The 55,325-nt window shown below is 63.1% G+C and carries 56 protein-coding genes (1 of these 56 only partly in view); 28 read left to right on the top strand and 28 right to left on the bottom strand.

Annotated features, from left to right (window positions below; genetic code table 11):
- The first annotated feature begins 277 nt into the window (after positions 1–277).
- A complete protein-coding gene (locus ACODTZ_RS16155; protein ID WP_413391960.1) occupies positions 278–502 on the top strand; it encodes a hypothetical protein in 225 nt (74 codons plus the stop codon).
- A gap of 23 nt (positions 503–525) precedes the next feature.
- Here the strand turns inward: ACODTZ_RS16155 and ACODTZ_RS16150 are convergent, their stop codons facing one another.
- Positions 526–1,494, bottom strand: a complete 969-nt coding sequence (locus ACODTZ_RS16150; RefSeq protein WP_489026771.1) for a GlxA family transcriptional regulator — start codon at positions 1,492–1,494, stop codon at positions 526–528.
- Between the two features lie 95 nt (positions 1,495–1,589).
- Between ACODTZ_RS16150 and ACODTZ_RS16145 the strand changes: the two genes are divergently transcribed.
- From ACODTZ_RS16145 to queF, 5 genes are all read left to right on the top strand, one after another.
- Complete coding sequence (locus ACODTZ_RS16145; protein ID WP_489026770.1) at positions 1,590–2,087, top strand: isochorismatase family protein; 498 nt, start codon at positions 1,590–1,592, stop codon at positions 2,085–2,087.
- A 124-nt stretch (positions 2,088–2,211) separates the two neighbouring features.
- Positions 2,212–2,337 carry a DUF2161 family putative PD-(D/E)XK-type phosphodiesterase gene (locus ACODTZ_RS16140; protein WP_081992954.1) on the top strand — a complete coding sequence of 42 codons (126 nt, stop codon included), beginning with the start codon at positions 2,212–2,214 and terminating at the stop codon, positions 2,335–2,337.
- Between the two features lie 326 nt (positions 2,338–2,663).
- Positions 2,664–3,722, top strand: coding sequence for an AbiTii domain-containing protein (locus ACODTZ_RS16135; protein ID WP_052213913.1), 1,059 nt, complete (start codon positions 2,664–2,666; stop codon positions 3,720–3,722).
- 271 nt (positions 3,723–3,993) lie between these two features.
- Positions 3,994–4,908, top strand: coding sequence for a CDF family cation efflux transporter EmfA (gene emfA / locus ACODTZ_RS16130; protein WP_047506180.1), 915 nt, complete (start codon positions 3,994–3,996; stop codon positions 4,906–4,908).
- The gene (queF, locus tag ACODTZ_RS16125; RefSeq protein ID WP_047506178.1) at positions 4,909–5,373 is read left to right on the top strand and encodes a preQ(1) synthase; all 465 of its coding nucleotides are present in this window, start codon (positions 4,909–4,911) and stop codon (positions 5,371–5,373) included.
- A 16-nt stretch (positions 5,374–5,389) separates the two neighbouring features.
- Here queF and ACODTZ_RS16120 read toward each other — a convergent pair whose 3' ends face one another.
- Entirely contained in the window at positions 5,390–6,178 is a 789-nt protein-coding gene (locus ACODTZ_RS16120; RefSeq protein WP_489026769.1) for a glycosyltransferase family 25 protein, read from the bottom strand.
- A 316-nt stretch (positions 6,179–6,494) separates the two neighbouring features.
- Between ACODTZ_RS16120 and ACODTZ_RS16115 the strand changes: the two genes are divergently transcribed.
- The gene (locus tag ACODTZ_RS16115; RefSeq protein ID WP_489026768.1) at positions 6,495–7,436 is read left to right on the top strand and encodes a sialate O-acetylesterase; all 942 of its coding nucleotides are present in this window, start codon (positions 6,495–6,497) and stop codon (positions 7,434–7,436) included.
- A 67-nt stretch (positions 7,437–7,503) separates the two neighbouring features.
- On the opposite strand, the gene ACODTZ_RS16110 is transcribed toward ACODTZ_RS16115, so the two are convergent.
- On the bottom strand, positions 7,504–8,319 hold the full coding sequence (locus tag ACODTZ_RS16110) for a DUF2076 domain-containing protein (protein WP_489026767.1): 816 nt from the start codon (positions 8,317–8,319) through the stop codon (positions 7,504–7,506).
- A 227-nt stretch (positions 8,320–8,546) separates the two neighbouring features.
- Between ACODTZ_RS16110 and ACODTZ_RS16105 the strand changes: the two genes are divergently transcribed.
- The 3 genes from ACODTZ_RS16105 (at position 8,547) to leuA (ending at position 12,581) form a co-directional block, all read left to right on the top strand.
- Entirely contained in the window at positions 8,547–9,131 is a 585-nt protein-coding gene (locus ACODTZ_RS16105) for an ATP-dependent Clp protease proteolytic subunit (RefSeq protein WP_018897336.1), read from the top strand.
- 232 nt (positions 9,132–9,363) lie between these two features.
- Positions 9,364–10,548, top strand: a complete 1,185-nt coding sequence (locus tag ACODTZ_RS16100; protein WP_489026766.1) for a benzoate/H(+) symporter BenE family transporter — start codon at positions 9,364–9,366, stop codon at positions 10,546–10,548.
- A gap of 323 nt (positions 10,549–10,871) precedes the next feature.
- On the top strand, positions 10,872–12,581 hold the full coding sequence (gene leuA, locus ACODTZ_RS16095; RefSeq protein WP_112941099.1) for a 2-isopropylmalate synthase: 1,710 nt from the start codon (positions 10,872–10,874) through the stop codon (positions 12,579–12,581).
- A 75-nt stretch (positions 12,582–12,656) separates the two neighbouring features.
- Here leuA and ACODTZ_RS16090 read toward each other — a convergent pair whose 3' ends face one another.
- The 4 genes from ACODTZ_RS16090 to ACODTZ_RS16075 form a co-directional block, all read right to left on the bottom strand.
- Positions 12,657–13,499 carry an anti-sigma factor family protein gene (locus ACODTZ_RS16090; RefSeq protein WP_047506169.1) on the bottom strand — a complete coding sequence of 281 codons (843 nt, stop codon included), beginning with the start codon at positions 13,497–13,499 and terminating at the stop codon, positions 12,657–12,659.
- 1 nt (position 13,500) lies between these two features.
- Positions 13,501–14,007 (bottom strand): RNA polymerase sigma factor, encoded by a 507-nt coding sequence (locus ACODTZ_RS16085; RefSeq protein WP_018897343.1) that lies wholly within the window; start codon positions 14,005–14,007, stop codon positions 13,501–13,503.
- A 173-nt stretch (positions 14,008–14,180) separates the two neighbouring features.
- Positions 14,181–14,741 (bottom strand): tetratricopeptide repeat protein, encoded by a 561-nt coding sequence (locus ACODTZ_RS16080; RefSeq protein ID WP_209235004.1) that lies wholly within the window; start codon positions 14,739–14,741, stop codon positions 14,181–14,183.
- Positions 14,742–14,888: 147 nt separating this feature from the next.
- Positions 14,889–15,797 (bottom strand): metallophosphoesterase family protein, encoded by a 909-nt coding sequence (locus tag ACODTZ_RS16075; RefSeq protein ID WP_018897345.1) that lies wholly within the window; start codon positions 15,795–15,797, stop codon positions 14,889–14,891.
- Between the two features lie 122 nt (positions 15,798–15,919).
- Here ACODTZ_RS16075 and ACODTZ_RS16070 point away from each other — a divergent pair, with 122 nt between their 5' ends.
- Positions 15,920–16,357, top strand: coding sequence for an NUDIX domain-containing protein (locus ACODTZ_RS16070; RefSeq protein WP_489026805.1), 438 nt, complete (start codon positions 15,920–15,922; stop codon positions 16,355–16,357).
- 21 nt (positions 16,358–16,378) lie between these two features.
- On the opposite strand, the gene ACODTZ_RS16065 is transcribed toward ACODTZ_RS16070, so the two are convergent.
- Positions 16,379–17,365: a glutathione S-transferase family protein gene (locus tag ACODTZ_RS16065; RefSeq protein WP_489026765.1), complete on the bottom strand. Its 987-nt coding sequence runs from the start codon at positions 17,363–17,365 to the stop codon at positions 16,379–16,381.
- 115 nt (positions 17,366–17,480) lie between these two features.
- Positions 17,481–18,371, bottom strand: a complete 891-nt coding sequence (locus tag ACODTZ_RS16060; protein ID WP_489026764.1) for a LysR family transcriptional regulator — start codon at positions 18,369–18,371, stop codon at positions 17,481–17,483.
- A gap of 95 nt (positions 18,372–18,466) precedes the next feature.
- Here ACODTZ_RS16060 and ACODTZ_RS16055 point away from each other — a divergent pair, with 95 nt between their 5' ends.
- The 3 genes from ACODTZ_RS16055 (at position 18,467) to ACODTZ_RS16045 (ending at position 21,669) form a co-directional block, all read left to right on the top strand.
- Positions 18,467–19,570, top strand: coding sequence for an aldo/keto reductase (locus tag ACODTZ_RS16055; protein ID WP_489026763.1), 1,104 nt, complete (start codon positions 18,467–18,469; stop codon positions 19,568–19,570).
- A gap of 212 nt (positions 19,571–19,782) precedes the next feature.
- A complete protein-coding gene (locus ACODTZ_RS16050) occupies positions 19,783–20,283 on the top strand; it encodes a GNAT family N-acetyltransferase (protein WP_111562890.1) in 501 nt (166 codons plus the stop codon).
- 72 nt (positions 20,284–20,355) lie between these two features.
- Positions 20,356–21,669 carry an MFS transporter gene (locus ACODTZ_RS16045; protein ID WP_489026762.1) on the top strand — a complete coding sequence of 438 codons (1,314 nt, stop codon included), beginning with the start codon at positions 20,356–20,358 and terminating at the stop codon, positions 21,667–21,669.
- Positions 21,670–21,677: 8 nt separating this feature from the next.
- Here the strand turns inward: ACODTZ_RS16045 and ACODTZ_RS16040 are convergent, their stop codons facing one another.
- From ACODTZ_RS16040 to ACODTZ_RS16020, 5 genes are read right to left on the bottom strand one after another with little or no spacing between them, the layout of a single operon-like run.
- Positions 21,678–22,106: a GNAT family N-acetyltransferase gene (locus ACODTZ_RS16040; protein ID WP_489026761.1), complete on the bottom strand. Its 429-nt coding sequence runs from the start codon at positions 22,104–22,106 to the stop codon at positions 21,678–21,680.
- 4 nt (positions 22,107–22,110) lie between these two features.
- Positions 22,111–24,180 carry a hypothetical protein gene (locus ACODTZ_RS16035; RefSeq protein WP_489026760.1) on the bottom strand — a complete coding sequence of 690 codons (2,070 nt, stop codon included), beginning with the start codon at positions 24,178–24,180 and terminating at the stop codon, positions 22,111–22,113.
- 1 nt (position 24,181) lies between these two features.
- Positions 24,182–26,992 (bottom strand): DUF4159 domain-containing protein, encoded by a 2,811-nt coding sequence (locus ACODTZ_RS16030; RefSeq protein WP_489026759.1) that lies wholly within the window; start codon positions 26,990–26,992, stop codon positions 24,182–24,184.
- Positions 26,989–27,909, bottom strand: a complete 921-nt coding sequence (locus ACODTZ_RS16025; protein ID WP_047506140.1) for a DUF58 domain-containing protein — start codon at positions 27,907–27,909, stop codon at positions 26,989–26,991. The genes ACODTZ_RS16030 and ACODTZ_RS16025 overlap by 4 nt, the downstream gene beginning before the upstream one ends.
- Before the next feature lie 22 nt (positions 27,910–27,931).
- The gene (locus ACODTZ_RS16020; RefSeq protein ID WP_489026758.1) at positions 27,932–28,942 is read right to left on the bottom strand and encodes an AAA family ATPase; all 1,011 of its coding nucleotides are present in this window, start codon (positions 28,940–28,942) and stop codon (positions 27,932–27,934) included.
- A gap of 162 nt (positions 28,943–29,104) precedes the next feature.
- Here ACODTZ_RS16020 and ACODTZ_RS16015 point away from each other — a divergent pair, with 162 nt between their 5' ends.
- The 3 genes from ACODTZ_RS16015 to ACODTZ_RS16005 are packed head-to-tail and all read left to right on the top strand — an operon-like array spanning position 29,105 to position 31,625.
- Positions 29,105–29,728, top strand: coding sequence for a DUF1285 domain-containing protein (locus ACODTZ_RS16015; protein WP_489026757.1), 624 nt, complete (start codon positions 29,105–29,107; stop codon positions 29,726–29,728).
- Positions 29,725–30,375 (top strand): CoA pyrophosphatase, encoded by a 651-nt coding sequence (locus ACODTZ_RS16010; RefSeq protein ID WP_489026756.1) that lies wholly within the window; start codon positions 29,725–29,727, stop codon positions 30,373–30,375. Before ACODTZ_RS16015 ends, ACODTZ_RS16010 begins: the two co-directional genes overlap by 4 nt.
- A complete protein-coding gene (locus ACODTZ_RS16005) occupies positions 30,372–31,625 on the top strand; it encodes a CCA tRNA nucleotidyltransferase (RefSeq protein ID WP_489026755.1) in 1,254 nt (417 codons plus the stop codon). The genes ACODTZ_RS16010 and ACODTZ_RS16005 overlap by 4 nt, the downstream gene beginning before the upstream one ends.
- Here the strand turns inward: ACODTZ_RS16005 and ACODTZ_RS16000 are convergent, their stop codons facing one another.
- The 3 genes from ACODTZ_RS16000 to hemF all read right to left on the bottom strand — a co-directional run bounded on the left by ACODTZ_RS16000 (position 31,626) and on the right by hemF (position 33,242).
- Positions 31,626–31,811, bottom strand: a complete 186-nt coding sequence (locus tag ACODTZ_RS16000) for a DUF1059 domain-containing protein (RefSeq protein WP_018897362.1) — start codon at positions 31,809–31,811, stop codon at positions 31,626–31,628.
- Between the two features lie 153 nt (positions 31,812–31,964).
- Positions 31,965–32,225, bottom strand: coding sequence for a hypothetical protein (locus ACODTZ_RS15995; RefSeq protein ID WP_489026754.1), 261 nt, complete (start codon positions 32,223–32,225; stop codon positions 31,965–31,967).
- A 102-nt stretch (positions 32,226–32,327) separates the two neighbouring features.
- Entirely contained in the window at positions 32,328–33,242 is a 915-nt protein-coding gene (gene hemF, locus ACODTZ_RS15990) for an oxygen-dependent coproporphyrinogen oxidase (RefSeq protein ID WP_489026753.1), read from the bottom strand.
- Between the two features lie 176 nt (positions 33,243–33,418).
- Here hemF and ACODTZ_RS15985 point away from each other — a divergent pair, with 176 nt between their 5' ends.
- Positions 33,419–33,679: a hypothetical protein gene (locus ACODTZ_RS15985; protein WP_018897365.1), complete on the top strand. Its 261-nt coding sequence runs from the start codon at positions 33,419–33,421 to the stop codon at positions 33,677–33,679.
- 3 nt (positions 33,680–33,682) lie between these two features.
- Here the strand turns inward: ACODTZ_RS15985 and ACODTZ_RS15980 are convergent, their stop codons facing one another.
- Together ACODTZ_RS15980 and ACODTZ_RS15975 are read right to left on the bottom strand one after the other, a co-directional pair.
- Entirely contained in the window at positions 33,683–35,329 is a 1,647-nt protein-coding gene (locus ACODTZ_RS15980; protein WP_047506123.1) for a Na/Pi cotransporter family protein, read from the bottom strand.
- Between the two features lie 195 nt (positions 35,330–35,524).
- Positions 35,525–35,986 carry a tRNA (cytidine(34)-2'-O)-methyltransferase gene (locus ACODTZ_RS15975; RefSeq protein WP_489026752.1) on the bottom strand — a complete coding sequence of 154 codons (462 nt, stop codon included), beginning with the start codon at positions 35,984–35,986 and terminating at the stop codon, positions 35,525–35,527.
- A 382-nt stretch (positions 35,987–36,368) separates the two neighbouring features.
- Here ACODTZ_RS15975 and ACODTZ_RS15970 point away from each other — a divergent pair, with 382 nt between their 5' ends.
- Together ACODTZ_RS15970 and ACODTZ_RS15965 are read left to right on the top strand one after the other, a co-directional pair.
- A complete protein-coding gene (locus ACODTZ_RS15970; RefSeq protein WP_489026751.1) occupies positions 36,369–38,237 on the top strand; it encodes an ABC transporter ATP-binding protein in 1,869 nt (622 codons plus the stop codon).
- A gap of 194 nt (positions 38,238–38,431) precedes the next feature.
- On the top strand, positions 38,432–40,345 hold the full coding sequence (locus ACODTZ_RS15965; RefSeq protein WP_489026750.1) for a methyl-accepting chemotaxis protein: 1,914 nt from the start codon (positions 38,432–38,434) through the stop codon (positions 40,343–40,345).
- 97 nt (positions 40,346–40,442) lie between these two features.
- Here ACODTZ_RS15965 and ACODTZ_RS15960 read toward each other — a convergent pair whose 3' ends face one another.
- Positions 40,443–40,685, bottom strand: coding sequence for a hypothetical protein (locus ACODTZ_RS15960; RefSeq protein ID WP_489026749.1), 243 nt, complete (start codon positions 40,683–40,685; stop codon positions 40,443–40,445).
- A 162-nt stretch (positions 40,686–40,847) separates the two neighbouring features.
- Here ACODTZ_RS15960 and ACODTZ_RS15955 point away from each other — a divergent pair, with 162 nt between their 5' ends.
- On the top strand, positions 40,848–42,716 hold the full coding sequence (locus ACODTZ_RS15955; RefSeq protein WP_112980151.1) for an ABC transporter ATP-binding protein: 1,869 nt from the start codon (positions 40,848–40,850) through the stop codon (positions 42,714–42,716).
- 20 nt (positions 42,717–42,736) lie between these two features.
- Here the strand turns inward: ACODTZ_RS15955 and ACODTZ_RS15950 are convergent, their stop codons facing one another.
- Entirely contained in the window at positions 42,737–43,669 is a 933-nt protein-coding gene (locus ACODTZ_RS15950; RefSeq protein ID WP_489026748.1) for an endonuclease/exonuclease/phosphatase family protein, read from the bottom strand.
- A 287-nt stretch (positions 43,670–43,956) separates the two neighbouring features.
- On the opposite strand from ACODTZ_RS15950, the gene petA reads away from it, so the two are divergent.
- The 5 genes from petA to ACODTZ_RS15925 all read left to right on the top strand — a co-directional run bounded on the left by petA (position 43,957) and on the right by ACODTZ_RS15925 (position 48,863).
- Positions 43,957–44,535 (top strand): ubiquinol-cytochrome c reductase iron-sulfur subunit, encoded by a 579-nt coding sequence (gene petA / locus ACODTZ_RS15945; RefSeq protein ID WP_112941073.1) that lies wholly within the window; start codon positions 43,957–43,959, stop codon positions 44,533–44,535.
- A gap of 13 nt (positions 44,536–44,548) precedes the next feature.
- On the top strand, positions 44,549–45,826 hold the full coding sequence (locus ACODTZ_RS15940) for a cytochrome b (protein WP_047506107.1): 1,278 nt from the start codon (positions 44,549–44,551) through the stop codon (positions 45,824–45,826).
- 26 nt (positions 45,827–45,852) lie between these two features.
- Positions 45,853–46,719, top strand: coding sequence for a cytochrome c1 (locus tag ACODTZ_RS15935; RefSeq protein ID WP_047506103.1), 867 nt, complete (start codon positions 45,853–45,855; stop codon positions 46,717–46,719).
- A 166-nt stretch (positions 46,720–46,885) separates the two neighbouring features.
- Positions 46,886–48,181: a DUF2325 domain-containing protein gene (locus ACODTZ_RS15930; RefSeq protein ID WP_489026747.1), complete on the top strand. Its 1,296-nt coding sequence runs from the start codon at positions 46,886–46,888 to the stop codon at positions 48,179–48,181.
- A gap of 139 nt (positions 48,182–48,320) precedes the next feature.
- Entirely contained in the window at positions 48,321–48,863 is a 543-nt protein-coding gene (locus tag ACODTZ_RS15925) for an adenine phosphoribosyltransferase (protein ID WP_111562871.1), read from the top strand.
- 9 nt (positions 48,864–48,872) lie between these two features.
- Here ACODTZ_RS15925 and ACODTZ_RS15920 read toward each other — a convergent pair whose 3' ends face one another.
- On the bottom strand, positions 48,873–49,337 hold the full coding sequence (locus tag ACODTZ_RS15920; RefSeq protein ID WP_111562870.1) for a MaoC/PaaZ C-terminal domain-containing protein: 465 nt from the start codon (positions 49,335–49,337) through the stop codon (positions 48,873–48,875).
- Positions 49,334–49,822 (bottom strand): MaoC family dehydratase, encoded by a 489-nt coding sequence (locus ACODTZ_RS15915; RefSeq protein WP_489026746.1) that lies wholly within the window; start codon positions 49,820–49,822, stop codon positions 49,334–49,336. Before ACODTZ_RS15915 ends, ACODTZ_RS15920 begins: the two co-directional genes overlap by 4 nt.
- 75 nt (positions 49,823–49,897) lie before the next feature.
- Here ACODTZ_RS15915 and ACODTZ_RS15910 point away from each other — a divergent pair, with 75 nt between their 5' ends.
- A complete protein-coding gene (locus ACODTZ_RS15910; RefSeq protein ID WP_489026745.1) occupies positions 49,898–50,998 on the top strand; it encodes a hypothetical protein in 1,101 nt (366 codons plus the stop codon).
- A gap of 125 nt (positions 50,999–51,123) precedes the next feature.
- Here the strand turns inward: ACODTZ_RS15910 and ychF are convergent, their stop codons facing one another.
- Positions 51,124–52,227 carry a redox-regulated ATPase YchF gene (gene ychF / locus ACODTZ_RS15905; protein ID WP_018897382.1) on the bottom strand — a complete coding sequence of 368 codons (1,104 nt, stop codon included), beginning with the start codon at positions 52,225–52,227 and terminating at the stop codon, positions 51,124–51,126.
- 191 nt (positions 52,228–52,418) lie between these two features.
- Here ychF and clpS point away from each other — a divergent pair, with 191 nt between their 5' ends.
- Complete coding sequence (gene clpS / locus ACODTZ_RS15900) at positions 52,419–52,730, top strand: ATP-dependent Clp protease adapter ClpS (protein ID WP_018897383.1); 312 nt, start codon at positions 52,419–52,421, stop codon at positions 52,728–52,730.
- A 2-nt stretch (positions 52,731–52,732) separates the two neighbouring features.
- Here the strand turns inward: clpS and ACODTZ_RS15895 are convergent, their stop codons facing one another.
- The 4 genes from ACODTZ_RS15895 to ACODTZ_RS15880 form a co-directional block, all read right to left on the bottom strand.
- Complete coding sequence (locus tag ACODTZ_RS15895; protein WP_489026744.1) at positions 52,733–53,188, bottom strand: GNAT family N-acetyltransferase; 456 nt, start codon at positions 53,186–53,188, stop codon at positions 52,733–52,735.
- A 2-nt stretch (positions 53,189–53,190) separates the two neighbouring features.
- Complete coding sequence (gene pth, locus ACODTZ_RS15890; RefSeq protein WP_489026743.1) at positions 53,191–53,937, bottom strand: aminoacyl-tRNA hydrolase; 747 nt, start codon at positions 53,935–53,937, stop codon at positions 53,191–53,193.
- A 123-nt stretch (positions 53,938–54,060) separates the two neighbouring features.
- Positions 54,061–54,780, bottom strand: a complete 720-nt coding sequence (locus ACODTZ_RS15885) for a substrate-binding periplasmic protein (RefSeq protein WP_489026804.1) — start codon at positions 54,778–54,780, stop codon at positions 54,061–54,063.
- Positions 54,781–54,803: 23 nt separating this feature from the next.
- Positions 54,804–55,325 carry the final stretch of an EAL domain-containing protein gene (locus ACODTZ_RS15880; RefSeq protein ID WP_489026742.1) on the bottom strand. 1,836 nt of this gene lie beyond the right edge of the window, so only the last 522 of its 2,358 coding nucleotides appear in the window; its start codon lies off the right edge, out of view; the stop codon is at positions 54,804–54,806.

Below are 55,325 nucleotides of genomic sequence, written 5' to 3'. Positions count from 1 at the left end.
CTCCGGCTCGAGGCGCTGATCAGTGTCGCCCAATCTTTATAAAACAGGACGCCCTTTGACGACGACGTCCTCTTTTTTGTGGCTGAGCCGATCATTAGAGCCTGCCCTTGCAGTCGGCCCTCGTCGGACGGAGGTCTTCCTCTCATCCGCGGCGGCTCATTGATCCCGGGCGCGAACCTCAGTGCGCGATTACATATCTGCGTTGCACAATAAGCAGTACGCGTTTGCCTAAAACGGGAGCATAAAGCGCGCAGTGCCGCACGCAAGGATATCTGTCATGGATTGGTTTCCCATAGTCTTCGTGATTTTCAAGGTTCTCGCGTTGGGCACGGGAATGTACTTCGCCATCAAGTGGCATTACGATCAGGTGGACAAGATCGAGAGAGGCTCGGTACTGCTCGCGGGCGGCAAGATCGCGGGAGCCTTCGTGCTGGCGCTGTTGGGTGTCGGGGTCGTCGCCTTAGTCATGAGCCGCATGCTTGGGTTGGACCTGGGTCTCTGACGGCGACTTTGGCGCAAAACTAGCTAGGATTTTCCCGACATCAGAGACAGCGCGGCACCGGGGACCCTCTGGTGCGCCAGCCATTGCACCGGCGTCACGCCGACTTCGGTGCGGAATGCCGTGCGTAGTGCATGGGCATCAGGGAAACCGCTGCGCACGGCAACGTCGTCCAGCCCGCGCACGCCGGCCACCAGTAGCTCCTTCGCCCGCGCCACGCGAACGCGCCTTATCCATTCGCCGAGACTGCCTCCGGTACGTGCCCGGATATGGCGCGTCAGGCTTCGGCGGCTCATGTTTGAGCGCTTGGCCAGTTCATCCAGCGAAGGCGGCGCAATGGGATCGGCGCGCAGGACTTCGAGAAGTTCGGTCACTCGCCGATCGGCAGTCGATCCGATCGCTGGCCGCTCGATCAGTTGCGGTTGTCCGCCCGCGCGCTGAGGGGCGACGACGAGATGGCGCGCTATCCGGTTTGCTTCACCAATCCCGCCAATCCGGCCAAGCAGATGCAGGCAGCAATCCAGCCCCGAAGCGACACCGGCGGACGTCAGGACACGGCCTTCGTCCACGAACAGCGCGGCTGCATCGACCGTTATACGCGGATAGCGGGCCGCGAAGGTCTCCGCATGCGCCCAATGGGTCGTTGCGCGCCGCCGATCCAGCAATCCCGCCTCGGCAAGGCCGAAGGCCCCCAGGCACAAGCCCACGACGATGGATCCTCGAGCATCGGCCGCCTTCAGCCTGGCAACGATATCGGGCGATACGGGCTCGTCCACGCTCCGCCAACCCGGTAAAATGACGATATCGGCGTCATCGACAGCATCCAGCCGATGGGCGGCCTCGATGATCATGCCGCCGCTCGTGTTCAGCCGGAACTGATCAGAGCACACCTGAACCTGATGTCCACCTGCAAGGAGCCCCTCGCCAAACACGGCCAGCGGCGTGGATAGCATGAAAGGGCTGATATGGTCGTAAGCGATGATAGCGATGCGCATTGGCCCGATTTACACGATAAAAGGCAATCAGGCCACTCAACGGCGGTGAAATCGGATGTCATCACTGTGGGCGAAACATCAAATGGAGCCTCCTGATGACCCGCACCCTTCTCGTGATCGACGTTCAGAATGACTATTTCCCCGGTGGCGCGCTGCCGCTCTGGGAGGCCGAAGAAACAGAAAAGCGGGTCGTCGAGGCGATCCGGCAAGCACGCGCAAGGGGTGACGGGGTTGTTCTCGTTCGACACGTTTCGACAGCTCCGACGGGCCTGTTTGCCGCCGGCGGTGATGGCGTTGAGATCCGTCCGGCTGTTCTGGCTGCGGCTGGCGATGCTCCGGTGGTGACGAAGCAATACGCAGACGCATTTCAGGAGACGAACCTCGCAGATCATTTGAGGGGAACGACGGAACTGCTGATCTGCGGGATGATGACGCAGAACTGCGTGGTGTTTACGGCATTGTCACGCGCTGCGGAGGACTTCCAGATCAAGGTGATCGACGATCTTTGCACTGCTCCTCTGGAGGTCGTCCATTTGATCGCCTTGAGTGCCCTGCGGTCCAAGACGCGAGTGATCCATTCTTCCGAGGTTTGAGGCGCGGCCACTACCGCCCGTCGACCTCCTGCCGCCACTTCCGCTTTGACAAATCCCAATTTCTGGCCCATATCCCCCGCAACAGCCGCCTGCGCGATTTTCGCGCGGGCGGTTTTGCGTTTGAATGGCTTGTGAAAGAGCACCGAAGAGGCAGGACGATCCGGCGCGCGGCGGCGCCACGCGCTCGCCGATCATGACCGCATACCGGCAGCGGGCGCTGATCTGCGCCTCGGCCTTGCAACAGGGGTAGTGCGGCCGCGCGACATGAAGGCTTGGGCACCGCAGGCGGGGCGGCTTTGCTGCGCTGGCCGCAGACGTTGGTGGTTGGTGGCGATGCGGGTGAGGGTGGGGAGTAGTGGTTGCGGCTGCTGAGTTTTTGGCGGCGAGCTACCAAAGTCGGGCGCGTGCCGCAACTTGTGGAGCCTGGATGTCTTGCCCTCCCGAAATGGCTCTCACGTGGAGGGCGAAGTTGGCGCGTAGGCAACGGGGATAACTTCGCTCGCTGATTGATAATCCTCGACAACCATACCGATATTGGACATCATTTCGATTGAGATATCCGGGAGATAGGTGCAAATGCCAAGGCCGAAATCGTCAGCATTAGAAGCATTTGACCTCTCGAGTGAAGTCTTGGCGGACCTAGAACTCGGACGTCTTCCGCTTTCTGGCTGCGTTATGAAGGCTGCTCGCCTTGCTCGTCTCGTCGGCGACGATGATTACTTCTTAATTCTCAGGAATGAGCTGTCGGGATATCCCTCAACGCCCAAAGGTGTTCCACCTGAAGTGTGGCGTCTTTGCAAGCTGGCGGATCGGGTAAAGACTAAAGAAAAAACCGACGACAAAGGCAAGGGCACTGGAGACGTAATCGAAACAGCAGAGATAAGATCAATTGCTAGCATCGAGGAAAACGCCGCTACCTTAAAGATGCGGTTGAGCTTCTTTCAACCTCAGCCGGTGAATATCTCCTCCGCAAATCCAAACCAGTACATATCCACTCCTTTCCGCGATATCAGTACTGAGGCAAAGATTGCAACGAATTATCGCGACGAGATGTCGTTGTTGGCTGCGAGGCGCGCATTTGTTTATGATTTCGTACTGGCCAAGCACTTTGAGCTGCGGGTATCCTCAGCAGCGGAAGACATCTTTGACGGGTATCGTAAACGGGTCGATGACTACCTCGGCCATCTCATTCCGGACGAGTTGCGTCGATTGGACTCGATTCGCGCCAACCTCGAATCAGATAATCCAGAGGACTGGGCAAACGCAGCCCATAGCTGCCGTAGGCTTTTGCAGGCCGTGGCAGATGTGCTTTACCCGCCTGCTGATCAGCCGGTGAAATCAGCTGATGGCAAGACTATTAAGATCGGCAAAGAAAACTACATTAATCGGCTCATAATGTTCTGCGAGAGCAAGATGTCATCCGGCGTCTCATTCAAGGTGATGAGCTCCGATCTGAAATATATAGGCGAAAGGCTGGATGCTGTATTTTCAGCGGCTCAGAAGGGATCTCATGCGGAAATTGACCTATCGGAAGCCGAGCGGTTCGTGATCCATATCTACTTATTGATTGGCGACGTTCTTGATCTCAATGCGGAGGCCTCTCATCTAGCCGTCGCGCCTGATTTGTCAAACTAGTCTTATCCGCGCCTGCCGAGTGTGAGGTAACGCACGTCGGTGTTAGGTTGACACTTTCTGTTGCTCGGTCGCAAGCGAATGAACCGCGACGCTTCGCCACCCACCCCCACACCACTTCCACTTTGACAAATCGCCATTTCTGGCCCATATCCCCCGCAACAGCCGCCTGCGCGATTTTCGCGCGGGCGGTTTTGCGTTTGAATGGCGTTGTTTCTGCAATTCGTTCGCATCCGCACCGGTATTGGACATCTAAGAAGGCAGAGGGACAGAGATGAGCGAACAGGGAAACCTTACGGTTCGGAAGCTGGCATTCTGGGGTATTCCGATGTCGCTTGGGGTCATGGGCCTGAAGATGGTGGCATGGTGGGTCACGGGGTCGGTGGCGCTTTTGTCGGACGGACTGGAATCGACGGTCAACGTCGTTGCCGCCTTTATCGCCTTCTTCGTCATCCGCTATGCGCAGAAGCCGGCGGACCATGACCATCCCTTCGGGCACCACAAGGCGGAGTATCTCTCGGCCGTTACCGAGGGCGTGCTGATCGTTGTCGCGGCGCTTCTGATCGTCAACGAGGCGGTCGGGCATCTGGCCGATCCGCGCATGCTCGAGGCGCCGGTGCTGGGTCTTGCCATCAACTTCGCGGCCGGCGTGATCAACGCGGTCTGGGCGCGGCTTTTGATCACCACAGGGCGCAAGTATCGCTCGGCGGCGCTGACGGCGGATGGCCAGCATATCATGTCGGATGTCGTCACCTCCGTCGGCGTGCTGATCGGCCTGCTTTTGGCGATTGCCACCGGCTATGCGATCTTCGACCCCATCCTCGCCATCCTGGTCGCGATCAACATCCTCTATCAGGGCTGGAAGGTGATCTCGCATTCGATCGGCGGGTTGATGGACCAGGCGGTCGAGCCGCAGGAAGAAGAGGCGATCAAGGCTGCCATCGCCACGCATGCGACGGGGTCGCTCGGGGTGCATGATCTGAAGACGCGTCGCGCCGGCGCCGTCACTTTCATCGATTTCCATCTTGTCGTGCCCGCCGCAATGTCTGTAAGGCAGGCGCACGATATCTGCGATCGCCTTGAGGATGCCATTCGTGCCGTGCATCCGGGCTCCAGCATCGCCATTCACGTCGAGCCGGAGGGCGAAAAGGCCCACGGCATCCGCGTCAAAGTCATCAAGGAGGCTTGAATGCCCAATACAGACGTCTCCAGCCTGTCCATGCTGGGAAAACAGACCGAAGCGCCGACCTCGCCCGAAACGGCGGTGCTGGAAAAGGTGCCCGCCAGCAATGCCGGCACAGATTATGTCGTGCGCTTCACCGCGCCCGAATTCACCTCGCTCTGCCCGATGACCGGGCAGCCGGATTTCGCCCATATCGTCATCGATTACATCCCGAACGAATGGCTGGTGGAATCCAAGGCGCTAAAGCTCTTCCTGCACTCCTTCCGCAACCACGGCGCCTTCCACGAGGATTGCTCGATCTATATCGCCAAGCGCCTGGTCGAGTTGCTCGATCCGAAGTGGCTGAGGATCGGAGCCTACTGGTATCCGCGCGGGGGCATCCCGATCGACGTGTTCTGGCAGACGGGCAAGCCGCCCGAGGGCGTGTGGTTGCCCGACCAGGGTGTCGCGACCTATCGTGGTCGTGGTTGATCGGCCGCGGCTGAGTTTAGTCGGATGATTTGGCGGGATCGGGCGGGAAACTTGCCCGGTCCATGCGCAGCGGGCGCTTCTCGCCGCCAAGCCCACGGATGAGGTTGCGGGCCTTGATCGCCTCCAGCTTCAGACGCAGCAGGTTCTTGCGCAGCTTGCTCGGCGTGAAGGCGCGGTCGATCGATTTGCGGATGAAGGCCGCCTTGTCGGCGCTGCCGTCGAGAAACTGCATCTGGATGACGGGGGCGGGCTCGATCTGGTAGGCCTTCAGCCAGGCGCGGTGCCACATATAGGCATCGAGCAGGCCATAGGTCTCGGTGTCCCTCAACATGCGCGCGGCGGCACCCGGGCCGATGACATAGCCGGCCGTGCCGACGCGGTTCTGGAACACGCGCCGGGCGCTATAAGTCCCGTCTGTCCAGAGCGGATGTTTCGCGACGATATGGTCGCGCGGGGCGAATTCGAGATCGTAGGCGATATCGTCGCCATCAGGGCGCGCTTCGATGCTTGCCAGCGCGTCGGCGAAACTTTGCGACAGCACGGCGTCGTCTTCCAGGATCAGCATCCGCTGATTGCTGTCAATGATCCTGCGCCAGGCGATGCGGTGCGAGGTGAAGCAGGCGACATCTTCGCGCAGCGTCGGGCTCGGCCAGCTGTCGGCGGCCTTCTGGCACTCTTCCGGTGTGAGGTCGCGGGCCTCGAAGGCATCCAGAAACTCGAAATCGAGGCCCAGCGCCTGCATCTGCCGCGTCTGAAAGCGCCGCCTTGTTTCCTCGGCCTTGCGGCTGATGATGAGGGTTTTCAATGCTCTGTCGTCCGATGTCGGTTTTTGGTGCGGTGATTGCGGCGGACCTTATCGATGCGGCGGGGGCTTATCAATCGGCAGCGGGGCGGCGCCCACATCGAAAGCTTGCATCCGGACTGGTTGCTGCAATGACTTGATGGTCAAGCGACTATCGCATGAAGCGGCCTCGTTCATTTGTATGAGCCTCATCCAATCAGGGTAATTGCAGTCCTGAGTTTCATATCTACTGTGCTCAAAGACAATTTGAGCGGGTAGGCAATTGCGAGCGGCGGGGCCTACTGACAGCCATTGATGCTTTCCAGAATTGGACGATCGGATGTTTCGAAATCTCGTTTTCGGATGCGCCGCATTGCTTGCGGTGTTCATCTCCGGTGGCATGAGTGCGCGGCACGAAATGTTTCCCTGGCCCCAGTTTTCAGCGCTGAAACATCAGTTCGTCGCCCCCGAACCGCCGCCTCCGAGCCGCTATACGTTCGACGACAAGGAGCGTCTGATTGGAGACGAGACGAAGACGGCGGTCGCATGCCCCGCCCAGACCGATCGAACCGCTGTTCTCCTGGTTCTCGGACAGTCGAACGCCGCCAATGACGGCGGCCAGCGCCACCGGTCGATGTATGGCGAGCGCGTGATCAATGAATTCGATGGTCATTGCTTCACCGCCGCATCGCCGCTTCTCGGCTCGACGGATACCAAGGGCGAATATTGGACGGAGGTCGGCAATTCGCTGATCGCATCCGGACGCTATGACAATGTCATCATCGCGCCGGTTGCCTATTCCGGCTCCGAGGTGGCGCGCTGGGCCGAAGGCGGGGATATCAACCCTGTGCTGGCCGACAGCACGAGGAAGCTTCACGACGCCGGCTATCGCGTGACCAACGTGCTTTGGGTGCAGGGCGAGGCCGATTTCGTCAAGGGCACCAGCACGGAGGTTTACGAACAGCGCTTTCTGTCGATGGTGGGGACGCTGCGCGGGCTTGGGGTCGCGGCGCCTGTCTATATCTCGGTGGCGACCAGATGTCTCGAACCCGCCAATGGCGGTTTCAAACAGCATACGGACGACAATCCCATCCTGCGGGCGCAGCTTGCCTTGCCGAAGAGCGGCAACGGCATCGTTCAGGGCGTGAACTCGGACGCGCTGCTCACCGGTGACGATCGTTACGATGATTGCCACATCGGCGGTTCGGGCGCCGAGAAAGTCTCGGCCGCGTGGCTTGATCTTCTGCTTGCGGGTCCGCAGTTGCAGGCTTCGTCGCAATAGGGATTTGCGTGGTACATGTTTGGCAGGGGCCGCCTCAGCGCGGCCCCTGATGCGTTCGCGGCGATCGTCAGACGTTGAAGCTGTCGTCGCTGCCGAAGTCGGACTGATCGTCGAAATTGTCGTCGTCGTTATCGTAATCGGCCTGCTGCAGGCCGCTGTCGTCGTTATCGTTGTTATCGGCGACGTTGTTGTCAGCGACCGTGCGGGTGTTGTCGGCCTGCTGGCTGCCGCCGTCATTGTTGTAATAGTTGTTGATCACTGTTTCTTCCGTCGGCGCGCTTGATGGCGTGGCGCCCGAGCCGAGGCCGAGCGAGGACATGTGACCGCCGCTGAAGATGCCGCTCAGCGAATTGGCAAGCAGCATGCCGCCGGCAACACCGGCCGCGGTGCCGAGCGCGCCCTGCAGGAAGCTGCCGCCGGCCGATGGCGCCTGGGCTTGCGGGCTCCAGGGGCCGGAAGGTTGCTGCTGCATGCGTGGGGCGGTGTCGAAGCCCTGGTTCTCACGGATCTGCTGGCGCGGGGCGCTGCCCCAGGGGCCGCTTGGTGCCGCGTCCGAAGCTGCCGGCTGCTGTCGCTGCTGCGGCGGCTGGCTGCTGCCGAAGATGGAGGAGAGGAAGCCACCGCCTTGCTCGGCCTGATGGGTGTCGCTCTGGCTCGCCTCCAGCTGGCGGACGCGTTCTTCGAGCTCCTTGATATGGCCGGCGGCGGCCTCGAGGCCCTTTTCCTGCACGATCACGGCCTGTGCCAGATAATAGGCCGCATAGGGCTGTTCGCGGGTGTTTTGCTCGACCAGCTGTTCGGCGTCGCGGTCGCGCGGGGTAGTGGCTGCGGTGCGGACGCGCTCGAAAAGGGCGGTCAGGAGTTGGCGTTCTTCGGGTGACATCGGCTGTCTCCTTGGCTCTGGGCTCGCATGTGGTCTCAAGTGGGTCGCTTGGGAAGGACGTAGGAACGGATTGAGACTTTTCAAAGCCTCCACAAGTTACATTTCAGTAAGCCAATGACCCCTAACCATATCTTCACCCGTTCCGTGGCTTGTCTTTTTCACGCATTGTTTTACGCATTGAGTCGCACTATGTGCGGGGAACCCGAATTTACGTGAGAGAGGTTCGAATGAACGACGAAGACCAGGACGACAAGACGAAGGAACTGCCGCTCGGCAAGGAAACGGAGGCGAACCTTTTCAAGTCGCGTTCCATCTTCATCTATGGACCGATCAACCAGGAACTGGCGCAGAAGGTCTGCTCGCAGCTCGTGGCGCTTGCCGCGGCCAGCGACGAGGACATCCGCATCTACGTCAATTCGCCCGGCGGCCACGTCGAATCCGGCGATTCGATCCACGACATGATCAAGTTCATCAAGCCGAAGGTCTGGATGATCGGAACCGGCTGGGTCGCTTCTGCCGGCGCGCTGATCTATGTCGCCGCGCCCAAGGAGCAGCGCCTTTGCCTGCCCAACACCCGCTTCCTGCTGCACCAACCCTCGGGCGGCACGCGCGGCATGGCGTCCGACATCGAAATCCAGGCACGCGAGATCATCAAGATGAACGAGCGCCTGAACAAGATCATGGCTGACGCCACCGGCCAGTCCTACGAAAAGATCGCCGCCGACACCGACCGTGACTACTGGCTCTCCGCTGAGGAAGCCAAGGCCTACGGCCTGGTCTCGCGCATCGTGACGTCGCAGAGCGACATCTGATCGGATTGAGATGAGAGCGCCCTCGCTTGCCGGATGATGGTGGGCGAGGGCGCTTTTTTTGCGCATCTCTTTTCATCCCGGCCTTGTGCCCGGAAGAGTCTTTCGCCGCGCGGACGCGCGTCGGCTGGATCCCCGCCACAAGGGCGAGAATGAGGGTGGTGGGTGTATCTGGTCTTGCGCCCCCGTTTGCGATACGGCTGCATGACGCCATTCTTCGCTCCGAGTCCCCCGCATGCTTAAAGACTTCTCCGTCCAGGCCCTGTTCATGGGCGTTCTTACCGCTTTTGTCGGTTTCGCCAGTTCGTTCGCCGTCGTGCTGCACGGGTTGCAGGCCGTTGGCGCGACGGAGGCGCAGGCGGCTTCGGGGTTGATGGCTTTGTCGGTCTCGCTCGGGCTTTGCGGGATCGTTCTCAGCGCCACGTCGAGGTTGCCGATCAGCATGGCCTGGTCGACGCCGGGCGGCGCGCTTTTGGCCGCGACCGGGGTGGTCGAGGGCGGGTTCAATGCGGCCGTGGGCGCCTTTATCATCTGCGCATTGCTGATCGTTATCGCCGGGCTGTTCAGGCCGCTCGGGCGGGCGGTGGCGGCGATACCGGCGCCGTTGGCCAATGCGATGCTTGCGGGCGTGCTGATCGGGCTCTGCTTCGCGCCGGTGAAAGCCGTCGGGTTCAATCCGTTGCTCGGGCTGCCGATCGTGCTTGCCTGGATCGTCGTTGGTGCCTTCAAGCGGCTCTGGGCCGTGCCGGCGGCGCTGGCGGCCTTTGTGCTTGTCGTGGTCTTCGGGGTCGATGTGCCCGTGGGCGCGCTCGATACGGTCAAGCGCTCGCTGGTGCCGACAATCGAGTTCGTCATGCCGGTGTTCAACGTGCCGGCCTTCGTGTCGATCGCTTTGCCGCTCTTCATCGTCACCATGGCCTCGCAGAATATTCCTGGGATCGCGGTCATGAAGGTCAATGGCTATGAGACCAAGCCCGGGCCGCTCTTTGCCTCGACCGGTTTCTTCTCGCTGCTGTCTGCGCCTTTCGGCGGCCATGCCGTCAATCTGGCGGCGATCACGGCGGCCATGTGCGCCGGGCCGGATGCGCATCCCGATCCGAAGCGGCGCTACTGGGCGGTGATCGTCTGTGGCGTCTGCTATCTCATCCTCGGGCCGCTTGCGGGTGCGGTGACTGCATCCGTCGCACTGGCGCCGCCGATCCTGATCCAGGCGGTGGCGGGGCTGGCGCTGGTCGGCGCCTTCTCGGGCTCCGCGATGGCCGCCTTTCAGGCACCCGATACGCGGGAAGCCGCGGCGATCACTTTCCTGGTGACGGCATCCGGCGTCTCCTTCGGCGGCATTTCCGGTGCGTTCTGGGGGCTGCTGGCCGGCGGGCTGATGATGGCGTTGCAGCGATTTGTGCAGATGAGGAAAAAATAATCGGGCACTTGCCAGTTTTTCGCGCGGCGGCTATACAGGCCGGCATGAAGAGCACGGGCATCATGATTTCTGAGCACATTGCACGCGGGCGTATCGCCCTGCGCGACAATACGCGCGCCCTGACCTCGCTTCTTCTCCTCGGCCTTACGCGCGGTTGCCGGGTCCGTTGAGGAGCGCCCGGCGGCCCAAAGCCCGCCGGCCATAGCTCCTCTTCACATATCCCAAAAATCGATAAACCGGACGCTTTGCGCCGGATTCGTCATCGCCAACAGGCAGGCCATGCGCTATGACGCGGCCAGATGACGGGAATAGGAAGAGAAGACATGGACACGAAGACCCGCTCCCACGGCATGCCTGATGCGGCGATGAAGTATCGCCCTTATCCGCAGGTCAACATCCCCGATCGCACATGGCCGACCAAGACGCTGACCAAGGCGCCGATCTGGTGTTCCGTGGATCTGCGCGACGGCAACCAGGCTCTGGTCGACCCGATGGGCCACGACCGCAAGGCGCGGATGTTCCAGCTGCTGCTCGACATGGGCTTCAAGGAAATCGAGATCGGATTCCCGTCGGCCTCGCAGACCGATTTCGACTTCGCGCGCTGGTGTGTCGAGCAGGGCAATGTGCCCGACGACGTGTCGCTGCAGGTGCTGGTGCAGTGCCGTCCCGAGCTGATCACGCGCACCTTCGAAGCCCTGGAAGGCGCGAACAAGCCGATCGTGCATTTCTATAACTCGACCAGCGAGCTGCAGCGCCGTGTCGTGTTCGCCAAGGACGTCAACGGCATCAAGCAGATCGCGGTCGACGCGGCGAAGATGATTTCCGACATGGCGGCCAAGGCCGGTGGCGGTTATCGCTTCGAATATTCGCCCGAGAGCTTCACCGGCACCGAGCTGGAAGTGGCGCTGGAAATCTGCAATTCGGTCATCGAGGTGATGAAGCCGACGCCCGACAACAAGCTGATCATCAACCTGCCGTCGACCGTCGAAATGGCGACGCCGAACGTCTATGCCGACCAGATCGAATGGATGTGCCGCAATCTCGACAATCGCGAGAACCTGATCATCTCGCTGCATCCGCATAACGACCGCGGCACCGGCATCGCCGCCGCCGAGCTGGCCTTGCTGGCGGGCGCCGATCGTGTCGAGGGCACGCTGTTCGGCAATGGCGAGCGCACCGGCAATGTCGACGTCGTGACGATGGCGCTGAACATGTTCACGCAGGGTGTGGATCCGGAGATCGACTGCTCGGATATCGTGCGCATGAAGGACGTGTTCGAATATTCCAACCAGATGCCGATCGGCGAGCGCCATCCTTATGTCGGCGAACTGGTCTATACGGCGTTTTCCGGCTCGCACCAGGATGCGATCAACAAGGGCATGAAGGCGATCAAGGTTGCCAATCACCCGGTCTGGGAAGTGCCGTATCTGCCGATCGATCCGCAGGATGTCGGCCGCTCCTATGAGGCGATCATCCGCATCAACTCGCAGTCCGGCAAGGGCGGCATCGCCTATATCCTGCAGCAGGATTACGGCCTCAACCTGCCGCGCAACCTGCAGGTGGAGTATCGCGAGGAGATCCAGCGGATCACCGACGAAGAGGGCAAGGAGCTGCCGTCGAAGCGGATTTACGACCACTTCATCGAGCGCTACGTGACGCAGCCGAAGGGCCGCATCAAGTTCGTCGACCACCAGACCTTCGCCGATCCCGAGCGCAAGGGCGTTCGCGTGGTTTCCGCCGAGATCACCGATAACGGCGTGACGAAGACGATCGAGGGACGCGGCAACGGCCCGATCGACGGCTTCATCAATGCGCTCTCCGAGTATCTCGGGGTCGAGATGGCGGTGCAGGACTATTCCGAGCACTCGCTGCAGCACGGCTCGAACGCCTCGGCGATTTCCTATGTCGAGACGTCCTATCCCGGCGGCAAGCTCTTCGGCGCCGGCATCAGCACCAACATCGTCGGCGCGTCGCTGGAAGCGATTGTCTCGGCGGCGAACCGGGTGCTTGATGTGAGGGCCGGCAAGGCCTGATCGTAGGCCACGGAAGCATCAAGCGGGCGTCGCATGCGGCGCCCGCTTTCTTATGTGCGTTTCATTATTGAGGTTTCAAATCGCGGTGGCGATCTGCATGGCGAGCTGGCTGAGCGATGCCTCGGAGGAGGGGCCGATCAGCATGTAGGAGGTGCCGGCATTGTGCCAGGTGACCAGGCCGATCTCGTCGCGGATCGTTTCCTTGAAATCCTCGGCGTCTTCAGGTTGGTTGTCCTTGCGGAAGGCGATGGTGGCGAGGTCGCCGTCCGAGCTGGTGTAGACCAGCTGGCCGACCGGGCGGCCGCCGGCGAGCGTTACGCGGGCGCCCTGGAAGGTCCAGCCCTCGGAAACGAGATCAGGGACGCGGAAGGCGACGCCGACGGAGGTGGTGAGCCAGGTGGAGATTTCTTCCGGCTGCGTGGCCGGGACTTCGAAGATGTGGCGAGGCTGGCGGGCGAGCAATCTCTGGTTGGCGAGCATGTCGCCCAGCCATTCCGTCGCTTCGCTGGTCTGCGCGGCATCGATGGCCTGCGCGGTCTGCGACGCGGTGTGACCGGCGCCGACGATATAGCCGATGCCGCAACCGGCGATGAGAAGCACGATCGCGGCCACCAGCGCCTGCGGACCCGAGGGCGCGAACTTGAACGGCTGGCGCGACTGGCGCGGCGCGACGGGGGCCTTGGGCGGTTGCACGCTCTTGATCGAGCGCACCAGCGCCAGCGGAACCGGTTCCTTCAGGATGTCGTCGAGCCGGCGCTTGCCGAAATCGGCGCCGTTGCGCAGCTTGTCGTAGATCCGCCGCGCGCCGTCGTCGGTTGCCAGGCGCTGTTCGAGCTCGTGCTTCTGCTCGGGCGTCGTCTCGCCATCGAGAAGGGCGGTCAGCTGGGCATCGAGCGGCAGTTTCTTGAAGTCGAGCAAATCAGAACCTGTGGGAATGGTCGTCGGCGAGGCTGGCGAAGTGCAGTTTCGCCTGCGCCAGCTGCGACATGATGAGGGTGGGGGCGACGCCCATGATGTCGCCGGCCTGCTGGTAGCCATGGCCTTCGATCGACACCAGCAGGAAGGCGCTGGCGATGCCCTCGGGCATCTCCGCGATCATCCGATGGATCGCGTCGGAATCGATGATGGCGGCGCGGTCGCGCGTGGCCGTGCGGATATCGGTGACGTTGGTCTTGTTGACCGCATGCGGCTTGCGCTTGCGGTGGTCCTCGCTCCATTGCTGGCGCATAAGCGTGTAGACCCAGCTGTCGAGCCGGCCTTCGCCCTGCCATTGATTGCTCTTGGCAATCGCCCGCTGACAGCCGGCCTGGACGAGTTCGTCGGCGCCGGCCGCATCACCCGCGAGCGTCATCGCGAACCGCCGCAACCGGGGCAGAAGACCCACAAGATCGCGTCTGATGTCGATGGTCGTCACAGGTTGACGCATGGTTTTCCCAAGGTGAATGCCTGGTATCGGGAGCCGTTATGGAGCCGTGACCTGGCGCAAGTGCGAATTATATCGTCTCTGTGTCCTTTATGAAACAAATCGCCGCTGCTTCGCAAGCAAAAGGCCACTTATCTCACGGGTTCCCAAAGCTTTTTTCGGGTGATCCCTCGGGCTCAATAGGTCCTGTAGCCGTGGAGCGACTGAAGGAGCGAGCGGTAGGCCCACGTGTTCTCGCCGCCGCGGTCGCGGATCTCGACCAGCTGCACGCGCGCGCCCTGTTCATCACCCTGTTCCATCAAAGCTTGGCCCATATATGACCGTGCGAGAATATAGTTCCCGTCGGCCTGCAGCGCCTTGCGATAATAGGACATGCCAAGCTCCATCCGCCCGGCCTTGCGGTTGGCGTAGCCCAGATAGTTCAGGATGCGCGGATCGTTCTGGTTGCGGGCTAGGTTGAGCACGGTGATGGCGTTGTCGTACTGCCCGGCATAGGCGAATTCGCGGGCGGCCTTGTAGAGATCGTCGTCGTTGAAGGTCTGCTTGTTCGGCGTGACGCATTCCTTCTTCTTCTTGTCCCAGACCTTGCCGTCGGCGCACTTGGTGGTGGTTTCGGTCTTTGGTGGCGGCTTGGTTTCGTCGGTCTCTTCGCCGGCGGCGAAGGCGGGGGCAGAGAAGGTGAGGGCGAGGCAGCCGGCGAGCGCAAGGCCGCGGAGCGTACGGGTGGTGGATGGCATGCGACGTCTCCGAATATAAGATCGCTAATATAAGGAGTGTACGCCTAGATCGGGAAATACCAAGAGGCGATCGGCCCCGATCTATCGTTTTTCGCCTGAGTTCGCGCAGTGATTCAACTTGCGGCGAAACTGATTCCGGAAATGGCGCTAAAGCCTGAAGATATCGACGCTTTCCGGGTTGATGTCGTCGCCCGACGGGCTGAGGCTGAAGCGTTCGCCCTTGAGGCTCCAGGCGCCAGGGGAGCCATCGATGCTGAAGAGATTGTAGGCGGCGGGCGGCTTCGAGCCGCCGGGGCCTTGCGAGCCCGAGGCAATGCCGACAACAGGAACCGGTCCGGTCTGGCCGCGCAGCCAGTGCACCGTGTTCAGGTGGGTGTGGCCATGCAGCACGAGCTCGGCGCCGCCGGTGGAGATGACGGCGGCGAAACGGCGGATGCCGATCATGCGCTTGTGGAAGGATGTGGCGCCACGGATCGGCGGATGGTGGATCATGACGACGCGAAACAGCCCGGCTTCGCCGGCGGCGCGCAGCATGTTCACCGTCTCGCGGGCCTGTCTTTCGCCGAAGAAGCCGCTGGCGGCAAAGGGCGGCGTTGCCACCGCCGTCGAGCAGCCGACGATCGCGACTTTTCCGCGAATGCGCAGATAGGGGAAGATGTGCTTGTTTTCCTGCCATTCGGCAGGGGCGAGATCGCCGCGTACGTTATCGTACCAGGCGCGCATCGACTTTTCGTAGGCGCCGGGCACATAGGCGTCGTGATTGCCGGGCACGACGGAGTAATCCTTGGGGTCGCCGAGTTCGCGCAGCCAGCCGGCGGCGGCGCGGATTTCAAGCCCGCTTGCGAGATTGACGAGATCGCCCGTGATCGCCATGTGATCCGGCTGCTTTTCTCTTATATCGTCGAGCAGCAGATCCAGCGTGCCGCCGAAAAGGTGCTTGCGCCGATTGCGATGCCAGTTCACAAAGCCGGTGATACGCTTGGAAAAGAGTTCACGGAAAGAGATGTGGGGCAGCGGCCCGAGATGGACGTCTGAAATGTGCGCGAGCTTGAACATGGGTGCACACATAGCTCACGGCAGCCGTATTTCAAACACATCTCCTCGCACATCTGCTTGAACGGATTGATGGAATTGGAAGACGCGTGAAAGAAATCCGCCACTGGCAATCGCGCCTGATGATGCGCGTGGTGCATATCTACTTCGCCTTCGCGCGTGGAATGACCATGGGCGTGCGCGCCGCCTGCTTCGATGACAGGGGGCATGTGTTTCTCGTGCGGCACAGCTACGTGCCCGGCTGGCACATGCCGGGCGGCGGTATCGAGCGCAACGAGACGGCCGAGGACGCGCTCGTCAAGGAGCTGCGCGAGGAGGGCAATCTCGTGATTGTCGGACGGCCGGAGCTCGTTCAGGTCTATCTCAACACATCGGCCACGCGGCGCGACCATGTCGTGTTCTATCGCGCCAATGTCGAGCAGACGGCGCCGAGGGCGCCGGACCGCGAGATCGTCGAATGCGGTTTCTTCGCGCTCGACGCTTTGCCGGAGGGGACGACGGCGTCGACGCACCGTCGTCTTGCTGAAATTGCCGGGGAGCGGCAGCCCGACCAGGTCTGGTAGGCCGGGCCGTATAACTTACGTTTAAGCGGCGGCGCGTTCGCCGCGGCCGTGCGGGCGGTCGAGGTCCAGTTCCGGGCCGACGGGTACGATACCGGTCGGGTTGATCGTCTTGTGGCTGCGGTAGTAGTGGTCCTTGATGTGGCGGAAGTCGACCGTCTCCTTGATCCCTGAGGTCTGGTAGAGATCGCGCAGATAGGCCGAGAGGTTCGGGTAGTCGGCGATGCGGCGGATGTTGCATTTGAAGTGGCCGACATAGACGGGGTCGAAGCGCACCAGCGTGGTGAAGAGCCGCCAGTCTGCCTCGGTCAGCCGGTCGCCAAAGAGATAGCGGCCCTTGCCGAGGCGGTCTTCCAGCATGTCGAGCGTTTCGAAGAGCTTGAGCACGCTTTCCGAATAGGCGTCCTGGGCGGTGGCGAAGCCTGCCTTGTAGACGCCGTTGTTGACGGTGTCGTAGATAAGCGCGTTCAGATCGTCGATCTCGGCGCGGAGGTCCTGCGGGTAGAAATCGGTGGTCGAGCCGGTCAGCGCGTCGAAGGCGCTGTTGAACATGCGGATGATCTCGGCGGATTCGTTGCTGACGATGGTGTTTGTCTTCTTGTCCCACAGAACGGGCACGGTGACGCGGCCGGAATAGTGCGGATCGGCCTTCACATAGATGTCGGAGAGCGCCTTGGCGCCGAAGAGCGGATCGCCGGTGGCGCCGTCGCCGACCTTGAATTCCCAGCCCTTTTCCAGCATCAGCGGATCGACGACGGAGACCGAGATCAGGTCTTCCAGACGCTTCAGCTTGCGGAAGATCAGCGTGCGGTGCGCCCAGGGACAGGCAAGGGATACGTAGAGATGATAGCGCCCAGCCTCGGCCTTGAAGCCTTCCTTGCCCGATGGACCGGCGCTGCCATCCGGCGTGATCCAGTTGCGGAATTGCGAGGCGGCGCGCTTGAAGTGACCCTTTGTCTCCTTCGTATCGTACCAGACGTCCTGCCAGACGCCGTCGACCAGCATACCCATTGCGTCACTCCTTCGATCTTTCGTTGCCCGTTAGATATCGCGCTTGGGCGGATTTTGCAGTGGGGCAAAGATTGAACAGTGCGTCACGCGCTGATTGCGCCCGGCGGTGCGATTGCTACTTGACGCTCAAGGCGGCGATCAGCGCGCGCAGCGCCGGCGGCGATTGGCGGCGGCTCGGGTGGTAGAGGTGGAAGCCGGGGAAGGGCGGGCACCAGTCGTCGAGCACCTGCACCAGTGCGCCGGAGGCGATCTCGTCGGCCACGTCGTGCTCCATCATATAGCCGAGCCCGACGCCGGCGCGAACTGCGGCTGCCGGAAGCTCGCCATCATTGACGATAAGCGGGCCGCTGGTGCGGATCTTGATCTCCTTGCCGTCTTTCTCGAACTCCCAGGGGAGCAGCCCGCCCGAGGTCGTCAGCCGGTAACCGATGCAGGCGTGGCGTTCGAGATCGTAGGGTGTGTCCGGCGGCGGAATGCGGGCGAAGTAGGAAGGCGTGCCGACCACGACGGTGCGCAGCTCAGGCCCTACGCGCACCGCAATCATGTCCTTCGCCACCGTTTCGCCAAGGCGGATGCCGGCGTCGAAGCCTGATGTGACGATATCCGTCAGCCCGTCCTGGATGATCACCTCGACGTTGATATCGGGATGGGCGAGCAGGAAGGCGGGGAGCTTCGGCACCAGCACCATTCTGGCGGCGTAGGCGAAGGTGGTGATGCGGACGGTGCCGGAGGGGTTGTCGCGCCATTCGGCCAGTGCCTCGAGGCCGCCTTCGATACCTGATAGTGCCGGGTTGAGCGATTGCAAAAGCCGCTCTCCGGCCTCGGTCGGCGCCACGCTGCGGGTGGTGCGGGCAAGCAGCCGGACGCCCAACCGCTCCTCCAGGCCGCGCATCGCGTGGCTGAGTGCCGAGGGCGACATGCCGAGGACGGCGGCAGCGCGCGTAAAGCTGCGCTCGCGGGCGACGGCGGCAAAGGCGAGGAGATCGTTGAGCGTTCCGCGTTCCATTGCTGCATTCTGCTCACAAGTTCATGCGACGGGCAACCGCTAATCCCGTGGGCGATGCCGGCCTAAATGGAGGGGTGTGAACAAGGAGCACGGATATGGACCTTACCAGCTATCGCACCCTCGGCCGCTCGGGACTGATCGTCAGCCCGCTGGCGCTTGGCACCATGACCTTCGGCGCCGGGCGATGGGGCGCCAACGAGCAGACCTCGCGGGCGCTGTTTGACGCCTATGTCGATGCCGGCGGCAATTTCATCGATACGGCCGACATCTATTCGGCCGGCCGCAGCGAGGAGATGCTTGGCGCGTTTCTCTCCGACAGCGGGCAGCGCGACCGGCTGGTGGTGGCGACCAAATCGGGATTTCCGCGCGGCGCGGGCACACCGCTCTGGGGCGGCAACGGGGCGAAGAACATCCGCCTCGGTATCGAGGGATCGCTGAAGCGGCTGCGCACCGACTATATCGATATGTACTGGATGCATGTGTGGGACCAGACGACGCCGGCCGATGAAGTGTTGCAGACGCTTTCCGATGCCGTGCGCGCCGGCAAGATCCTGCATTACGGCTTTTCCAACACGCCCGCCTGGTATGTGGCGCGGATCGCGACGCTTGCCGAGGCGCATGGACTGCCGAAGCCGATCGGCCTGCAATATGCCTATTCGCTGATCGATCGCGGCGTCGAGCTCGACCTCATGCCTGCCGGCGCAGAATTCGGGCTTGGCATGGTACCCTGGAGCCCGCTTGCGGCGGGTCTTTTGACCGGCAAATACGGCCGCGAGATGCTGGCCGAGGCCGGGCGCGCCACGGCCTTGCCCGACAAGACCTCGGAGACATCGGAAAGCGGCAGCAATGGCCGGCTGAACGGCGACAATCCTTTCGGTGGCATGCTGTTTACCGAGCGCAATTTCGATGTGGTCGATGTGGTGACCTCGGTCGCGGCCGAGATCGGCCGGTCGGCGGCGGAGGTGGCGCTTGCCTGGGTGGCGCGGCGCGCCGGCGTCTCTTCGGTGCTGATCGGCGCCAGCCGGGTGGAGCAGCTGCAACAGAACATCGCTTCGCTTGATGTTGATCTCGACGAGGCGATGCTGGAGAGGCTGGAGCAGGCAAGCGCGCTGCCGCTGCTCAACCCCTATTTCATCTTCCAGATGCCGACCAGCCGACTGTTCGGCGGCCAGACGGTCGAGCGCTGGGCGAGGGGATGACATCAGCTGCCACCGCCGTTTCGACGGCGGTGGCTTCCATCGCGACGTTTTCCCATAGACGACCGATTTTTTTCCTGCTATCGGCCTTTTCACGATTTCAGGAACCCGATTTGATGTCCGCATACAGAACCCTGCGACGACGCTGATGCTCCCGAACGCCCATGGGCGTGTTCGAGAACCCATCATTTTGTCTATCCGGTTTCTGTCTCTTCATGCACAAGCACGATCTGGTCTACCTCACTGAGGACGCGTCTCACGACGCCGCTATCGAACACATCAACGAAGAAGCATTCGGCCCAGGCCGGCACACCCGCGCCGCGGCCCGCATCCGCGAGCAGGGGCCGCATGATCTGTCGCTGTCCTTCATCTGCGCCGATGACGGCGAGACGATCGCGTCGGTCCGGATGACACCCGTCATGGCCGGCGACGTGCCCGGCCATCTGCTCGGCCCGCTCGCCGTTCGCCCTTCGCACAAGAACCGCGGCATCGGCCGCGAGCTTGTGCGGATCGCGGTGGAAGCGGCCAAGCGCAACGGCTCCGAGGCCGTCATCCTCGTCGGCGATCCGCCCTATTACGGGCCGCTCGGCTTCGAGAAGGTCGCCTATAACGCGCTGACATTTCCGGGGCCGGTCGATCCCGGCCGGGTGCTTGTCGTGCCGCTCGGCGAGGACGTGCATGGCCGGCTGAAGGGCACGATCGGCTGGCGCAAATAGGCCATCTGTTCTATTGAGCTATGACGGAGGCCGCGCTTCGCGTGGTCTTTCATAGGCTTGAGGGGGACAGGCATGAGTCGCGTTTCAATCGACGAGGCGCTGGATCGCGCGGGGACCGGACCGTTTCAACGGCGGCTTCTCGGCATTTTCGGCCTTGTCTGGACGGCGGATGCGATGCAGGTGCTTGCGGTCGGCTTTACCGCCGCCTCGATCGCCGCGAGCTTCGGGCTGACGGTACCGCAGGCGCTGCAGACCGGCACGCTGTTCTTCCTTGGGATGCTCATCGGCGCCTATGCCTTCGGCCGGCTGGCCGACAAGGTCGGGCGGCGCAATGTGCTGTTGCTCACTGTCGCCTGCGACGCGGTGTTCGGGGCGCTGTCGGTTTTCGCGCCGAGTTTCACCATCCTGCTTGTCCTGCGCTTTCTCACCGGTGTGGCCGTCGGCGGCACGCTGCCGGTCGATTATGCGATGATGGCGGAGTTCCTGCCATCGAAAAGCCGTGGCCGCTGGCTGGTGGCGCTTGAGGGTTTCTGGGCGATCGGAACGCTGATCGTGGCGCTTGCTGCATGGGCTGCCAGTGTCGCGGGCGTTCAGGATGCCTGGCGCTACATCTTCGCGGTGACGGCGGTGCCTGCCATCCTCGGGCTCGGTCTGCGCCTCTTCGTGCCGGAATCGCCGCTCTATCTCTTGCGCGGCGGGCGCGGCGAGGAGGCGAAGAAGACGATCAACCGGGTGCTCGTGGCGAACGGCAAGCCCGTGCTCGGCGCCGACGACCAGCTGGTCTCGCCGGCGCACGCGGCCTCCGAAGGCGTGTTTTCGGGCGCGCTTCGCCGTCGCACTGTCATGATCCTGGCGATCTGGTTCCTCGTGTCGGTCTCCTATTACGGCGTCTTCACCTGGATGCCGGCGAAGCTTGCGGGCGATGGCTTCGGCTTCGTCCGGGGTTACGGCTTCCTGGTTTTCGTGGCGCTGGCACAGATCCCCGGCTATGCGCTCGCCGCCTATGGCGTCGAGGCCTGGGGCCGCAAGCCGACGCTGATCGGCTTCTGCCTTCTGTCGGCGGCGGGCTGCCTGCTGTTCGTCATCTCCAGCGTCGATATCATGGTCGGTGCGTCGCTGCTGATCATGAGCTTCGCACTGCTTGGGACATGGGGCGCGCTCTACGCCTATACGCCGGAGCTCTACCCGACCGCGGTGCGGGCGACCGGCATGGGCACGGCCGGTGCTGTCGCGCGACTTGGTGGTCTTCTCGCGCCGTCGCTGATGGCGCTGGTCGTCTCCGAAGGGCTCGGCATTGCGATCGGCCTCTTCGCCGGCTTCCTCGTGATCTCGGCGCTGGCGGCCGTGGCGATCGATTCGGAGACGCGACAGGCGTCGATCGCCTGAGGGGGCCTTCAGGTTTCGGGCGTCAGCGCCTTGCGCAGAAACGTCCGCGTGCGACCCTTCGGGAAGTCCGGCAGTTCGCCGAAGATCTCGTATCCCTGTTTCCGATAGGCCTTGAGCGCCGTTGGGCTGAAGGTGTCGATCCAGGCGCCGTGGCAGCCGCGATTGGCGGCTTCGTGTTCGGCCATGGAGAGCAGGCGGCCGGCGAGGCCGGTGCCGCGGTGGTTTTCCGGGATGAAGAGCAGCTGGGTGAAGAGCCAGCCCCAGGCGGTGTAGCCGGAGAGCCCTCCGATCACCTTTCCATCCTCGTCGCGGATCAGTACCGCCAACGTCTGGCGATCGGCCGGGCCGACGTCGGCGTGGTTGAAGGCAGTGAGGGTCTCGCCGATGACCGCGAGGTCATCGGGGGAGGGCGTGGCGGTCAGTTCCAGTTGCGGCATTGCCTCAGCGGCCCTCGCGCCACCACATGGCGCCGAAGGCGAGCAGCAGGATGCCGACGCCGGCGAAGCCCGCGAAGAGCGGCAGGGTGTTGATGCCCTTCAGCACCGTCTCGTTGGTCAGGCGGATCTGCATGCGGTCGTCGTCGGCGACGCGGATCTGGCCGCGCACCGGCAGGATCGGTGGTATCTCGACGTTGCCGTCGGTATCCGAGACGCGGGCGACGAGGCCTCGTGTCTTGTCCGATATCGGCTTCAGCACGTCGGGCGTCGAGATCATCGCCTTGAACTCCGGCGCATCGACTGCGCCGACATGCACGAGCGTGCTCATCTCGCCGTTACGGATCTCGAACAGGCCGATTTCGTCCATACGCTTCTCGGCCTTGAAGAGGCCGGGCTCGGACTGGACGAGCGGCAGGGTCTCGGTCTTGCCGGAGGGGTAGCGCACGGTGGCGTTGCCGGGATTGTCGCCGATGGTCTGGCGGGTGATCTCGAGCGTGCGGCCGGAGGCGCGGGCTGTAAGTGCTTCCTCTTCCAACGCCGGCTCCTTCATCAGCCAGTGGGCGACGCGGCGATAGAGCGAGACGTGTGGGCCGCCACCTTCGAAGCCACGAGCCCAGAGCCAGCCCTGATCGGACAGGAGCATGGCGACGCGGCCCTGGCCGGCGCGGTTCAGCACTAGGAGCGGATTATTGTCGGCGCCGACCATGACGGTCTCGCCCTGCGGCGGCTCGACGCCGACCGAGCGGAACCAGCGGCCCCAATGCGGCGGTTCGTCGGTGGAGCCGTCGAGACCACGGGTGACGGGGTGCTTCTTGCCTTCGTCGGAGAGGCGCGGATAGAAGGCCTTCTCGACCATCTGGCCGGTCGGGGCGGCGGGGAGAACCGAGGATAGCGGCGTCAGCGCGATCGAATCCGGGCCGGCATGCTCGGGACCTGCGGCGATCAGGAGCGCGCCGCCGTTTTCGACATATTGCGCGATGTAATCATAATAGAGGATCGGCAGCACGCCGCGATGCTGATAGCGGTCGAAAATGATCAGGTCGAAATCCTTGATCTTGTCGACGAAGAGCTCGCGGGTCGGAAACGCGATCAGCGACAGTTCGTTGATCGGCGTGCCGTCCTGCTTTTCCGGCGGGCGCAGGATGGTGAAGTGCACGAGATCGACGGAGGCGTCGGATTTCAAGAGGTTGCGCCAGGCGCGCTCGCCGGCATGCGGCTCGCCGGAAACCAGCAGCACGCGCAGGTTCTCGCGGATGCCGTCGATGACGTGGACGGCGCGGTTGTTGGCTTGCGTGACTTCGCCGGGAAGGGCGGCGACCGAGAATTCCAGCACGTTGCTGCCGCCGCGCTCGACCTTGAAGGAGAAGGGCGTGTCGCGGCCGGGCGTTGCCTGCAGCGTGGCGATCTCGTTGCCGTTCAGCTTCACCGTCACGTCGGCGGTGCCGCCGGGGCTCGGGCCGTCGTCGAAGACGCGCAGCACCAGTTGCTGCTCCTCGTTGACGATGCCGAAGCGCGGCGCCTTGATGACCTCGATGCGGCGGTCGAATTCGTTGGCCTTGCCCGTGATCAGGCCGTGGATCGGGGCGTCGAAGCCGAGCGCCTGGTTGACGCCGGGCACGTCGTGGATCTGGCCGTCGGTGAGCATGATGGCGCCGCCGATGCGAGCGGGCGGCACGTCGGCGACGGCGGCAGACAGCGCGTTGAAGAGACGCGTCGAGGGGGCGTCGGAATCTTCCGGCTCGGTGGCGTCGACATAGCGCGGCTCGACATTCGGGAAGCGGGCGAGGCGGTCCTTCAGCGCGGCCAGTGCGTCGTCGGTCATCTTGATGCGCTCGGGCGTCTGCTGGCTCTGGCTACGGTCGACGATAACGGGGACGACCGTCGAGAGCTGCTCGCGGTCTTCCTGCATCAGCAGCGGATTGGCAAGCGCTGCCAAAAGCGCCAGCGCCGCGACGGTGCGGATCCACGCGCCGCGTACGCCCCTGAAGATGGCGAGTGCTGCGATAGCGACGACGATGATCGTGAGGCCAGCTAGCAGCGGCCAGGGAATGAAGGGCGCGAAATCAACGGTCATGTCACTGCCCCAGCCGTTCGAGGAGGGCGGGGATGTGGACCTGGTCGGTCTTGTAGTTGCCTGTGAGCATATACATCATGATGTTGACGCCGCTGCGATAGGCGTATTCGCGCTGCGCCTCGTCAGGGGGCACTGTCGGCAGCAGCGGGACGCCATTGTCGTCCACGGCCCATGCGCCGGCGAAATCATTGCCCGTGATCAGGATCGGCGAGACGCCATCGGCGGTTGCCGCGGACTTTGCGTTGTTGGAGCGATTATCCTGGCGCGCCTCGATCCAGAGCGGGCTGCCGGCATAGCGGCCGGGGAAGCTCGACAGAAGATAGAAGGACTTGGTGAGCACGTGGTCGGAGGGGACCGGCTCCAGCGGCGGGATGTCGAGATTGGCCAGAATCTGCTGCAGGCGCTCGCCATTGGCGCTGCTGCCGCCGCTGTTGTCGAGCGCGCTGAACTGGTCGCGGGTGTCGAAGAGCACGGTGCCACCGGCGCGCATATAGGCGTCGATGCGGTTGATCGAGGCGGCTGACGGCATGGGCGCGGAGGCGGAAATCGGCCAGTAGATGATCGGATAGAAGGAGAGCTCGTCCTTGGTCAGGTCGAGGCCGACGGCGGCGGCGGGTTCGAGCGTGGTGCGGAAGGTGAGATATTCGGTCAGGCCCTCGAGGCCACGCTCGGAGATGCGGTCGACCTCGGCCTCGCCGGTGACGACATAGGCGAGGTGGGTGTTGTCGAGCCGCTGGAAGATCTGCTCGTCGCCGGGCTTGCTGTCGTCGGCGCGCGACTGGCCGGGTTGCACCAGGAAGGCGGCGCTGACGGCGACCGCGATCATTGCAGCCGTTCGGGCGGCCGGGCGCAGGCGCGAGAAGGCGCCGCTCATGAACATGACGATCAGGCTGTCGGCCAGCAGAAGCAGGAAGGCGATGAGGAAGAGCGAGGGCTTGGCCGACCATGTCTCGCCGCCGATCAGGCCTTCGCGCACCAGCGTCACGCCCGAGGCATCGAGGGGTTTGAGTTCGGCATTCGCGGGCAGGACGTTCAAGGCAATGAACCCTTCCTCGGAGCCATAGAGGCCCGGCGGATTTTCGAAGCTCGCCACAGGGGCGGCCTTGGCGTTGGGGATCAGCGGTCGCGCCGCGCCGGTCTCGGTGGTGAGCGCGCCCTTGGCGGTCAGGAGCCGGAAGGGCGGCAGTGCTTCGGCGGTGGTGGCACCGCCGGATTGCGAGGTGACGCCGCCGGAGCGCGACAATTGAACGAGGCGGCGCAGCATCTCGACGAAATTGCCTGAGATCGGCAGGTCGGACCATGTGGCCTCGGCGCTGACGTGGAAGAGCACGATGCGGCCTGATGTCATCGGCTTCATCGTTACCAGCGGGGTTCCGTCGGCAAGGCTAGCCCAGGTGCGTTCGGCCAGATCCGGCGTCGGCTCCGCCAGCACCTGGCGTTTGACGGTGACGTCGGTCGGGCGTGCCATGCCGGCGAAAGGGCCGAAATTGGGGAACTCTGCCAGCTGCTGCGGCTCGGCCCAGGAGAGCGCGCCGCCGAGCGCGCGTTCGCCCTGGCGAAGCGTGACCGGCACCAGCGGGTCGTCGGCGGGCGCGGCGGCGAGGCGCGGGCCGGCGAAGCGGATGAGCGTGCCGCCATTGTTGATCCAGCGCTGCAGCGGATCATAGGTTTCCTGCGGCAGGCGGCCGATATCGGCCATGACGATGACCGAGGGGTTCTGCGCCAGGAGATCGGGAATGGAGGTGGCGAGATCGGGCGCGTTCGGCTCGATCAGGTCGGCATAGGGCTGCAAGGCGCGCTGGATGTAATAGAGCGGCGACAGCAACGGCTGGAAGCTGTCGCTGGCCTCGCCGGACAGAAGCACGACGCGGCGGCGCTTGAAGCCGTCGTCGAGCAGGTGGACGGCGCCTGCCGTTGCGTGATTGTCGATGCTGAGCCGCGCGAAGTCGTTGCGCATCTCGAAGGGGGCGGTGATCGAGCCCGAGGCCACGGACTGGCCGGGCTGGAAGGAGACGGAGCCCGAGGCGATGGCGCGGCCCTGCGCGTCCTGTGCTGTCAGCGGCAGGGTGGCGGCCGAGGCGCCGTCGAGGCGGGTCGCGGTGACGGTCATGGCGTCGGCGGCGTTGTTGGCGCCTGTTATTGCCACCGTCTGCGCGGCGTCGCCGGCGATCAGGCGCAGCTGGCCGGGCTGCAGGTCGGAGAGTTGGCGCACGGTGGCGTCGTTGTCGTTGGCGGCGGCACCATCGGTCAGGAAGGCGAGCGTGCCGGGATGCACGCCGTTCAGCGCGGCGCGCAGCGCCTCGAAGGCGCGCTGGCGGTCGGGCACCAGGGGCTGCGGTTCGGCGGCGCGCAGTTTTTCGCGAGCGACGGCGGCGGTGCCGGCGACGGCATCGTTGCTTGGATCGGCGGTGAAGGTGATGGAGACGGGCAGGCCGGCGCTATCGGCGTCGTCGATCAGTGCCTCGGCGGTCTGCACGCGGCGTTCCCAGTCGGGCGCGGTCGCCCAGCCATTATCGACGAAGAGCACGAGCGGGCCACCCGTGGCGATCGAACTGGTGCGCGGGTTGAAGACCGGATCGGCGATGGCGAGGATGACGGCGGCGGCGAGCAACATGCGCAGCAGCGTCAGCCACCAGGGGCTTTGGGCCGGCGTTTCCTCGCGCTTCAAAACGGTGGCGAGGATGCGCAGCGGCGGGAAGACTTCCGTCTTCGGGCGCGGCGGGGTCAGGCGCAGCAGCCACCAGATGACGGGAAGCGCCACAAGCGCGCCGAGAATGGCCGGATAGGCAAAGGCAAAGGGAAGCGCGTTCACAGCTGGCCTCCATGCGTTGCCTTGCCGGGCATGCCCGAGAGATGCATGTGGACGGCGACCAGCGCCTCGGAGGCGAGGTGATCGGTGCGATGGCTGATGAAGGTCCAGCCGAGGTGGCGCAGGCTCTGGCCAAGACCATCGCGGCGGCCGAGATAGGCGCGCGTATAAGCGTCGCGGATATTCTCGGCGCGGCCGGAAGTGAGCTTCGAGCCGGTCTCGGGATCGGTGAACTCGGTGCGGCCGGTATAGGGAAACAGCTCCTCGGCGGGATCTGCCACCTCGATAACGTGGCCGCGCAGGCCGCGACGGGCGAGCGGGCCGATGCGAGCCATCACGGCCTCGGCATCATCGAGGAAATCGCCGATCAGCACGAGGTCGCTCGAGCCGCGGATCATGGCGGTATCCGGCAGACCGCCGGTCAAGGGCGCGTGCATCAGGGCGACGGCCAGGCGCTCGGCGGCGTTGCGTGCGGAGATCGGTTCCATCACGCCGGGGCAGCCGACGCGTTCACCGGAGCGGGCGAGGATTTCGGCGAGCGCCAGCATGATGACGAACGCACGGCTTTCCTTGGAGACGCTGCCGAAGGTCGACTTGTACATCATCGACGGCGACATGTCGGCCCAGAGCCAGATGGTGTGGGCCGCTTCCCATTCGCGGTCGCGAATATAGGTGTGGTCGTCGCGGGCCGAGCGGCGCCAGTCGATGCGCGCCAGACTTTCGCCTTCGCTATAGGGCCGGAACTGCCAGAAATTCTCGCCGATCCCTCGCTTGCGGCGGCCGTGCCAGCCGGCGATCACGGTGTTGGCGATCCGCTTGGCCTCGACGAGGCAATCCGGCAGCAGGCTGGCGCGCTGCCTTGCACGTGCAAGGGCATCGCTGCCTGGGGTCGGAGTGACGGTCTGTCCGATCGATGCCACGCGTGAGGCTTCCTTCCTGAGCTTAGCCCTTGGCCTGCTTGACCAGCCCGGCGATCACGTCGCGCACCGACATGCCCTCGGCACGGGCAGCAAAAGTCAGCGCCATGCGATGCTGCAGCACGGGTTCGGCCAGCGCGTGGACATCATCGAGCGACGGGGCGAGGCGGCCTTCATAGAGCGCGCGGGCGCGGGCGCAGAGCATCATCGCCTGGCCGGCGCGCGGGCCGGGGCCCCAGGCGACGTTCTTGTCGGTTGCGGCGTTGCCCTGGCCGGGGCGGGCGGAGCGGACGAGCGCCAGGATGCCATCGACCACCTTGTCGCTGACGGGCATCTGGCGGATCAGCGTCTGGATCTCGATCAGGCGCTCGGCGCTGAGCACCGCCTGCGGCTTGGTTTCGGCAAGACCCGTGGTGTCAAGCAGAATCTGCCGTTCCGCGGCGAGTTCCGGGTAGTTGACGTCAACCTGCAGCAGGAAGCGGTCGAGCTGTGCTTCGGGCAGAGGATAGGTGCCTTCCTGCTCCAGCGGGTTCTGGGTAGCGAGCACGTGGAAGGGCGTCGGCAGGTCGTAGCGCTGGCCGGCGACGGTGATGTGGTACTCCTGCATCGACTGCAGCAGCGCCGACTGGGTGCGCGGCGATGCGCGGTTGATTTCGTCGGCCATCAGCAGCTGTGCGAAGACGGGACCCTTGACGAAGCGAAAGGAGCGGCGGCCGGTCTCGTCCTGGTCCATCACTTCGGAGCCGAGGATATCGGATGGCATCAGGTCGGGTGTGAACTGGATGCGGTTGGCGCCGAGGCCGAGCACTTCGCCGAGCGTGGTGACGAGCTTGGTCTTGGCAAGACCGGGGACGCCGACGAGCAGGGCGTGGCCGCCCGAGAGAACGGCAAGCAGCGTGTTTTCGACGACGCTTTCCTGGCCGAAGATCACCTTGGAGACCTCGCTCCTCACTGTGGCGATATCGGCAAGCGCTTTTTCTGCTGCGGCGACGATCGCCTTTTCATCGAGGGGGGCTTCGGTCTTCATCATACCCATCAGGCATCTCTCCAGCGGCTGATCTCATTCGTCGCGAATCGTCGGACTTTTACACGTGTGCCTCATACCCGATAGAGTTATGAAGATGTTGCGGGCTGACAAGTTCGTTTCGAATGACTATCTCGTGACATTCCTGCGTTAAGTGCAAACAGAGACGGAACAATGGCAACCGAAGAGATCAAGGCAGCGACCGATGCCGCGGATCTGGCCGCGCTGATTTCGCGCGCCGCGGGCGATGGTGGCGATGCGAAACGCGGTCTTCCGCCCGTCGAGAAATGGAATCCGCCGTTCTGCGGCGATATCGACATGGAGATCCGCGCCGACGGGACGTGGTTCTACATGGGGACGCCGATCGGCCGTGCGCCTCTGGTGCGGCTGTTTTCCACGGTTCTGCGCAAGGATGAGGATGGCAAGACATACCTCGTAACTCCTGTGGAAAAAGTCGGTATCCGGATCGTCGATGCGCCGTTCCTCGCTGTCGAGATGAACGCCTCCGTCAGGGACGGGCAGGCGGTGCTGACCTTTCGCACCAATGTCGGCGATGTCATCGAGGCTGGCAAGGCGCATCCGATCAGGTTTGTCATCCACGGCGATAACAATGAGTTGAAGCCGTACCTGCACGTGCGCGGCCGGTTGGAGGCGCTGGTGTCGCGGGCTGTCATGTATCAACTCGTGGAACTCGGCGAGACTGTTGATGTCGATGGCGTCCCTATGTTCTGCCTGCGCTCGGGCGGCGAGACCTTTCCCGTGATGCCGGCGGCCGAACTGGATGCGCTGTCGCGATGAGCCAGATTCAGACCAAGGACGGCGCGCTTTATTCCGCAGCCGAATTCAGACGCCGGGCAATGCACCAGATGGGCGGGCCGGTCGATCTGTCGTGGCGCGAGCATGGCGATCATATCCTGAACCCCGAGATCGTCGCCAAGGTGGAGACGTTCAAGCTCAGGGACGCAGCCGTGCTGGTGCCTGTCATCGACGACGGCGACGAGGCGCGGGTGATCTTCACCAAGCGCACCTCGACGCTGCGCGAGCATTCCGGCCAGATCGCCTTTCCCGGCGGCAAGATCGATGGCGCGGACGAGACGCCGGAGCAGGCCGCCGTGCGCGAGGCCGACGAGGAGATCGGGCTGAAGGGTTCGTTCGTCGAGACCGTGGCGCGGCTGCCTGTTTATCTGGCCTCGACGGGGTTTCGGATCACGCCCGTGCTGGCGGTGGTGCAGCCGGGCTTTGCTCTCACGCTCAATCCCGATGAGGTCGACGACGTTTTCGAGGTGCCGCTCTCCTTCCTGATGGCGCCTGGAAACCACATTCGCGACAAGCGAATGATCGACGGGCTCGACCGACATTTCTATCGTATGCCCTATGAAACCAGAATGATCTGGGGCATCACCGCGGGCATTGTCCGCACGCTTTACGAAAGGCTCTACGCATGACCAACCTTGCTCACGAAGCATGGTTCAACGACCCGGCGCTGAAGCGCGTTTTCTCGCTGCTGAATGCCGATGGCGGCGAGGGGCGCGTGGTGGGGGGCGCCGTGCGCAACAGCCTGATGGGGCTTGATGTCAGCGATATCGACGTGGCGACAACGCTGACGCCTGATGTGGTGATCGAGCGCGCCAAGGAGGCCGGGATCAAGGCGGTGCCGACGGGCGTCGAGCATGGCACGGTGACGCTCGTCATCGACCGCAAGCCGTTTGAGGTGACGACGCTGCGCGCCGATGTCGAGACCGACGGGCGTCGGGCGACGGTGGCGTTCAGCACCGACTGGCAGACGGATGCCGAGCGGCGCGACCTCACCATCAACGCGCTCTATGTGGGCGAGAGCGGCGAGGTGGTCGATCTCGTGGGCGGGCTTGCCGATATCGAGAAGCGCAACATCCGCTTCATCGGCGATGCCGCGACCAGGATCAAGGAAGACTATCTGCGCATCCTGCGCTTTTTCCGCTTCTTTGCCTATTACGGCTCGGGGCGGCCGGATGCGGATGGGTTGCGGGCGGCCGCGGCTGCCCGCTCCAAGCTTTCGACGCTGTCGGCCGAGCGGGTGTGGTCGGAGATGCGCAAGCTGTTGTCGGCGGAAGATCCGGGGCGGGCACTGTTGTGGATGCGCACCGTGGGCGCGCTGACGGAAATTCTGCCGGAGACCGAAAAGTGGGGCATCGATGCGATCCCGGCGCTGATCGCGACCGAGAAGGCGCTTGGCTGGGCGCCAGATCCGCTGCTGAGGTTGGCCGCGATCGTGCCGCCCGACGCCAAGCGGCTGGAGGCGATGGCGGCGCGGCTGAAGCTCGCCAATGCGGAAGCGGCGGTCTTCAAGGCGTGGGCTAATGCGGCGCCCATCAACGACGAGATGTCGACGGCGGCCTTCGACCGTCTGCTCTATCGTAATGGTGCCGAGGGTATCATCACGCGGCTGAAGCTGGCGCTTGCGGTGGCGCGCGGGAAGGCCGAGGGCGACATGGCGGAGATGGCCCGATCGGCGCGGCTGAACAAGCTGCTCGACCATGCCAATGCATGGGTAAAGCCGAGCTTTCCTGTGAATGGCGGAGATGTGATGGCGGCAGGCATTCCGTCGGGCCGGCAGGTCGGGGAGACGCTGGCCGCGCTGGAACATCAGTGGGTGGAGGAAAACTTCGCCTCCGACCGGGCGACGTTGCTCGCCCGGCTTTCTGATCGCGTTAAATGATCAGGCCGCGTTCGCTTCGTTGCGGATGCGGGCCTTGATGTTGTCGACCATGTTTTCGCGGATGATGGTTTCGCCATGCGCGGATTTCATGTGGTCGACGGCGCGGCGCACGACTTCGGCGTCGTCGCTTGCGCGCGTGTGCCAGCTGCATCCGGGGACCAGCGTTCCACATTCGAAAAGTCTCATCGTCTCCTCCTGACTTGAGTTCTCAATGACGCTTATGCGTTTTGTGGGAATGCTCCAGGGACGGGAATGTTCCGGCCGGTTGTCGCACCGGCCGTAGGGATCGCATGTTTCACGCGATCGTCGATGTGTCCGTTCCCCGGACGGTGAGCCCGATTATTCGGGCATCGCCCATGCGCGGTAGCAATCCGTGTGGGCGCTATTGTTCTGGCCCTTGGTGCGGCGCGACAATTCTTCGGCGGACAGGCCGCCGGCGAGTTGAAGCTTGACCTGTTCCACAAAGCAGGAAAGGGGCAGATCGGAACCGCTCTTGGCTTTCAGCGCTTCGGCCAGCCTGTTCAGCAGTTCGGGTGTGTCGATTGGGCGGGGTGGCTGTTGAGCACCTGCCGTCGCCGGTGTTCCACTCTGCATCGTCATGACAATCCTCCTCCGATTGTTGAACGCGTACATGCATGAAATGGGTATCCGGTCCGCTTATTGAAAGCCTCTCACACGCAGTTTACCGATCTTTCCTCCCAGTTACGGCCAGCGAACGGCGGGGGGTAGCGATGAGAGAATGGACTCGACATTCCCACCCGTTTTCAAGCCGAAGATCGTTCCCCGGTCATATAGCAGATTGAACTCGACATATCGCCCACGGCGAATCAATTGTTCTTCACGATCTTGTTCTGTCCACTGTTTATTGAAGTTGGAGCGAACAATCCGTGGATAAACCATGGCGAAGGCGCGGCCGACATCGCGGGTGAAGGCGAAATCGGCGCTCCAGCCGCCCGCTTCCTCGCTCGAATGCAGCCAGTCGTAGAAGATGCCGCCCGTGCCGCGCGCTTCGTTGCGGTGCTTGAGGAAGAAGTATTCGTCGCACCACTTCTTGTAGGCGTCGTAATCGGCGACGCCCGCGTGGCTGCGGCAGGCGATTTCCATCGCCTTGTGGAACAGGCGGGTGTCGTCGTCTTCCTGGGTGCGGCGGCGGTCGAGCACCGGCGTCAGGTCGGCGCCGCCGCCGAACCAGCGGCTCGATGTCACCACCATGCGGGTGTTCATGTGCACGGCGGGGACGTTGGGGTTCACAGGGTGGGCGATCAGCGAGATGCCTGAAGCCCAGAAGCGCGGATCGTCCTTGGCACCGGGCATCTGGGCGCGCAGGTCGGCGCTGAATTCGCCGTAAACGGTGGAAGTGTGGACGCCGACTTTCTCGAAGACGCGGCCTTCCATCATCGACATGCGGCCGCCGCCGCCGGCGCCGTTCTCGCGCTTCCAATCCTTGGCGACGAAGCGGCCGGGCTCACGATCGGAAAGCGGCCCTGCGAGCTCATTCTCGATCGCTTCGAAAGAGGCGCAGATCTGGTCGCGCAGGCCCTCGAACCAGGTGCGGGCCATCTCCTTCTTGTCCTCGATATCCGCGGGCAGGCCGATCGGAAGTTCGGGTCGTTCCATAGTCGTCGTCTCCGGTATGCGCGCGGGCAAAATTCGAGTCATGCCCGCTTCAATCGCCCCTGATAGCAGGTCGTTTGGCATAGCGCCAACAGCCCAACGGCGTTGGTGAGCAGGCTTCAGATTCGACTCGCAATATTCAGGCGTCGATACTACCTTTTGTATTAGAGGTAGGTTGTATGACGAAGATCCCAGGACCGCCGTCATTTGACGGCTTGAAACGACGGATTGCCAAGCACCGGGCCGAGGGCACGCCGCGCAAGAACGACCGGTTCGTGCGGCAGACCTATTGCCTGGCGCTGCTCGATGCGCGCGCCAAGGCCCGCGAGTGGTTCGACGAATATCCCAAGGCCGCCTACTGGACCGAGGTCGAGAGCTGGCGGCAGCTCGACGGCGACCAGATCGAGTTCACCATGCGGCGTCTGCCATCGGCCGATTGAGGCCTATTCGGCGGCGTCGCGCAGGCGGCTTTCGATCAGGAGGCCGCTTTCATCCAGGATCGGATGCGCGACAGAGACGATGTGGGCGTTGATGCGCTTCAGGTCGCGCAGCATGTCGAGATGCAGCGAGCTCGTCTGCAGGCTGTCGGCACGGCCGTCGCGCAGGCGCTCCAGATGGCGCTCGGAGGATTGTTTCTCCATACGGCGCACTTCCACCTTCACTTCCATCAGCTGACGGGCGAGATTGAAATCGCGGGTGACGAAGATCGTCTGGGCGATACGCAGGTTTTCCAGCGTCAGGTGGAAGAGCTTGCTCAGCTCCTCGTAGCCGTCTTCTGAGAATTTCAGGCCGAGCGAGACCTTTTTGGCGACCTGCGGCAGCAGACCCTTCTCGATGATGTCGCCGATATGCTCGAGATTGATGGCGTAATCGATGATGACGATGGAGCGGCGTCCGTCCTCTTCGCTGAGGCCGCCTCGGCCGAGCTTGGAGAGATAGATCTTCACTTCCTGCTGCAGGCTGTCGACGCGCTTTTCGAGGCTCGCGATCTCCGTCAGCTTCGACATGTTGTTGCGCTCGAAGGCGTCGGCTGCGCGCTGCAGCATGCGCTCGATCAGGTCGCCGACACCAAGCACTTCGCGGGTCGCGCTGGCGAGCGCCACGACCGGTGTCGAGAGTTCCTGCGGATCGAGATAGCGCGGCGCGTTGTCGGCCTGCTCGTCCTCGGGGACGAGCTTCAGCATCAGGCGCGACAGCAGCCGCGAGAAGGGCCAGGCGAGGGCCGCAAGCAGGAGGTTGAAGCCGAGATGGGCGTCGACCGGCAGCTTGGCGGGAGACAGCGGCAGGGTTTCCAGCAGATCGGCGCCGAAGCCGGCGAGCGGCAGCGCGATCAGGCAGCCGATGGCGCGGACGATCAGGTTGCCGAGCGTGACACGCTTGACCGATGCCGGGCCGGAAAGCGAGGCGATGACGGGCGGGATGGCGCCGCCGAGATTGGCGCCTAGCACCAGCACGATGACAAGGCCGGCCGACAGGATGCCCGTCGAGGCGAGCGACAGGATGAGGACGACGGCGGCGAGGCTGGAGGAGGAGATGAAGGCGATGCAGGCCGAAAAGGCGAGTGCCACCGGCCAGGCATTGTCGAGCAGGCCGATGAAGGCCGAGAGCGCCGGTGACTGGCGCATCGGCTCGGTGGCGCTGCTCAAGAGGTGCAGCGACAGCAGCATGAGGCCGATACCGATCAGCGCCTGACCGCCGCCCTGGCGGGAGGTCGAGCCGCCGCGATAGAGCACGATGCCGGCGAGGATGACCAGCGGCGACAGCCACTCGATGCCGGTCGCGACGATCCAGGCGGTGACGGCGGTGCCGACATTGGCGCCCAGAAGCACGATCTGCGCCATGCGCGGCTTGACCAGCTCGCGCTCGACGAAAGAGGCGACCATCAGGGCGGTCGCGGTGGAGCTCTGCAGCGCGATGGTCGCAACGAAGCCGGAGACGAAGGAGCGCAGGCCGCTCTTGGTGCCGGAGGCAAGCCCGGTCCGCAGACGCGCGCCGAAAGCCCGCGATACGCCATCCTTCACCTGCGACAGGCCGAACAGCAGCAAGGCTACGGCGCCGAAGAGGTTGATCATGACGATTGTGGATTCCATGCGGGCTTGTCTTTTTCTATCTCTTGGCGCCTTCAGCGGCGCGTTTGGCGACTCTCTGGTTGCGGCAAATCATTGAAATATCGGCATATCGTCCGATTTTTTGTTTGCCCGGCTAAAAATTATACGCCTGATCGGCGATTTCACAACGCCGTTCGCGACATTATGCGCCGCTGAACCGGCATTTCCGTGGCAGGGTCAGGACCAGACGGTCTGGCGCATGGCTTCGCCCGTGATCATCGCCGCCGATACCGCGACATTGATCGAGCGTTGGCCCTCGACCATAGGCACCAGGATGCGGGCATCGGCGGTGTCGTGTACGTGGTCGGGCACACCAGCGCTCTCGCGGCCGAAGAGCAAGATATCGTCGAGGTGGAAGCGGAAGTCGGTGTAGCGGCCGGAGGCCTTGGTGGAGGCCAGCACGAGGCGGCGGCCAGTCGTCTTGCGCCAGTCCTCGAACTGCTCGAAATTGACATGGCGGGTGAGGGCGGCGGCGGCGATGTAATCCATGCCGGCGCGCTTGAGGTTGCGGTCGGAGATGTCGAAACCGGCGGGCTCGATGATATCGACGGCAAAGCCAAGGCAGGCGGCGAGCCGCAGGATGGTGCCGGTGTTGCCAGGAATATCGGGCTGATAGAGTGCTATTCTGAGGTCCGCCATGATCGCCCCGTTTGATCGCTTCTGTCCGGCCTGACCTATTGCAAGTGCGGTTTTGGTGCAACAGCCTGCTTTCTGGGCGCGAATCTTTGGCTTTCGGCAAGTTTGGGCTGGAAAGCCCATCAATTTCGCGTTATCGGTGCATATCTTCAATCGCCAACAAGGGAGCGTCAAGATGAATGCATTGCCGTATGTCAGCCTCCCGTCCGCCAATATGCGGATCATGGCGACCCGACGCTCCTAAAGCGTCCTTTTCTTTCTGATCTCCCTTTCGTAATCCATTGCGCGGCCATGTTGGCCTCGTCCCTTGAACGTCCACTGCCCATATAAGCCGTTGCGCGTCTGTGCCGGCGAGGGCAGGAACGCTGAAGTTCGGAGCATTTTCATGTTTGGCTGGTTTGAACAGCGTCTCAATCCTTTCCCCTCCGAGGAGCCCGGCGTTCCTCCCAAGGGGCTGTTTGCCTTCTGCTGGCACTATACGAAGCCCGCGGCCCCATGGCTTGCGGCCATGGCCGTGCTGACGATGCTGATCGCGGTCGGCGAAGTCGCGCTGTTCCAGTTCCTCGGCAATATCGTCGACTGGCTGACGCATGCCGATCCCAAGACCTTCCTCGAGACCGAGGGTTACAAGCTCTACTGGATGGGTGCGCTGATCCTGATCGGCTTGCCTCTGGCGGCGGTGGCGGATTCCGTCATCATGCACCAGGTGCTGATCGGGAACTATCCGATGATCGCCCGCTGGCAGATGCACCGTTTCCTGATGCGTCACAGCATGACCTTCTTCGCCAACGAGTTCGCTGGACGCGTGGCCACCAAGGTGATGCAGACTTCGCTTGCGGTGCGCGAGACGGTGATGAAAATCCTCGACGTCTTCGTCTATGTCGTCAGCTACTTCATCTCGATGATCGTGGTCATCGCCGCGGCCGACTGGCGGCTGATGATCCCGATCCTGGCATGGCTCGGCGTCTATATCGCTATCGTCGCCTATTTCGTACCGCGTCTGCGCAAGATCGCGGCGATGCAGGCCGATGCGCGTTCGTTGATGACCGGCCGCGTCGTCGACAGCTACACCAACATCGCGACGGTGAAGCTGTTCTCGCATGCGGGCCGCGAGGAGACCTATGCCAAGGAGGGCATGGACGGCTTCCTGCAGACCGTGCATCAGCAGATGCGCAAGGTCACGATGTTCCACGCAGCCGTTTATATCAACAACTGCGTGGCGCTGTTCGTGATCTCGGGCCTGTCGATCTGGTTCTGGCTGAACGGCGGCATCTCGGTCGGCGCGATCGCGATTGCCATCGGTCTTGCCATGCGCGTCAACGGCATGTCGCAGTGGATCATGTGGGAAGTCTCGGCGCTGTTCGAGAATATCGGCACGGTCTATGACGGCATGGAGATGATGACGAAAGAGCACGACATCACCGACAAGCCGGGCGCTTCGTCTCTGACGGCCAAGAAGGGCGCGATCCATTACGACCGGATCGGGTTCCATTACGGGAAGGGCAAAGGCATCATCGAAAACCTGTCGCTCGACATCAAGGCGGGCGAGAAGGTGGGTCTGGTCGGTCGCTCCGGCGCCGGCAAGACGACGCTGATGAACCTGTTGCTGCGGTTCTACGATCTCGAAGGCGGCCGCATCACGATCGACGGTCAGGACATCTCGCATGTCTCGCAGGAAAGCCTGCGCGAGTTGATCGGCGTCGTTACGCAGGACACGTCCCTGCTGCACCGCTCGATCCGCGACAACATCGCCTACGGCCGTCCGGATGCGACCGATGCGGAGATCATCGAGGCGGCGAAGCGGGCGAACGCCTGGGACTTCGTCGAAGGCCTGGTCGACATGCAGGGGCGCAAGGCGCTCGATGCGCAGGTCGGCGAGCGTGGCGTGAAGCTGTCCGGCGGCCAGCGCCAGCGTATCGCGATCGCCCGCGTGTTCCTCAAGGACGCGCCGATCCTGGTTCTCGACGAGGCGACCTCTGCGCTCGATTCCGAGGTCGAGGCGGCGATCCAGGAGAACCTGTTCGCGCTGATGGAGGGCAAGACGGTCATCGCCATTGCCCACCGTCTGTCGACGCTGACGGAGATGGACCGGCTGGTCGTGCTCGACAAGGGCAAGATCATCGAGGCCGGCTCGCATCTCGAACTGGTGGGTGAGGGCGGCGTCTATGCCGATCTCTGGAACCGCCAGTCGGGCGGCTTCCTTGCCGATCATTCGGACGAGGATGGCGTCCAGAAAGAGGCTGCGGCGGAATGACGCAGACTTCCCCCGCTCCGGCACGCGCTTGGAGCGGGGGAATTTGACTTATATCAAGAATGGCGCGGCGTTTTCGCGGGGTCTCGTTGCGGCGCCGATAAAAGCACGCATTGGTGGTAAGTTTTTGTTTAGCGGAGACTGGCACAAGGGTTTCATAGATTTAAGCGTTCTTTGAAACTTTTCAGGTGCCAGCCATGAGCTCTCTCAAGATCAAGTTTTTCCTGCCGGCTCTCTTTGCCTTCATCGTCATCATCCTCGTCGCCCAGGGTGCCGCCGGCATGCGGTCGGTGTGGCAGCTCAACAGCCAGGCCGAAAGCATCAGCCTGCGCATGGACAAGTCGCTGATGATCGCGGAGATGGAGCGACGCATGTCCGACGTCCGCCGCCTCTATCTGGCGGTGTTCGCCGCCGTCAGCGATGAAGAGCAGAAGGCTCTTATTGATCAGATCAAGACGGCCACCGCAGCTCGTGAGGATGCCGTTGCCACGTTCGAAGCCGCGCAATCGGCCGGCCCACGGCCGCGGTTCGAGCAGCTCAAGGGTATGATGGCGGATTACGACAAGCTCGGCGAGCAGTTCGCCAGCCTGCTTGCCAGCGCGCGCAACAGCGATGCCAAGGCCGTCATCGAGAAGATGACGCCGATGGGTAACGCGGCCGGTGATATCCTGCAGGGCATGATCTCAGACAACCGTGCCGCCGCCGGCAGCGACAAAAAGGCTGCGGCCGAGACGACCGAGGTCGTGACGATTGCAACGATCGCCGGCGTGCTGATTGCCGTGCTGCTCGCGATCGGTGCCGCGGTGCTCAGCCTCGTTCGTGTCACGCGGCCGATCGGCGCGATCACACAGTCGATGAACGCGCTGGCCGCGGGCGATAACCATGCCGCCATTCCCTATGCCGGCCGTCGTGATGAGATTGGTGAAATGGCCGCTGCCGTTGCCGTTTTCCGCGAAAATGCGCTGGAGCGCGAACGCCTCGAGCGCGAGACGGAAGCCAACCGCTCGATGAGCGAAAGCGAGCGGATCGCGCGCGAGGAGCAGAAGGCGCGCGAGGCGGCCGAGGTGTCGTTCGCGGTCGACAATCTGGCGCGCGGGCTGAAGAGCCTCTCCGACGGCGACCTGACCTTCCGTATCGAGCAGACCTTCGCCGGCCAGCTGGACCAGCTGCGCATCAACTTCAACGAATCCGTTCACGGGCTGGAGCGCGTGCTGCGCGTGGTCGGCGAAAACGCCCGCAAGATCGATTCCGGCGCCAACGAGATCCGCGCGGCGGCCGACGATCTGTCGAAGCGCACCGAGCAGCAGGCGGCTTCCGTCGAGGAGACCGCGTCGTCGCTGGAACAGGTGACGACCGCTGTCCGGGATTCGGCCGCACGGGCCGGACAGGCGGGCGAGCTGGTCGAGACGACCCGCAGCGGCGCCGAGCGCTCCGGCGCGATCGTCGAGCAGGCGGTGGCGGCGATGGAGGCGATCGAAACCTCGTCGGACGAAATCTCCAACATCATCGGCGTCATCGACGACATTGCCTTCCAGACCAATCTTCTGGCGCTGAATGCCGGTGTCGAGGCAGCACGCGCCGGTGAAGCCGGAAAGGGCTTTGCGGTCGTGGCGCAGGAAGTGCGCGAACTGGCGCAACGCTCTGCCAATGCCGCCAAGGAGATCAAGGCGCTCATCACCAAATCGGGCGATCAGGTGCGAGAGGGTGTGGAACTGGTCGGCGAGACCGGCCGGCAGTTGTCCGTCATCGTGTCCGCGGTCCAGGAGATCAACGGCAACGTGTCGGCCATTGTCAGCACCTCGCGCGAACAGTCGACCGGCCTCAGCGAGATCAACGTCGCGGTCAACCAGATGGACCAGGGCATCCAGAAAAATGCGGCGATGGTCGAGCAGACGACGGCGGCGACTCACAGCCTGGCGCGGGAAGCCGCGGCGCTGATCGAGCTTCTCGCGCAGTTCAGGTTGAGTGAAAATCAGGTTGCCGCCGTGCGCATCGCTTCGGAGGCGAGCCATCAGGCCGTCCATTCGCCGGCCCGCGCGCTCGGTGCCCGCGTTGCCCGCGCCTATGGCGGCTCACAGGCCGCGGCCGCGGCGAACTGGTCGGAATTCTGAGCGGATACAGATCCGCAAGGCCCACAATTGAAAACGCCCTCCCTGGGATATCGGGAGGGCGTTTTTATTTTGTAATCAGTCGCTTGGATGTGTCTGCTCAGTGCCTGTCGGCACTCAGGCTATCCGCCCAGTCGATGACGCGATGGCCCTCGACCGCCATGCTGCTGGCAAAGGCAAGCGTGCGCAACGTCATGAGCCGACGCTGCTCTTCATTATCGATCCAAGCGGCAACGGCTTCCGCCACGACCTGGTCGTGCGCTACGCCGAACTGCTCTATGACCGCATCGAGTCTTTCCGCCAAAGGCAACGGTATGCTCGACACGAGTGTCCTCTTTTGCATTGTGGCCGTCTCCCGTGAAATCTCATGCTATTCCCACATTGTGGCGGGACATGTCTCATTCAACGACGATGCCGTCGATGTTACCAATCATTACCAAAATATAAGGTTGGTCCGGCGAACGGATTGCTTTCCCCATCCGGCGGATAAGCCTATATCGCAAATATGCTCCTAAATCGACTCTTTCGTGCCTTTGAAACCTGGATTGATCCTTTCCAACCGCGCGACAACATTCAGCCGCCGCGGTCGACGACGGGCTTTATCTGGTTCTACATCGGCCAGGCCAAGCTGCCCTTCATCGCGATGCTGGTTCTCGGCGGCATGTCGGCCGCCATCGAGGCGGCGCTGTTCTGGTTCGTCGGGCGCGTCGTCGATATTCTCGCCAGCATCAAACCCGACGTCGGCTGGCACGGCCTGCTCGCCGCGCATGGCTTCGAGCTGTTCGGCATGCTCTTCCTCATCGGCCTCGTGCGCTTCATCGTGCAGCTCATAATCGCGCTGGTCGATCAGCAGGTGATCACGCCGGGGTTCTACAATCTCGCCCGCTGGCAGTCCTACCTGCATGTGTCACGGCAATCGCTGTCGTTTTTCCAGAGTGATTTCTCCGGGCGGATCGTCACCAAGGTGTGGTCGGCGGGGCAGGCGACGGGCGATCTCGTGACCTCGCTGATGGAGAGCGTCTGGTTCGTCGGCATCTACGCGGCAACGACGCTGGTGCTCGTAGCGCGTCTCGACCTGTCGCTGGCGGTGGTTGTGCTCTGCTGGCTGGTCGCCTTCGGGGTTCTGGCACGCTATTTCGTGCCGCGCATCCGGCGCCACTCGCGCGATACGGCCGAATCCGCCTCGATGCTCAACGGCCGCATGGTGGATGCCTATAGCAATATCCAGACGCTGAAGCTGTTTGCCCGCGACGAAGAGACCGATCGCTACATGCGGCAGGGCTTCGATACGTTCCAGGCGACGGTGCTGCTCTTTACCCGCTTCATCACCGGCGTGCGCGCTTCGATGGCGCTGCTCTCCGGCATCATGATCGTGACCATGGCCGGGCTCAGCGTGCATCTGTGGCTGCAGGGGCTTATCAGCTCGGGCGCCGTCGCGTTTTCGCTGGCGCTGGTGCTCAGGCTGAACTTTCTGCTGGGACGGCTGATGACGCAGTTCAACGGCATCATGCGCAATCTCGGCACGATCCAGAACTCGGCGGAGCTGATCTCCAAGCCGCTCGGTCTCGTCGACAAGCCGGATGCGCCGGATCTCGTCATCGCCGAGCCCGGCATCCGTTTCGACGACGTGTCCTTCCACTATGGCAAGGGCAGTGGCGTGATCGACCATTTCTCGCTGACGATCGCTCCCGGCGAGAAGGTCGGTATCGTCGGCCGGTCGGGCGCCGGCAAGTCGACGCTCGTGAACCTTCTGCTGCGGCTCTACGATCTCGAAGGCGGGCGCATCCTGATCGACGGGCAGGATATCGCCGGCGTCAGACAGGAATCGCTGAGGATGCAGATCGGCGTCGTCAGCCAGGATACGTCGCTGCTGCACCGCTCGGTGCGCGACAATATCCTCTTCGGTCGCCCGGATGCCGGTGAGGCCGGATTGGTCGAGGCGGCCCGTCGCGCGGAGGCGATGGGCTTCATACAGCGGCTGGAGGATCAGCAGGGGCGCAAGGGGTTCGACGCGCATGTCGGCGAACGCGGCGTCAAGCTCTCGGGCGGGCAGCGGCAGCGCATCGCGATTGCTCGGGTCATGCTCAAGGATGCTCCGATCCTGGTTCTCGACGAGGCGACGTCGGCGCTGGATTCCGAGGTGGAAGAGGCGATCCAGACGAACCTCAACCGGATCATGGACGGCAAGACGGTTCTGGCGATCGCGCACCGGCTGTCGACGATCGCAGCGCTCGACAGGCTGATCGTCGTCGACAAGGGGCGGATCATCCAGGAGGGCACGCACGAGGCGCTGCTGCGCGATGGCGGGCTGTACGCGGAGCTCTGGGCGCGGCAATCGGGCGGCTTCCTGGCGGCCGATCTGGAAGAGGTCTAGGCGTTCCAGCTCATCCGCTGCTAGCGATCGATGGCGATCTCGGCCATCAGCCCGTAGTGGTTGGAACCGGCATTGTCCGCAATCTGCCTGACCGAGACCAGACGCAGCGGCGGGCGGGCGAGTACGTGGTCGATGGCGATGCCGAGCTTGCCGGCTCGGGTGGGCCATGTCGCGGGCTCCGGAAAAACCGTGTTCAGGCCGGCGGTGCGGACGAAATCCTGGATATGCGGATCGATGATGGCTGAGTTGAAATCGCCGGCGACGATCAGCGGTCCATCCACCGACTTGACGACCTTGCGTAAATCCCAGAGCTCGTCGACTTGGAAATCGTCGAAATAGGGCTTTGCGAGGTGAACGGAGGCGAGGTGGACGGGCGTGCCATCGACATCGATCGTCACCTGGACGAGGCGATTGGGCCATAGATCGCCGAGGGTTCTCACGCCTTGTTCAAGGAACGGGCGCTTGGAAAGCACCAGCGTATCGCATCCCGGCGTGCCGACGCCGCAGCCGATGCGATACGGGTAGGTGGCCGAGATCCGAGGGAGCTCGGGGAGCAGCGGTATGGCCTCGAGGATGTTGACGACATCGGCGCCGGAGGCGATCACGTCCTCAGCGATGCGGCGGCTGTTTTCGAAATTGTCGTTCTCGATGTTGAAGGACATCAGCCGCAGGATGGGGCGCGACGCAGTCGCCGGCGGAGCGGCCTCGAATTCCTTCAGCATCAGCACGCCGTGGCCGGCAAGCAGCACCGACACGGTGACGAGCAGATAGGTATACCAATGGCGTCTGATGAGCATCAGGACGAGGCTTGCGGCGAGTGCTGCGAGCGCGAAATGGACCTGAAAGCTGTAGACGAAGGCAAGCAGCCAAGTGTGCGTGAGATAACGCAAAGAAATGGCGGCAAGCAGCAGCGAGACGAGAACACTGCCCACGCAGAATAAAGTGTGTCTCATAGGATGGCACCGGGCGTGAGCGAGTAATATTTCGGCCACGTAACACGCGGCCGGATATGTTGCAACGCAACACTGTTGCAGCCGCGCGATTGTCCTAAAGAATCAACTCTCAAGGGCCGCGACATTGTGCCCACTTGCCCTGCCGAGGCTGGACATAATTGATGATCGATAATAGAACGCGCCTTAGTGGGTGGGGAATCTAAGTTCGAATATCTGTATGACAGATTCGTCGCCTTGGAGGGATGGCGCGGAAAATTCCGCGAAGTTTGGGCAGAGGATGTTAAGCCGTGAGCGAACACGAAACGACAGGCGGGGTCTCTAGCGAGCCCACACGCCGTGATTTCCTTTATTTAACCACGGGTATGGCAGGCGCCGTCGGCGCCGTCTCTGTCGCATGGCCGTTTATCGACCAGATGCGTCCCGACGCGTCGACGCTGGCTCTCGCTTCCATCGAAGTCGACGTCTCGAGCCTCGAGCCCGGCATGTCGCTGACCGCCAAGTGGCGCGGCAAGCCGATCTTCATCCGCAACCGTACACCTGAGGAAGTGAAGGCTGCAGATGACGTTCCGCTGGCGGAGCTCAAGGATCCGATCGCGCGCAACGCCAACCTCGCCGCCGACGCGCAGGCGACGGGTGTCGATCGTTCGGCCGGCAAGGACAAGGAAAACTGGATCGTCATGATCGGGTCCTGCACCCATCTTGGCTGCGTTCCGCTCGGCCAGGCCGGCGAATACAACGGGTGGTTCTGTCCCTGTCATGGCTCGGTCTACGATACGGCCGGCCGCATACGGAAAGGCCCGGCACCGCAGAATCTCGCGATTCCGACCTATTCGTTCGTTTCCGACAAAGTTATCAAAATCGGTTGAGGGGGACTGATTTATGAGTGGCCATTCCAGCTACGAGCCATCAACCGGCCTTGAGAAGTGGATCGATGCACGCCTGCCGCTGCCTCGTCTCGTCTATGACAGCTTCGTCGCCTATCCGGTTCCGCGTAACCTGAACTACGCCTACACCTTCGGCGCCATGCTGTCGGTGATGCTGATCGTGCAGATGCTAACCGGCATCGTGCTCGCCATGCATTATGCGGCGGAAACATCCGTTGCCTTCAATTCCGTCGAAAAGATCATGCGCGACGTCAACCACGGTTGGCTGCTGCGCTACATGCACGCCAACGGCGCGTCGTTCTTCTTCGTCGCGGTCTATCTGCATATCGCCCGCGGCCTCTATTACGGCTCGTACAAGGCGCCGCGCGAAATCCTCTGGATCCTCGGTGTTCTCATCTATCTCCTGATGATGGCGACCGGCTTCATGGGCTACGTTCTGCCCTGGGGTCAGATGTCCTTCTGGGGCGCCACGGTTATCACCGGCTTCTTCTCGGCATTCCCGCTGGTCGGCGAATGGGTGCAGCAGTTCCTGCTCGGCGGCTTCGCGGTCGACAATCCGACGCTGAACCGCTTCTTCTCGCTGCACTATCTGCTGCCATTCGTCATTGCCGGCGTCGTCGTCCTGCACATCTGGGCGCTGCACGTCACCGGTCAGACCAACCCGACCGGCGTCGAGGTCAAGACCAAGACGGATACGGTGCGGTTCACGCCCTACGCGACGCTCAAGGATGCGCTCGGCGTTTCGGTGTTCCTGCTTGTCTACGCCTATTTCGTCTTCTACCTGCCGAACTTCCTCGGCCACGCCGACAACTACATCCCGGCCGACCCGTTGAAGACGCCGGCGCATATCGTTCCGGAATGGTACTTCCTGCCGTTCTACGCGATGCTGCGCTCGATCACCTTCAACATCGGACCGATCGATTCCAAGCTGGCTGGCGTTCTCGTCATGTTCGGCGCCATCATCGTGCTGTTCTTCCTGCCGTGGCTCGACACGTCCAAGGTTCGTTCCGCGGTCTATCGCCCGTGGTACAAGATGGCTTACTGGCTGTTCGTGATCAACGCGATCATCCTCGGCTGGCTCGGTTCGCAGCCGGCGGAAGGCCTCTACACCACGATCTCGCAGATTTGCACGCTGCTCTACTTCGCCTTCTTCCTTGTTGTCATGCCGGTCCTGGGTCTCGTCGAGACGCCACGCCGGGTGCCGAACTCGATCACCGAGGCGGTGCTGGAGAAGCGCAACAAGTCGGTCGCTGCCGAAGCGGCCAAGGCATGAGCGGGCGGCGAGAGGGAACACACATCATGAAAAAGCTTGTTGCAAGCATCCTGTCACTCGCAGTCGTCGGCTGTCTCGGGAGCGCGGCCGTCGCGCAAGAGGCAAAGCCCGCCGAACATCACGAGGCGGCGACCCCGCACTATCCGCTGAAGGAGCCAAAGGAGGTCGACTGGACCTTCGCCGGTCCCTTCGGCCACTACGACAAGGGCCAGCTGCAGCGCGGCCTGAAGGTCTACACCGAAGTCTGCGCCGCCTGCCACTCCATGCACCTCGTGCCGTTCCGCATGCTGGGCGATCTCGGCTATTCGGAAGCGCAGGTCAAGGCGTTCGCCGCCAACTACGAAGTGCAGGACGGCCCGAACGCCGCCGGCGACATGTACAGCCGCAAGGCCGTGCCGTCGGACTACTTCCCGTCGCCATTCGCCAACGCTGAAGCGGCCGCTGCGTCCAACAACGGTGCGGCGCCGCCGGACTTCTCGCTGATCGCGAAAGCCCGCGAAGTCGAGCGTGGCTTCCCGCGCTTCATCTTCGATATCTTCACGCAGTATCAGGAAGGCGGGCCGGATTATATCTACTCGCTGCTGACCGGCTACGAGAACCCGCCTGAAGGCACAACGGTGTCGCAGGGCCAGCACTACAACCCTTACTTCCACGCCGCCTCCGTGCTCGCCATGCCTCCGCCGCTGTCGGATGGCCAGGTGACCTATGACGACGGCACTGCCGGTACGGTCGACCAGTATGCCAAGGACGTCGCCTCGTTCCTGATGTGGGCCGCCGAGCCGCATCTGGTCGAGCGCAAGCACACCGGCTTCATGGTGATGATCTTCCTTTTGATCTTCACCGTGCTGATCTATCTCACCAAGCGGTCGGTCTACGCCCGCAAGGACCACTAAGCCCGAGGGCTTTCGCAGGCAGGGAAGCGTTTTCCTGCCTGCTCTTCTTTTTTCCTTTCCCTTTCATTTCAATAGGGCTTCTTCAGGCGCGCTTGTGATGCGGCTTGCGCGAGCGCTTGTTCGGGCCTATCGATGTATTCGTTGAGATACATCGATAGGTTCAGCAATGCCGCTATTGTCGGGATACCACGCCTCGCATGCTCCGCTCGCCAAGTTGCCGGCGACCGCGCAACGGTCTGCGCCGTCATTTGGCGCGACGGCGAAGCGCAGCGGGCGGGCGAAGACCTGGGAGATCAGCTCGCATTTCCATTGCTCGATCATCGGAACCTGCCTGACGGCCGGCGAGCTTCGCCAGGTGTTGATCAAGGTGGGTGAGGGCGATGCACGTAGCGCAGGCGATCATGCGCTGCATTCACGCGGCGTATGGCTGGCCGGGCAGAAAGGCGTACCGGGCAAGCTTCTCAACAAGGCGCTCGATCGTCGCCACGAAAGCATGATCCGGCGGGCGGCGTCGATCGACAGCGCCGAGGAACTGCAGCGGTTCTGGCGGGAGGCGTTTGACCGCGGCGATATCTCGGGAGCCTATTGGACGGTGATGACCCACCCGGCCGCGAACGAAAAGCTGGTGCGGGAGGTTTTCGGCGAGGTGCACATGCTGTCGCATCTGGTCGGCAGCGCGAGCCGGCTGGATATCGCCCGTTTGACCGAGCTGCAGCGCCAAGCCGAGGAAAAAGACGACAAGATCGCCAAGCAGGAGCGCCGCCTGGCTGCGGCCGCGGCCGAGCGCGTCGAGATGCTGCGCGAGATCGAGCAATTGCGGGAGGCGCTGCGGCGGGCGCAGGCGACCAGTGACACGGTCGGGTCTGCTGGCGAGGCACGGGCTGATGAAGCGCGTGGCGGGGTGTCTTCGGCCAATGCCGCTCACTCGGAGCTGTTGACCGAACGGCTAGCCAGTGCCCGACAGGAAACAGAGCGAGAGCAGCAACGCGCGGAGCGGGCGGAGGCTGAACTGTCGAGGCTGCGGTTGGAGAACGACCAGATCGAGGCGCTGCTTCTTGGCAACGGGTCGAGCGTCGGCGATGACGCGACGATGCTTGCATCCGGTATGGCTTCATCCGCGGCGTCGTCCGGCGAGGGGGCGGTGCTCTATGTTGGTGGTCGCCGAAGCCTCTATGACAGACTGCGGTCGCTTGCGTCCGACCACGGCGTGACGCTGCTGCTGCACGATGGCGGCCTTGAGGACAGCACGACGCTTCTGCCGGCCGCGCTTGCGCAGGCAACGACCGTCGTCTTCCCGGTCGATCACATCAGCCACACGGCGGCCGGCATCATCAAGCGGTCCTGCCGGGAGAGCGGCAAGGCCTACATGCCCTTGCGTTCGGCGGGGCTGACGAGCTTCCTGGCGGCGATCCGCGATGCCGCGAATGCCGGCCAGGGGCGAACGCTGCGCGCCGGCGAATAGGCGACCCTGATTGTCGAACTTAGTGCTCGTGCCGCATGCCGGCGCGGCCTGGGGAGGCTGTTTTTTGTTGGAAGCGCGGCGGGCAATTGATAGTGTGCGCCCGGCTTCCAACATGCCTCTCGATAATACGGAATTTTCAATGGACACTATCGCTTCCGAGCTTGCCGCCAGCATTCGCTCGATCCGGGACTATCCCAAGCCCGGCATCATCTTTCGTGACATCACCACGCTGCTTGGCGATCCCCGGGCATTCCGCCGCGCCGTCGATGCGCTGGTGCAGCCCTATGCGGGCACGAAGATCGACAAGATCGCCGGCATGGAAGCAAGAGGGTTCATTCTCGGTGGCGCCGTCGCGCACCAGCTTTCGGCTGGCTTCGTGCCGATCCGCAAGAAGGGCAAGCTGCCGCACGAGACCGTTCGCATCGCCTACAGCCTGGAATATGGCATCGACGAGATGGAGATGCATATCGATGCGGTCAAGCCGGGTGAGAAGGTGATCCTCGTGGACGACCTGATCGCGACGGGCGGTACAGCAGTCGGCGCGACCCAGCTGCTGCGCCAGATGGGCGCCGAAGTGGTGTCGGCCTGCTTCGTCATCGACCTGCCGGATCTCGGCGGGCGCGCCAAGCTGGAAGCGCTCGGCGTCGACGTCCGTACGCTGGTCGAGTTTTCAGGCCACTGAGGCCGGCTGCTACTCGAATTCGAGCACGCTGCTTTCGAACCTGACGACCGGGTCGCCCGCGACATATCCTTCGCAAAGGATGGTGTTGAGGATGCGGCCCGGGCGTGAGGCCATCGGGCGGCTCGACAGCAGAGTGACGGCGTAATCGACGGTTTCGCCCGCGAAAACCGGGCGGATCCACTGCAGGTCCTTGAAGCCTGCGGCCGGGCCGAGTTTGGGCGGCGTGTGCCCCTCGCGGGCGAGCTTCTTGCTCTCGGCGATCCAGTAGGCGACGAATGTCGTCATCCAGCCGGCGCAGGTATGCCAGCCGGAGGCGCAGAGGTCGCCGAACAGGCTTTCGCGCGCGGCTTGCCTGTCCACATGGAAGCGCTGCGGATCATAGCGCGTGGCAAAGCGGATGATGTTTTCCTCCGTGAAGGCGTAGCTTCCCGTCTCGGTCTTTTCGCCGAGCGCATAGCGATCGAGCATCCTCATGCGCCTGCTCCCGTTTGCGCTTCGGTCGCGGTGGACATGCGGAACATGATCGGGTTCTCCGACACGCAGACTGTTTCACCGCGCTGGTTTTCGAGCTCGTGGCGGAACTTGACGATGCCGATACCCGGGCGGGAGCGCAGGGCGCGCGCCTCGAGCACGGTCGAGTGGCCGGAGAGCGTGTCGCCAGCGATCACAGGCCGGCGCCATTCCATGATGTCGATGCCGGGCGCGCCCTCGGAGAGCGAATTCAGCAAATAGCTGTCGATCATCATCCGCATCAGCATCGCCGATGTGTGCCAGCCCGAGGCCGCCAGCCCGCCGAGGATGCTCGCGCGTCCGGCTGCTTCGTCGGTGTGCATCGGCTGCGGGTCGAACTCGCTGGCGAATTCGATGATTTCTTCCGCCGAGACCGTAACAGGTCCGAGCGCGAAGCGGCGACCGGGATGGAAATCCTCATAGGCCAGGATCTGATCGGACAAATTCATCTCCGCGTCATAGGCGTTTGTTCACGATTACAATAGCATCCATTGTAACTCAATGATTCATGAGAGATTTCCGATATGCCCGAGTTGAAGTTGATCCTTGATGAGGCCGAGCGGGAGGGCATTCTTCCCGACCGCGTTGCCGATCGGCTTCTGCCGTTTCTGATCGAGCGCGGCGTCAGGGTCGACGCGGTGGTAGCGGAGACGACAGGGCGGGCCGTGGCGTTTTCCGACACGGAGACGCCGAGCTTTGTGCGCGGGTTCCACGACGTGCTGATCACCATCGGTATCGTCGTGGCGCTTGCCGGGCTCTGGGGCCTCGGCTCCATCTATGCGGTGCTGCCCGCCATCATCGTGCTTGCGGAAATCCTCGTGCGCCGCCAGCGGCTGGCGCTGCCGGCTGTGGCGCTTACCTTCGCTTTGGCGATCTGGACCTGCGTCGCGCTGGCGATGTGGACGGGAGCCGTGTCGGCGATGTTGGGAGCATCGGACATCTTCGGGCTTGGTATCCACAATGACGGGCTGCAATATACGCTGGCCTTTCCCGTCGTGCTCGGCCTCTTCTATCTGCTCTACAGGATACCGCTTGCCTTGGCGCTGGCGATCATGGGGGCGGCGGTCGTGGTGCCGAAGCTCATTCTGCGCCTGTTCGACTGGCTGAGCGGCACTCCGCTCGACATGGCCACCCATGAGGGCGTGCAGTCGATGCTGCTGGTTGCCTGCGCGATCGGCCTGTTTGCGATGGCCATGCGCTTCGATCTCAAGGATCCGTTGCGCCGGACCGTCAATTCCGACATTGCCTTCTGGCTGCATCTCGGCGCCGCCCCCGTGCTGCTTTACAGCATTCTGTGGTTGTCCGGCGGCGGCAGAGGGGCGCTCGCCGGGCTCGACACGGTGTCGATGCGCACACCTGTCGTGGTGATCACAGTCATGGCGCTGATGCTGGTGGGGCTGATCATCGACCGACGTGCCTTCGTGACGTCGGGACTGGTATCGCTGGGGGCCGCGCTCTACGGGATCTTCCGCCAGGGCAATGCGCAGGTGGATACCTACGTCTTCATCACGCTGCTGGCGGTGGGCGTGATCGTTCTCATCATCGGCACCGGCTGGATGCCGCTTCGGCGTGCTGTCGTGCGCCGTCTGCCTGATGGCATGCAAAAGAGACTGCCACCCGCTTAAAGCGTGTCGCGATCCTTCGGATTCGCTCGCCACGCTTTAAGTTTTTGTTCTGTCGCATGTCGGTTCCGCAAAACCGCTGCGCACTTTTGCGCGACATGCTTAGGCGGCAGTCCTATCGTTCGAAATCAGGTGTTGAAGCGGAAGTGGATGACGTCGCCGTCCTGGACGACGTATTCCTTGCCTTCGTCGCGGCCCTTGCCGGCTTCCTTGGCGCCGACTTCACCCTTGAAGTTGATGTAGTCGTCGTAGCCGATGGTGAAGGCGCGGATGAAGCCGCGTTCGAAATCGGTGTGGATGACGCCGGCCGCCGCCGGGGCCTTGGTGCCGCGGCGGATGGTCCAGGCGCGGGTTTCCTTGGGGCCAACGGTGAAATAGGTGATCAGGTCGAGCAGGTGGTAGCCGGCGCGGATCAGGCGGTCGAGGCCGGCTTCCGTAAGGCCGAGCGCCGAGAGGAACTCGGTGGCTTCTTCTTCCGGCAGCTGCGCCACTTCGGCTTCGATCGCAGCCGAGATGATGACGCATTCCGCGCCCTGCTTCTCGGCCATTTCTGCAACCGCCTTGGTGTGCTCGTTGCCGTCGACGGCATCGCCTTCGGCGACGTTGCAGACGTAGAGGACCGGGTGCGAGGTCAGGAGGTTGAGACCCTTCAGGATTTCGATCTCTTCAGGCGCCAGCGTCTTCAGGAGAAGACGGGCGGGCTTGCCTTCGTTGAGGAGCTTGATGACCGCTTCCATGACGGGAAGCTGGGCCAGCGATTCCTTGTCCTTGGATGCGGCGCGCTTGCGGGTCTGCTCGACGCGGCGCTCCAGGCTTTCGAGGTCGGCGAGCATCAGCTCGGTCTCGATCGTGTCGGCGTCGCCGACGGGATTGATGCGACCTTCGACGTGGGTGATGTCGTCATCCTCGAAGCAGCGCAGCACGTGGACCACGGCATCGACTTCGCGGATGTTGGCGAGGAACTTGTTGCCGAGGCCTTCACCCTTGGACGCGCCACGCACGAGGCCGGCGATGTCGACGAAGGAGATGCGCGTCGGAATGATTTCCTTGGAGCCGGCGATACCCGCCAGCTTCTGCATGCGCGGATCGGGAACGGCGACTTCGCCGGTGTTCGGTTCGATCGTGCAGAAGGGATAGTTCGCCGCCTGCGCTGCCGCCGTCTTGGTGAGCGCGTTGAAGAGGGTCGACTTGCCGACATTCGGCAGACCGACGATACCGCATTTGAAGCCCATGGCTGAAACCTGCTGTTCTTGAATTCCTTGGCCGTGCGTATGGGGTAAAAGCCGCCTCCGGGTCAAGCTTTTCGAGCGATCTTGCGTGATCAAAGCGGCTTTGGCTTGAAAGCAGCGCTTGCGGTGCAATATAATATGCGGGCTGAGCATAGCCTCGCCCTCTTTCCTGTCATCAACGGATGGACTGCCCGATGAGTGACAACGATGTCGCCCTGAAGCCAAAAGTGAAGTCGAAGCCGAAGCTCGATCGGCCGAAGCTTTACAAGGTGATCCTCGTCAACGACGATTTCACGCCGCGCGAATTCGTGACGGCGGTGCTGAAGATCGTCTTCAGGATGAGCGAGGAGGCCGGATACCGGGTGATGATGACCGCGCACAAGCTCGGCACCGCCGTGGTGGTCGTCTGCGCCAAGGATATCGCCGAGACCAAGGCCAAGGAAGCCATGGATTTCGGCAAGGAAGCGGGTTTCCCGCTGATGTTTACGACGGAGCCAGAGGAGTAGGTCTAGACACTTCGTCTGATCTGGAAGCCCGTCTTGTTCTGCACGAAGCCACAGCTTTCGTAGAAGCGATGGATGCCGGGATCGGTGCGGCCGGTGAGCAGCATCACCTTGTAGCAACCCTCCTGCCAGGCGAGCTCGATCGCGTGCCCGATCAGGGCGCTGGCATAGCCGCGCCGGCGATGCGGGGTCGCAGTGGCGACGTTTTCGATCAGCGCATAGGGCGCGCCGCCGCGGGTGAGGTTGGGTATGATGATCAGCGTGACGGAAGCCGCCAACGCATCGTCGGCCACGCCCACCAGGACGCGCATGCCGGGATAGGCCAGCATGGAGGCGAAGCGCTCCTGGGCTACCGCCGGATCGATGGCGGGGTCGCCGGGGTTCATGTCCTTGTAGAGCGCGAGAAGCGCTGCGAGATCTCCCGCCTCGGCGGTGCGGATGGCGAGAGGCGAGGCGGACATGGTCAGTCTTCCTTGTTGCCGAACATCTTCTTCAGCATCTCGGCCATTGGTCCCGTCGTCGGCAGCTTCTTCGGCTGGGCGCTGTTACGGGCCTGATGGATGTGCGATTTGCCGGCAGGCTTCTGGCCGGCTGTGTTCGCACCTGAAGGCTTGGCGGGCTTTGGCTTGTCCTCGTCTTCCTTGCCACCGACGGCGAGCGCCAGCTTGTTCATCAGCTGCGAATCCTCGCGCTTGACCAGCATCTCGAGATTGTCGGCGAGCGCGTCGAGCATCGGCTCCAGCCACTGCTGGTCGACCTTGGCGAAATCGCCAAGCACGTAGTTGTGCACCAGATCCTTGTTGCCGGGATGGCCGATGCCGAGGCGCAGGCGCCGGTAGTCCCTGCCGCAATGCGCGTCGAGCGACTTCACGCCATTATGGCCGCCATGGCCGCCGCCGACCTTGATGCGGGCCTTGGCGGGCGCGAGGTCGAGTTCGTCGTAGATGGCGACGATGTCGGATGGCTGCAGCTTGTAGAAGCGCATCGCCTCGCCGACGGATTCGCCAGACAGGTTCATGTAGGTCTGCGGCTTGATCAGCAGCACCTTTTCACCCGCGATCTCGCCTTCGGAGATCTCGGCCTTGAACTTCTTTGACCAGGGCGAAAACGAGTGGCGGCGGTGGATGGCGTCCACGGCCATGAAGCCGATATTGTGGCGGTTGCCGGCATATTGTCTGCCGGGATTGCCGAGGCCGGCGATAACAAGCATGGCGCGTTCATTCCTGGGCGTTTCAAATTCCAAGCACGTTCACCACCGCGAAACGGCGCCGAAGTCAAGCGCAAGCGTGTTTATGGCGGCCAGAATCGATGAAACGAGACCCGGGAAGCCGGATCACCGACGCGGGTGCAGGCCGTATTTGTTGAAAATCGCGCGCTGTGTGCCGTCAGCGATCAGTGCGTCGAGCGCCTGCTGCATCTTGGCCCTGAGATCCTCGGGAAAGCTTTTTTCGCAGGCGATGCCCAGCGATTGGGAGGAGAGCGTGGCGACCCGGACGAGGGGTTGGTCAACCTTGAGCTTTTCGAAGTAGATCTCCGAGATGGGCATGAGGTCGATGCGGCCGTTCATGAGTTTGCGTAGCGTCGCCGGAAAATCGCTGGCGACGTCGACCCTAGGGAAGCCCTTTTCCTTCAGCAGTTTCTCCGTGTAGTCGCCGCGATGCGTGCCGATGACGTAACGCCGCGTGTCGTCCAGATCGGTTTCGCGAATGCCCGAGGAGGCGGTGGCCACGAGAATATTGTCATCCACCAGCAGCGGCTCGACCCATTTGAACAGCTTGTCACGCTCGGGGCTATGGGCCGTGGTGAAGAGGCAGGTCATCGAGGTCGCCTGGGTGGCGGCGTAGGCGCGGGTCCAGGGCATGAGTTCGATATGCATGTCGATGCCGGCATTCTGCATCAGCAGCTGCACCTGCTCGACCGACGCACCTTTGAGCGTGTCGCCTTCGTGATAGCTGAAGGGCGGGTATTCCTCGGTGACGAAATTGACGGTGGCGGCGCGTGCCGGGCCGGCGAGGGGCAGGCTCAGGAGAGCGAGAAGCAGCAGTGGTTTGATCATCTCGGCTTCTCTCTCAGCGTTCAGGAGGCGCGGGCGAGCGCGTGGGCGTCCGCCAATCGGATCGTCAGCTGGTCGACGGTCTGCGGGCGGTGGAAGAGATAGCCCTGGCCGTAGTCGAGGCCCATCTCGCAAAGCGTATGGCATTCCTGCTCGGTCTCGATGCCTTCGGCGATCACGGTGCAGCCCATCTTGTGCGAGAGGGTGGTGATGCTTTCGACAAGCGTGCGGCTCTTCTGGCGGATGTCTTCGTTGGCATCGTTGATCGAGCGGGTAAACGACTGGTCGATCTTGATAATGTCGACGGGGAAGCGGTTGAGGTAGCTGAGCGAGGAGTAGCCGGTGCCGAAGTCATCGAGCGCGATGCGGCAGCCGAACTGGCGGATGTCGCTGACGATCTTGCGGATCTCGGGGTTGTTGTGCATCAGCACCGCCTCGGTGATCTCGACGACGATCCGCTCGGGGCGGATGTTGTGACGCATCAGCAGCGAGGCCAGACGAGCCGGTAGCGACGGTTCGAACTGCAGCGGCGAGAAATTGATGGC

The sequence above is a fragment of the Rhizobium sp. FG113 genome, assembly GCF_057809895.1.
This window is presented reverse-complemented; position numbering and strand designations above follow the sequence as displayed.

Coding starts and splice junctions, on each gene's coding strand:
- ACODTZ_RS16110 (WP_489026767.1), bottom strand. CDS start 8,319: ATGTCACCCGAAGAACGCCAACTCCTGACCGCCCTTTTCGAGCGCGTC.
- ACODTZ_RS16015 (WP_489026757.1), top strand. CDS start 29,105: ATGGCAACCGAAGAGATCAAGGCAGCGACCGATGCCGCGGATCTGGCC.
- ychF (WP_018897382.1), bottom strand. CDS start 52,227: ATGGGCTTCAAATGCGGTATCGTCGGTCTGCCGAATGTCGGCAAGTCG.
- ACODTZ_RS16155 (WP_413391960.1), top strand. CDS start 278: ATGGATTGGTTTCCCATAGTCTTCGTGATTTTCAAGGTTCTCGCGTTG.
- ACODTZ_RS16100 (WP_489026766.1), top strand. CDS start 9,364: ATGCTTAAAGACTTCTCCGTCCAGGCCCTGTTCATGGGCGTTCTTACC.
- ACODTZ_RS16105 (WP_018897336.1), top strand. CDS start 8,547: ATGAACGACGAAGACCAGGACGACAAGACGAAGGAACTGCCGCTCGGC.
- ACODTZ_RS16065 (WP_489026765.1), bottom strand. CDS start 17,365: ATGGGTATGCTGGTCGACGGCGTCTGGCAGGACGTCTGGTACGATACG.
- queF (WP_047506178.1), top strand. CDS start 4,909: ATGCCCAATACAGACGTCTCCAGCCTGTCCATGCTGGGAAAACAGACC.
- ACODTZ_RS15925 (WP_111562871.1), top strand. CDS start 48,321: ATGGACACTATCGCTTCCGAGCTTGCCGCCAGCATTCGCTCGATCCGG.
- ACODTZ_RS16000 (WP_018897362.1), bottom strand. CDS start 31,811: ATGAGACTTTTCGAATGTGGAACGCTGGTCCCCGGATGCAGCTGGCAC.
- ACODTZ_RS16085 (WP_018897343.1), bottom strand. CDS start 14,007: ATGCGTCAACCTGTGACGACCATCGACATCAGACGCGATCTTGTGGGT.
- ACODTZ_RS16135 (WP_052213913.1), top strand. CDS start 2,664: ATGCCAAGGCCGAAATCGTCAGCATTAGAAGCATTTGACCTCTCGAGT.
- ACODTZ_RS15910 (WP_489026745.1), top strand. CDS start 49,898: ATGCCCGAGTTGAAGTTGATCCTTGATGAGGCCGAGCGGGAGGGCATT.
- ACODTZ_RS15915 (WP_489026746.1), bottom strand. CDS start 49,822: ATGAATTTGTCCGATCAGATCCTGGCCTATGAGGATTTCCATCCCGGT.
- ACODTZ_RS16010 (WP_489026756.1), top strand. CDS start 29,725: ATGAGCCAGATTCAGACCAAGGACGGCGCGCTTTATTCCGCAGCCGAA.
- ACODTZ_RS16115 (WP_489026768.1), top strand. CDS start 6,495: ATGTTTCGAAATCTCGTTTTCGGATGCGCCGCATTGCTTGCGGTGTTC.
- ACODTZ_RS16060 (WP_489026764.1), bottom strand. CDS start 18,371: ATGGAACGCGGAACGCTCAACGATCTCCTCGCCTTTGCCGCCGTCGCC.
- ACODTZ_RS16055 (WP_489026763.1), top strand. CDS start 18,467: ATGGACCTTACCAGCTATCGCACCCTCGGCCGCTCGGGACTGATCGTC.
- ACODTZ_RS15965 (WP_489026750.1), top strand. CDS start 38,432: ATGAGCTCTCTCAAGATCAAGTTTTTCCTGCCGGCTCTCTTTGCCTTC.
- ACODTZ_RS15955 (WP_112980151.1), top strand. CDS start 40,848: ATGCTCCTAAATCGACTCTTTCGTGCCTTTGAAACCTGGATTGATCCT.
- ACODTZ_RS15985 (WP_018897365.1), top strand. CDS start 33,419: ATGACGAAGATCCCAGGACCGCCGTCATTTGACGGCTTGAAACGACGG.
- ACODTZ_RS16075 (WP_018897345.1), bottom strand. CDS start 15,797: ATGTTCAAGCTCGCGCACATTTCAGACGTCCATCTCGGGCCGCTGCCC.
- ACODTZ_RS16035 (WP_489026760.1), bottom strand. CDS start 24,180: ATGACCGTTGATTTCGCGCCCTTCATTCCCTGGCCGCTGCTAGCTGGC.
- ACODTZ_RS16005 (WP_489026755.1), top strand. CDS start 30,372: ATGACCAACCTTGCTCACGAAGCATGGTTCAACGACCCGGCGCTGAAG.
- ACODTZ_RS16140 (WP_081992954.1), top strand. CDS start 2,212: ATGGCTTGTGAAAGAGCACCGAAGAGGCAGGACGATCCGGCGCGCGGC.
- leuA (WP_112941099.1), top strand. CDS start 10,872: ATGGACACGAAGACCCGCTCCCACGGCATGCCTGATGCGGCGATGAAG.
- ACODTZ_RS16145 (WP_489026770.1), top strand. CDS start 1,590: ATGACCCGCACCCTTCTCGTGATCGACGTTCAGAATGACTATTTCCCC.
- hemF (WP_489026753.1), bottom strand. CDS start 33,242: ATGGAACGACCCGAACTTCCGATCGGCCTGCCCGCGGATATCGAGGAC.
- ACODTZ_RS15930 (WP_489026747.1), top strand. CDS start 46,886: ATGCCGCTATTGTCGGGATACCACGCCTCGCATGCTCCGCTCGCCAAG.
- ACODTZ_RS16040 (WP_489026761.1), bottom strand. CDS start 22,106: ATGCCGCAACTGGAACTGACCGCCACGCCCTCCCCCGATGACCTCGCG.
- ACODTZ_RS16045 (WP_489026762.1), top strand. CDS start 20,356: ATGAGTCGCGTTTCAATCGACGAGGCGCTGGATCGCGCGGGGACCGGA.
- ACODTZ_RS15950 (WP_489026748.1), bottom strand. CDS start 43,669: ATGAGACACACTTTATTCTGCGTGGGCAGTGTTCTCGTCTCGCTGCTG.
- ACODTZ_RS16070 (WP_489026805.1), top strand. CDS start 15,920: ATGCGCGTGGTGCATATCTACTTCGCCTTCGCGCGTGGAATGACCATG.
- ACODTZ_RS15970 (WP_489026751.1), top strand. CDS start 36,369: ATGTTTGGCTGGTTTGAACAGCGTCTCAATCCTTTCCCCTCCGAGGAG.
- ACODTZ_RS15935 (WP_047506103.1), top strand. CDS start 45,853: ATGAAAAAGCTTGTTGCAAGCATCCTGTCACTCGCAGTCGTCGGCTGT.
- ACODTZ_RS15975 (WP_489026752.1), bottom strand. CDS start 35,986: ATGGCGGACCTCAGAATAGCACTCTATCAGCCCGATATTCCTGGCAAC.
- ACODTZ_RS15920 (WP_111562870.1), bottom strand. CDS start 49,337: ATGAGGATGCTCGATCGCTATGCGCTCGGCGAAAAGACCGAGACGGGA.
- ACODTZ_RS16050 (WP_111562890.1), top strand. CDS start 19,783: ATGCACAAGCACGATCTGGTCTACCTCACTGAGGACGCGTCTCACGAC.
- ACODTZ_RS16080 (WP_209235004.1), bottom strand. CDS start 14,741: ATGCCATCCACCACCCGTACGCTCCGCGGCCTTGCGCTCGCCGGCTGC.
- clpS (WP_018897383.1), top strand. CDS start 52,419: ATGAGTGACAACGATGTCGCCCTGAAGCCAAAAGTGAAGTCGAAGCCG.
- ACODTZ_RS15980 (WP_047506123.1), bottom strand. CDS start 35,329: ATGGAATCCACAATCGTCATGATCAACCTCTTCGGCGCCGTAGCCTTG.
- ACODTZ_RS16020 (WP_489026758.1), bottom strand. CDS start 28,942: ATGGGTATGATGAAGACCGAAGCCCCCCTCGATGAAAAGGCGATCGTC.
- emfA (WP_047506180.1), top strand. CDS start 3,994: ATGAGCGAACAGGGAAACCTTACGGTTCGGAAGCTGGCATTCTGGGGT.
- ACODTZ_RS15960 (WP_489026749.1), bottom strand. CDS start 40,685: ATGCAAAAGAGGACACTCGTGTCGAGCATACCGTTGCCTTTGGCGGAA.
- ACODTZ_RS15940 (WP_047506107.1), top strand. CDS start 44,549: ATGAGTGGCCATTCCAGCTACGAGCCATCAACCGGCCTTGAGAAGTGG.
- ACODTZ_RS16150 (WP_489026771.1), bottom strand. CDS start 1,494: ATGCGCATCGCTATCATCGCTTACGACCATATCAGCCCTTTCATGCTA.
- pth (WP_489026743.1), bottom strand. CDS start 53,937: ATGCTTGTTATCGCCGGCCTCGGCAATCCCGGCAGACAATATGCCGGC.
- ACODTZ_RS15895 (WP_489026744.1), bottom strand. CDS start 53,188: ATGTCCGCCTCGCCTCTCGCCATCCGCACCGCCGAGGCGGGAGATCTC.
- ACODTZ_RS15995 (WP_489026754.1), bottom strand. CDS start 32,225: ATGACGATGCAGAGTGGAACACCGGCGACGGCAGGTGCTCAACAGCCA.